Raw genomic sequence first — 56049 nt, forward strand, 5'->3', positions numbered from 1 at the left:
CGCAGGATCGCGCCACCGTGGACCTTGCCGGAGAAATTGGCCATTTCCGGCGACATCAGCACGGTCATGGACAGCTGGTGGGATTTGAGTTCGGTCGACATGGGGCGATTGTATCGGCAACCACCGGCACTACCATCTGCCGGCCAACGGCCGGCACCTTCATGATGTCCGCAAACCGATGCATGGTTGCCGGCCAGCGGCCGGCACTACCGAAAGCAGAAGGGCCGCTTGCGCGGCCCTTCGTGTTTCTTACTTCAGCTTCGCATCGGCGCGCAGGGCGGCGGCGCGATCGGTCTTCTCCCAGGAGAAGGCCGTGGCGTTGACGGTCTCGCCTTCGCCGTTGATGTAGCTGAACTCCTTCGGCTTGCGGCCGAAGTGGCCATAGGCCGCGGTCTGCTGGTACATCGGGTGGATCAGGTCCAGCATCTTGATGATGCCGTACGGGCGCAGGTCGAAGTGCTTGCGGATCAGCTTCTCGATCTTGTCGTCGCTGATCTTGCCGGTGCCGAAGGTGGTCACCGAGATCGAGGTCGGCTCAGCCACGCCGATGGCGTAGGAGACCTGCACTTCGCAACGGTCGGCCAGGCCGGCGGCAACCACGTTCTTGGCGACGTAGCGGGCAGCGTAGGCGGCCGAACGATCGACCTTGGACGGGTCCTTGCCGGAGAACGCGCCACCACCGTGACGGGCCCAGCCGCCGTAGGTGTCGACGATGATCTTGCGGCCGGTCAGGCCGCAGTCGCCCACCGGGCCGCCGATCTCGAACTTGCCGGTCGGGTTGATGTGGAACTTGGTGCCCTTGTGCAGCCACTTGGCCGGCAGCACCGGCTTGATGATCTCTTCGCGGACGGCCTCGATGAGGTCCTTCTGCTTGATGCCCGGGGCGTGCTGGGTCGACAGGACCACCGCGTCGATGGCCGAAACCACGCCGTTTTCATAGCGCAGGGTGACCTGGCTCTTGGCGTCCGGACGCAGCCAGGACAGCGGCGAGTTGCGCTTCTTGCGGATCTTGGCCTGCTGCTCGACCAGGCGGTGCGACAGGTGGATCGCCGCCGGCATGTAGCTGTCGGTTTCGTTGGTGGCATAGCCGAACATCAGGCCCTGGTCGCCAGCGCCCATTTCTTCCGGCTTCTTGCGGTCAACGCCCTGGGCGATGTGCGGGGACTGCTTGCCGATCAGGTTCAGCACGCCGCAGGTGGCGCCGTCGAAGCCGACGTCGGAGCTGTCATAGCCGATGTCCACGATGACCTTGCGGGTCAGCGCTTCCAGGTCGATCCAGGCGCTGGTGGTGATTTCGCCGGCAACGATGGCAACGCCGGTCTTGACCATGGTCTCGCAGGCCACGCGGGCGCGCTGGTCCTGGGTCAGGATCGCGTCCAGCACCGCATCGGAGATCTGGTCGGCAACCTTGTCCGGATGGCCTTCAGAGACCGACTCGGAGGTGAAGAGGTAGCTGGACATCAGGCTTAATATCCTTTGATTCGGATGGAAAGATGGGCGCGAATGATACACGGGGTGCGCCGCCTGTGCATTGTGAACCTGTATGGGTTGCCAGTGGTTAAGGTGTTGTGCCCGGCAGAGCAGGCCTTGGCGGGCACTGTGGGGGCATCGTGCACAGGCAGTGTTCCACTGGCGTGACCATTGCCGCCCACCGCCGGGACCGGATGTGCCAGCACCTGCGCCGTCATCATTCTGCCGCCAAACCGCCATCTGGCTGCCGCCTGCCGGGAGCAGGCTCTCGGCCAACCCGGCCGCCGGGCAGGAGTGGACACGCCATGCAGGAACTCGAACAGCGTCTGCAGCAACGCTATCCCGACTGGTTCCATGGCCGTCGCGGCCAACTGGCCCGGCCCCTGCTGCGCAGCGTGGGACGCTGGTCGCGGCTGGACCGGATCGAGGCGTTCCTGCGCCGCAACGCCAACGTGCGCGGTTTCGACTTCGTCGCCGCCGGGCTGGAGTTCATCGAGGGTCGCTACCACGTGGACCCCGCCGCGCTGGCGCGGATCCCGGCCACCGGCCGCCTGCTGATCGTGGCCAACCACCCTTCCGGCGCGCTGGATGCGCTGGCGCTGCTGGATGCGGTCGGCCGCATCCGCCGAGACGTGCGGATCGTGGCCAACGATCTGCTGGGCGCGATCGGGCCGCTGCAGGACCTGCTGCTGCCGGTACGCATCCTCGGCGGCAAGGTCCAGCGCAGCAGCCTGCAGGCGGTGGAGCAGGCGCTGGCGGCCGAGCAGTGCGTGATCGTGTTCCCGGCCGGCGAGGTCTCGCGGCTGTCGCTGCTCGGCATCCGCGATGGCCGCTGGCAGCGGGGGTTTGTCCGCTTTGCCCGCGCCGCCGCCGCACCGGTACTGCCGGTGCGGGTGGAAGCGCGCAATTCGGCGCTGTTCTACGGCGCTTCGACCCTGTTCAAGCCGGCCGGTACGGCACTGCTGGCACGGGAGATGTTCGCCCGCCGCGGCCGGCCGCTGCGGCTGCGCATCGGCGAACCGATGCAGCTGGGGCAGGGTGATCCCGGCGCGCAGCTGCTGGCGGTGCGCCGCGCGGTATATGCGCTGGGGCGCAGCACAGCCATTGCCGAAGGCTGCCCGGCAGGGCCCGAGCCGCTTGCCGCGCCGGTGCCGCCTGCACAGGTCGCCGCTGCGATTGCCGCCGCCACCGTGCTGGGGCAGACCGCCGATGGCAAACAGATCCTGCTGGCCAGCTGCACGGCCGATTCGCCGCTGCTGCACGAGCTGGGGCGGCTGCGCGAACTGACTTTCCGCCAGGTGGGCGAGGGCACTGGGCGCAGTCGCGACCTGGATGACTTCGACCTGCACTACCAGCACATCGTGATCTGGGACGGCACCGCCCAGCGCATCGCCGGTGCCTACCGGATCATGCGGGGCGCGCAGGCGCTGGCGCGCCGGGGCCTGGCCGGGCTCTACAGCGCTTCGCTGTTCCGCTATTCCGACGACGCCATTCCCCGCATTGCCGAAGGCCTGGAATTGGGCCGCAGCTTCGTGGTGCCCGATTACTGGGGCAGCCGCAGCCTGGATTACCTGTGGCAGGGCATCGGCGCTTACCTGCAATGCCAGCCCGGCATCCGCTACCTGTTCGGTGCGGTGTCCATCAGCGCCGCGCTGCCACGCGATGCGCGGGAGCAGCTGGTGGCCTATTACCAGCGTTACTACGGCGCAGCCGATGGCCGCGTGCAGTCGAACCGGCCGTTCCAGTACTTCGCCGCGCCACCTTGCTTTGGTGAGATGGATGCGGCGGCTGCCTTCGACGTGCTCAAAGCCAATCTCGCCGCGCTCGGTACCGGTGTGCCCACCTTGTACCGGCAGTACACAGACCTGTGCGAACCCGGCGGTGCAAGGTTCCTGGCGTTTGGCGTCGATCCGGATTTCAGCGACTCGATCGACGGCCTGATCGAAGTCGACCTGCACGCGATCCGGCCACACAAGCGCAAACGCTATCTGCGCGATGCGGGGATGCCGGCATGAGCACGCTGGCGAACCTGGCACCGCATCGTCGCGCCGTGTTCGTCTCCGATGTTCATCTCGGGTCGCGGCATTGCCACGCCACCGAGCTGGCGCGTTTCCTCGGCACCCTGCGCTGCGAGCGCCTGTATCTGGTCGGCGACATCATCGACCTGTGGTGGATGGCACACCGACGCGCCAACTGGCGGCAGTCGCACAGCGAGGTCATCCTGGCCCTGCACGCGCTGCGACGCGCCGGTACCGAGATCATCTACATCCCCGGCAACCACGACGCCTCGCTGCGCCAGGTGTGCGGCCTGATGCTGCCGGCGATGCAGGTGCGCCGCCGTGCGATCCACACCACCGCCGATGGCCGCCGGCTGCTGGTGGCGCATGGCGACGACTATGACGGTGTCACCCACTTCGGTGGCCTGCAGGAGCGGTTTGGTGACTGGCTGTACTACCGCATCCTCACCGGCAACCATCTGTTGAATGCGGTGCGGCGCCGACTCGGGATGCGCTACTGGTCACTGTCCGAATTCCTGAAACGGCAGAGTGGTGCCGCTGAACGCTACATCGAGCGCTTCGTGCAGGCCGGCCTGGACGATGTTCGCCGGCGAGGCCTCGACGGCATCATCTGTGGGCACATCCACCGCGCCGCACTGATCGAACGCGACGGTCTGGTCTACGCCAATGACGGCGACTGGGTGGAGAGCCTGACCGCGTTGGCCGAGGACCACGACGGCGCCATGCGGCTGCTGGACCACAACGGGCGGACGTTGGTGGAGCTGCCGGGAGCACGGTTGTCGCAGGCAGCGTGATTCACAGCTGCAGGGACAGGCCCACGCGCGGCTGCGGCCGCACTGGCAGCTGACTGACGCGCCGCCGGGCAGGAAACCGCCGCTGCACGGAGATCGCCAAGCCGCTAGCATCGGCCGATGGACTCATTGACCCAGATCGTTCTTGGCGGCGCCGTCGCTGCCGCCATCGCCCCGCCTGGACACCGCCGTGCCGCCCTGCTGGCCGGTGCCGCGCTCGGTACCCTGCCGGACCTGGATGCCCTCTGGCTGGGCTTTGCCGCCGCCGACCCGGTGGCGAACATGACCGACCATCGCAGCTTCAGCCATTCGCTGCTGGTGCTGCCGTGGGTGGCCGCGCTGATCTGGTGGCTGTTCAAGCGCTTCGGCAACGGCCGGGTGGCGCAATCACCGCTGCGCTGGTTCTGGGCGATCCAGCTGGCGCTGGTCACCCATCCGGTGCTGGATGCGTTCACTGTCTACGGCACGCAGCTGTGGTGGCCGTTGCAGCCACATCCCGCGATGGGTTCGAGTGTCTTCATCATCGATCCCGGCTACACGGTGTGGCTGCTGCTGGGCTGCGTGCTGGCGTGGTTCGGCCGCGCGCGACCGTGGGTGGGCAAAGTGCTCTGCGTTTCGTTGCTGCTCAGCAGTGCGTACCTGGGCTGGGGGCTGATCGCCAAGGCACAGGTCGACCGCGCCGCGCAGCAGAGCCTGGCCGCGATGGGCCTGGGCGACGCGCCGCGGTTCTCGGTGCCGATGCCGTTCAATACCCTGTTGTGGCGGGTCGTGGCGATGACCCCGAATGGCTACGTGGTCGCTGACCGTTCGCTGGTGGCCGACCACGGGCCGATGCGTTTCGAGGGGCATCCGTCCAACGTGCAGGCCTTGCGCGAAGCGGCGGGAATTCCGGCAGTACGGCGCCTGCAGTGGTTCAACCGTGGCTTCATGCGCGCACAGGTGGTGCAGGGCAGGCTGGTGCTGAGCGACCTGCGCATGGGGCTGGAGCCGGACTACACCTTCAATTTCGCGGTGGCCGAGCAGGTTGATGGCCAGTGGCGCGCGATCGTGCCCGAGCAGTTGCGGGTGGACTACAGCAGCCCGGCCGCGCGTGCCGATGCCGGCCGCCGGTTGTCGGCGATGTGGCAGCGCATCTGGCACGAACCGGCGGTGGCGGACGGCGCCGCCGCGCACCCGTAGATCCACGCCACGGCCCATCAGCACAGTAGATCCACGCCATGCGTGGATGGCGTGTACCGCGGCCGCTCAATACACCGTTGCGCGGCCCTGCACGAACGAATAGAAGAACACCGCGTTCGGATCGTTCTGCACCAGCCGGAACTCGCGGCGCATGCCCTCCACCGTCTCTTCGTCCACCGTGCCGGCCTGCAGCAGCTGGTCGGCCGCCGACAGCAGCAGCTGTTCCCAGAAAGCGATCATCGTCTTGCGACGTGCCGGTTCGCGGTTGTCCAGATGGATGGTCTTGATCTCGGTGTGCACATCGCGGAAGCCACCGGCCAGCAGCAGGTTACCCAGCTTGGCGCCGACGAACGGATCACCGCCGTGGTCGTACTGGAAATCGTTGAAGGCCATCCAGTAGCGCCAGATGTGCGGCGAATACGGATCAAGCAGGAACGAAGCATTCATCACCTCGGTGATGTAGACCGGCGAGCCCGGGGCCAGCACGCGGCGTACTTCACTCAGCACGCGCGCCGGCGACGGCACGTGTTCCAGCACCCAGCACAGGAACGCCGCATCGAAGCTGCGCGCCTCGAAAGGCAGTTCGCCGGCATCGGCCTGCTGCAGGGTGTAGCGGTCGTTGCACCACGGCGTGCGCGCCAGGTTTTCGCGCGCGGTTTCCAGCTGGGCCTCGCTCAGGTCCACGCCGGTCACGTGCAGCTCGGGGAAGCGGCGCAGCAGGATCTCGGTCTGCGCGCCCACGCCACTGCCGACTTCCAGCAGGCGCTTTGCGCCGCTGTAATCGATCTGGCCGAAGATGCTCGTTTCCAGCAGGCGCGCCTGGGTCATCAGCCGTTGCTGCTCCGTGCCGGAGAACCCATGCAGGTAGGTCGGGGAAGAAATCGGCGGGGTCATGGGGGCGGGCTCAGGCAGCGGAAGACATCGCCGGTTCCCCGGCAATCAGGCGGTCGAAATAGTCGGTGGTCAGCGCGATCTGGCTGGCCGGATCTTCGGCGCGGTTGACCACCGCGCGGAACGCGGCATTCTCCGGCCGATCCTTGGCGTACCAGCCCAGGTGCTTGCGCGCGATGCGCACGCCCTGCGGTTCGCCGTAGAAATCGTGCAGCGCGTGCAGATGGCCGAGCAGGATGTCGCGCACTTCGGCCAGCGACGGCGGCGGCAGCTTCTCGCCGGTGGCCAGGTAATGCGCCACTTCGCGGAAGATCCACGGCCGGCCCTGTGCGGAGCGGCCGATCATCACCGCATCCACGCCGGTCTGCTGCAGGACGAAGGCGGCCTTCTGCGGCGAATCGATATCGCCGTTGGCGATCACCGGGATGCGCAGCGCGGCCTTGATCTCGCCGATCGTGGCGTACTCGGCCTGGCCGGTGTAATGCTGGTCGCGGGTACGGCCGTGCACCGCCAGCGCAGCGATGCCACTGTCTTCGGCGATACGCGCGATGAGCGGGCCGTTGCGATGGTCGCAGTCCCAGCCGGTGCGGATCTTCAGCGTCACCGGCACGTCCACCGCGTTCACCACTGCTTCCAGGATGCGCGCGACCAGCTGCTCGTCGCGCATCAGCGCTGACCCCGCCCAGGCGTTGCACACCTTCTTGGCCGGGCAGCCCATGTTGATGTCGATGATCTGCGCGCCATGGTCGACGTTGTAACGCGCGGCCTCGGCCAGCTGCTGCGGCTCGGTGCCGGCGATCTGCACGCTGATCGGCGCCGGTTCACCGGCATGGTCCATGCGGTGGATGGACTTGCGCGTGTTCCAGAATCGCGGGTCGCTGATGGTCATTTCCGAGGCGGCCAGGCCCGCGCCCAGCCGTTTGCACAGCAGGCGGAAGGGTTTGTCGGTAACGCCGGCCATGGGCGCAAGCACGACGTTGGGGGCAATGGAGTACGGGCCGATCTGCATGTGCCCATTGTAGGGCGCGGCAGGCGCCCCGGCTGGGTTTGCGGCTCGCCGGTTCAGGCCGATCCTGACCGACCTCATGCCGGACGGGCATCAGCAGATGCTTGATGGTCGCTTCCGTCGCCCCCACGGGCCGGTCATGGTGGGCGGCTGGGCGGGCCGGCAAGGCGCATCCACGCATGGCGTGGATCTACTGTGCCCCGGTAGATCCACGCCATGCGTGGATGGGGCCATCGCACCCAGCACCCGGTAGATCCACGCCATGCGTGGATGGGGCCTTGCCCATGAACGTGAAAAGGCCCGGGCATCTGCATGCCCGGGCCCGATCATCATCCCCACGGGGATGTCGCGTTACTTCACTTCGGCATCGGCCGGGGTGAAGCGCGGCATCGCCGCCGCTGCGCCTTCCTTCTCGGTCGAGCGACCGGCGAACTGGTTGGCGAAGCGCACGTGGCGGGCGAACGGAGCGTCCGGCACCTGTGCCATCGAGGCCACCAGCGCACCGTTGAAGGCATCGCCGGCACCGGTGGTGTCGATCGCCTGCACCTGTTCGGCACCCACGCGGTAGTACGGCTGGGTGTCGCCACGCAGGTGCTCGTCGGCATGCGACACGAACACGCCCACCGAACCCAGGGTCACCACCACCGTGCCGTTGCCGACCAGCTTGCGGCACAGCGCGTGCAGGCTGGCACCGTCCAGCGCGGCGACGTCATTGGCATCCACGCGCTCGCCGACATGACGGCCGAGCAGGGCGGCGAACTCGGTTTCGTTCGGGGTGATCACATCGGCCAGCTTCAGCAGGCCGATGCTCGACGGGGCGTCGGCCGGGGCGGCGTTGAGAACGGTGGTGACACCGGCCTCACGGGCTACGGCCAGGGCCGCTTCGATGGTCTGCACCGGCGATTCCAGCTGCACCAGCACCACTTTGGCGCCGGTCAGCAGGGCCTGCTGTTGCTGTACGAAGTCGGTGCTCAGCGCCGCGTTGGCACCCGGACCGATGACGATGGTGTTGCGGCCACGGGCATCGACGTAGATGCCGGCGGTGCCGGTCGGCTCGCTGCTGGCTTCGGCGATCAGCGCGAAACCATCCTGCGCGGCCAGGTCACGGGCGGTGGCACCACCGGCGTCGTCGCCCAGTGCACACAGGAAGCTGGTGTCAGCGCCGGCACGGCAGGCGGCAACGGCCTGGTTGAAGCCCTTGCCACCGGGACCGGTGCTGTAGCGGCCGGCAATGGTCGCACCCGGTGCCGGCAGCGACTCGCACCGCCACACGTGATCGACATTGAAGGAACCGACGACAACGACACTGCTGCTCATAGGGAATCTGTTCTCGAAACTAGGGTTCAGCTGAAATGCGTCAGCACGCCGGCGATGGTAGCCGTCATGAAGGTGGCGATGGTACCGCCCAGCACCGCGCGCAGGCCGAACTTGGCCAGATCGTGGCGACGTTCCGGTGCCAACCCGCCGATGCCGCCAATCTGGATCGCGATCGAACTGAAATTGGCGAAGCCACACAGCGCGTAGGTGGCGATCAGGCGACCTTCGTCGGACAGGCTCATGCCCGGCACCTGGCCATTCACGATCTTCGACAGTTCGGTGTAGGCGACGAACTCGTTGATCACGACCTTCTGGCCGATCAGCGAACCGACGGTGGTGGCGTCGGCCCACGGGGTGCCGATCACCCAGGCGATCGGGGCCAGCACGTAACCGAAGATGGTCGACAGGTCGGTCGGCTTGCCGATCGCAGCCGCCAGGCCGGTCACTTCACCGATCCAGGTCAGCGGCGCATTGAGCAGGGCGATCAGGGCGATGAAGGCCAGCAGCATCGCACCGATGTTCAGTGCCAGCTTCAGGCCGTCACCGGCGCCGGCGGCGGCCGCGTCGATGATGTTGCTGGAGGTCTTCTCCACCTCCATCTTGACCGTGCCGCGGGTCAGCGGGGTGCCGGTTTCCGGAATCAGCAGCTTGGCCACGACCAGGGTGGCGGGGGCCGCCATGATGCTGGCCGCCAGCAGGTGCTTGGCGTAGAACGCCTGCTGCACCGGATCGCCGCCGCCCAGCATGCCCACGTACGCGGCAAGCACGCCGCCGGCGATGTGGGCCATGCCGCCGATCATCATCGTCAGCAGTTCGGACTGGGTCATCCTGGCGATGTACGGACGCACCGTCAGCGGCGCCTCGGTCTGGCCGATGAACACGCTGGCGCAGACGCTGGTGGTTTCCGCACCGGACACGCGCATCACCTTGGTGATCGACCAGGCCATCACCCGCACGATCGCCTGCATGACGTTGAGGTGGTACATGACCCCCATCAGCGCCGAGAAGAAGATGATCGTCGGCAGCACCTGGAAGGCGAAGATGAAACCGTAGTTCTTGACGTCCATCAACGAGCCGAAGATGAACTTCGAACCTTCGTTGACGAAGCTCAGCACCTTCACGAAGCCCTGGCCCAGCGCATCGAACACGTCGCGCCCGCCCGGTACCAGGATCACCAGTGCCGCAAAAGCGATCTGCAGGGTGATGCCGGTGGCGACCAGCTTCCAGTCCACCGCGCGCTTGTTGTTGGAAAACAGCCAGGTGATGCCGATCAGCACCGCCAAACCGAACAGGCCGAAGCCGATCCTGCCCAAACCTTCGACCATCTGAGTGACTCCCCTGGGGCGTCGCGAAAAACGGGAAGCCTAGTGCAGGGCAGGGGCCGGAGCAAGGAAAAGCCGTCTGCGCGCGGCCATCGGCTCCGATCAGGCCAGCAACAGCAAGGGGTTGCGCCTGCCGGGACAGGTAGAATGGTGGCTTGATCCCGGCCCGTATGCGGGCCCGCAGCAGGAGAATCGCATGCTCTACCGTCGCCTTGGCTCCACCGGCCTGCCGATGTCCGCCCTGTCCTTCGGCGCCTGGGTGACCTTCGGCGACCAGGTGCCGCGCGACGAGGCGCGCAACCTGGTGGCGGCGGCCTGGGACCATGGCATCAACTTCTTCGACAACGCCGAGGGCTATGCCAACGGCCGCGCCGAGCAGGTGATGGGTGATGTGATGGCCGACCTGCGCCTGCCGCGCGATGGCTTCTGTGTGTCCAGCAAGGTGTTCTTCGGCAGTGCCAAGGATCCCCGGCCCACCCAGCGCGGCCTGTCGCGCAAGCATGTGACCGACGCCTGCCACGCCGCGCTCAAGCGCCTGCGGGTGGACTACCTGGACCTTTATTACTGTCATCGTCCGGATCCGGACGCGCCGATCGCTGAGACGGTGCATGCCATGGACACCCTGGTCCGGCAGGGCAAGGTGCTGTACTGGGGCACGTCGGAATGGTCGGCCAACCAGATCCAGGAGGCGGTGGACATCGCCGCGCGCCACAACCTGCAGGCGCCGTCGATGGAGCAGCCGCAGTACAACCTGCTGCACCGTCAGCGCGTGGAAGTGGAGTACGCGCCGCTGTATGCCACCGCCGGACTGGGCACCACGATCTTCTCGCCGCTGGCCTCGGGCCTGCTGAGCGGCAAGTACGACGACGGCGTGCCGGCCGATGCGCGCTTGGGCCGCGAAGGCATGGGCTGGCTGCAGGACCTGGTGCTGGGCGACAACGCCGATGAGCGTTTGGCCCGGGTGCGCCGCTTCAGTGCGGTGGCCCGCGAGCTGGGTCACGCCCCGGCCAGCCTGGCCATCGCCTGGTGCCTGCGCAATCCCAACGTCTCCAGCGTGATCCTCGGCGCCAGCCGGGTCAGCCAGCTGCTGCAGAACCTGCAGGCGCTGGACGTGCTGGCGCAGGTGGACGACGCCGGCTGGGCGCAGGTGGAAGCCGTATTCGCCTGAGGAACGGGGACAGGTGGCAGGGCCGAACCCACGCTCGGTCGGCCCTCCCGCGCGCAGTCGGGCCCATTCCAATAGATGGTAGCTATCGAATTTTAGATTTCGATCATTAATTCCATCAATGAAGTTGAGAATGGTTGTTGATTGTCAACTGAGAATCATTATCATTTAACTCGTCCCTCGCACGAGTCCAGATGCTCATGAATGCTCAACCTGTACTGCTGCGCCCCGAAACGCTGACCCTCCGCGACCGCCCGGTGCGTGTCGTGCCGCCGGAAGAGGTCATCGACAGCGAAGCCCTGCTCAAGGGCCGTCGTGAAATCCTGATCCAGCACGGTGACCGTTTCTACCGTCTGCGTCATACCAGCAACGACAAGCTGATCCTGACCAAGTAACGCGGTCTGGTCGCCCGCCTCCCTCCCTCCTGTCGGCAGCGCCGGCAGGGTGGGCGACCCGTCCGCTCCTGCTCTCTCCCCCTCGGTCTACCGTTCATGCCTGTCTGGCGTGGCGGTGGCCGGGGGTTCCCCTGCCTGACCGAACGATGCCGATGACCCGCCCGACTGCCCTTTCCATTGCCCTGTGGATGGCTCTGCCGCTGTCCGCCCACGCTGCTGCCGATGCCGCGCCCGACGCGCGCGAGTTCGATCGCGTGCAGGTCACCGCCACCCGTACCGAACGTGCGGTCAGCGATGTCGCCGCCACCGTCGATGTGATCGACCGCGAGCAGATGGACCGGCAGCTGGTGCAGGACATCAAGGATCTGGTCCGCTACGAGCCGGGCCTGTCGGTCAGCCGCAGTGCCACCCGTTTCGGCCTCGGCAGCATCCGCATCCGCGGCCTGGATGGCAATCGCGTACGCATCCAGACCGATGGCATCGCCATGCCGACCAGCTTCAACATCGGTTCGTTCTCCAACGCCAACCGCAACTTCACCGACCTGGACACGCTCAAGCGCGTGGAGATCGTGCGCGGGCCGGCGAGTTCGCTGTACGGCTCGGACGCACTTGGCGGCGTGGTTGCCTTCGTCACCAAGGATCCGGCTGATTACCTCAAGGACGGCAAGGACAGCTACGTCGGCCTGAAATTCGGCTACGACGGCGAGTGGAAGGGCCTGCTCGGCGGCGTCACCAGCGCCTTCGGTGGCGAACACTGGAGCGGCATGGTCAACATCAACCACCGCCAGGGCCAGGAAAACGACAACAAGGGCGATGTGCGCAGCAACGACAACACGCGCACCGCGGCCAACCCGCAGGACCGCGATGGTCGCAGCGGCCTGGCCAAGCTGGTCTATGCGCCCAGCGAAGACCAGCGTTTCCGTCTGACCGTGGAAGGCAACGAAGACAACACCGATACCGACGTGCTGTCCTCGATCGACCGCACCACCACCACCGGCATGAAGGCGCGCGACAAGCAGAACCGCACCCGCGTGTCCTTCGCCCACGAGATGGATGCGCTGGACAAGGGCTTCGCCGACAGCCTGCACTGGCAGGTCTACACGCAGGACAGCGAAACCACGCAGCGCACCGATGAGGCGCGTGCCAACGGCAGCCGCCGCCATCGCGAGTTCAGTTTCGACCAGCGCGTGTATGGCCTGCAGGCGGTGTTCAACAAGGCCTTCAGCACCGGCAGCGTCGAACACGCGCTGACCTATGGCTTCGATGGCGCCCGCACCGAGATCCGCCAGAAGCGCGATGGCTACCAGGTCAGCAATCGTGGCGTGGTCAGCACGACGATCCTGCCCGACGCGTTCCCCGTGCGCGATTTCCCGATCAGCAAGACCACCGAGCTGGGCCTGTACGCGCAGGATGAAATGCGCCTGGCCGATGGCAGGCTCTCGCTGGTGCCGGGCGTGCGCGTGGACCGCTACGAACTGAAGCCGGACGTGGACAGCATCTTTGCCGAGGACAACCCCGGCGTGGCCGTGTCGGAGCTGAAGAAGACCAGCGTGTCGCCGAAGTTCGGCCTGGTCTATCGCTTCACCGACGAGTGGTCGCTGTTTGCCGGTTACTCGCGTGGTTTCCGCTCGCCGCCGTACAACGACGTCAACCTCGGCTTCACCAATTTCGCTTTCGGCTATACCGCCATTCCCAATCCGGACCTGAAGCCGGAAACCAGCGATGGCGTTGAGCTGGGCCTGCGCTTCCTGTCGCCGGCGGCGTACGTGAGCGTGAGCGGCTACTACAACGACTACAAGGACTTCATCGAGTCGCAGACGCTGGTGGGTACCAACCCGCAGGGCCTGATGGTGTTCCAGTCGCGCAACATCGCCGACGCACGCATCTACGGCGCCGAACTGAAGGCCGGCGTCGACTTCGGCCAGATCAGTCCCGCACTGCAGGGCTGGGCGCTGCGCAGTGCGGTGGCGTGGTCGCGCGGCGACAACAAGACCGAAGACACGCCGCTGGATTCGGTCGATCCGCTGCGCGGCACCGTCGGCCTGATGTACGACACCGATACCTGGGGAGTTGAACTGGCAGGCACCTTCGTCAAGCGCAAGGACCGGCTGGCCAGCACCACCACCTATCGCCCGGCGGGCTATGGCGTGGCCGACCTGATGGCGCACTGGAACTTCGCCCCGGGCGCCACCTTCAACGTCGGTGTCTTCAACCTGGGTGACAAGCGTTACATCGACTGGTCCAACGTCGGCTCGACCCTGTCGGCCACCAGTACCGTTCTGGACCGCTATACCAGCCCCGGCCGCACCCTGTCGGCCAGCCTTGCCGTGTCCTGGTGATCCCATGAGCCGAGCCCTGTCCGCGCGCCGCGTGAAGTCCTCCCTGTCGCGTTCGTCGCCGCGGGCCTGGCCTGCGCCGGCACAGCTGGCAGCGCTCGGCACGGTGTTGTGCCTGTATCACGCCGATGGCAACGAGCTGGGCGGTTGGCGCCAGGCGGTATCGGTGCATGCCTGCCAGGGCGTGGACAGCGAGGGCCTGCGCGAAAGCCTGTGCTTCCTCGATGCACGTGGCCGTTGCGTGTGGCGCCTGTACCTGTTGCCGGACAGCGATTTCCTGGCCTGGGACCGGCTGGTGGCGACGCTGCCGCCGGGTCCTTCGCACGATAGCGATGGCAGCGTCGGTGAGCGCCTGTGGCGGCGCCTGGCCGGGCACCTGGGCGGACAACGCTGGCGTCTGTGCACGCTGCGCCTGCACGCCGCCGACGAGGGCCGGACCCTGGCCGCCAGCCTGTCCACGCTGTCGTCGCTCGGTGCCGCCACCGCGCGCCGAATCGCACGCATGGAAGGCGCCGAAGGCGAACTGGCGATCGACGACTGCTGCTGCGCCGACGCCGCACGCCGCCCTGCCGCGCGCGCTCCCGGCGACCTGCCGCTGGTACGGCTGTGACCTGATTGCGATGGATTGCCTGCCGGCCAGGATGGCCTTTCCACGAAACCTGCAACCCCGAAGGAAGACCCGATGAAGTTCCAGACAGCCAGCGTGATGGTGCTGCTCGCCGCCAGTGGCGCCGCCAGCGCGCAGCCCTCCGACATCGCCCGCGACCATGACAGCATCCTCGCCATGCAGGGTGAGTACACGGTGGATTTCGCCTTCGATGAGACCGTGCTGCTGAAGCCGGGCTACGAGCGCGCGCCGGCCATGCGCAGCGGTGGCAACGAAGTGGTGATCGTGGTCGAGGACACGCCGAAGCGCATCGTGCTGCAGCACCTGCTGCTGGACGAGAAGAGCGGCCACGTGACCAAGCACTGGCGGCAGGACTGGGTGTACGAAGCGCCGAACCGCTTCGAGTTCAGCGCCGACCAGACCTGGCAGGTGCGCACGATCGCGGCCGCAACCAACCAGGGCGCCTGGACCCAGTGCGTGTACGAAGTCAGCGATGCACCGCGCTACTGCGGCACCGGCACGTGGACCTACCTCAACAACGTGCCGACCTGGACCAGCGACATCAGCTGGCGGCCGCTGCCACGCCGCGAGTACACCAAGCGCAGCGATTACAACGCGCTGGCCGTGGTCAACCGCCACACCCTGACCCCGAACGGCTGGACCCACGAGCAGTTCAACACCAAGGTGCAGCGCAACGCGGATGGCAGCCAGGTGGAAATCGCCCGCGAATTCGGCTTCAACGACTACACCAGGACCACCGAGGTCGACTTCACCCCGGCGCGCGATTACTGGAAGGCCACCGCCGGTTACTGGAGCAAGGTGCGCCAGCGCTGGGACGGTTTCCTGACCCAGGCCCCGGGCGTGCACCTGAAGACCAAGCTCGACGGCATGGCGATGATCATCCCGTTGTTCACCCAGGCCGAGGACGTGCAGGCCGGCAAGAAGGTGAAGGACGCGCAGATCGACGAAGTCTTTGCCAAGTACGTGGAAAAGGCGCCAAAGGAAGGTTGATCGGCGCGCTGCGGTGCCGGATGCGCACTGCACTGGTGGGTGCCGAGCTTGCTCGGCACGCTCTCCGGCGGTGATTGCACCCGGCATCCACGCATGGCGTGGATCTACTGGGATCATCGATAATGCATCCACGCATGGCGTGGATCTACTGGGACCATCGGCACTGCATCCACGCATGGCGTGGATCTACTGGGTCCATCGGCACTGCATCCACGCCATGCGTGGATGCCTTTGCCACAGAACAGCGTCAGGCCTCGCGCAGCGCCAATGCCGGTGGCGTGTGCAGGATCCGCCGGGTGCCCAACCAGCCGGCCAGCAGGCTCAGCGCGATGCCGAGCAGGCCACCCAGCAGCAGGCCCGGCCACGGCGGCAGCAGTGGCAGTTCGAACACCTTCTGCGACACCGCAACGCCGATCACCGCTGCCGCACCCACCGCCAGCAGCGCCGCCAGCGCGCCCAGCGCACCGAATTCCACCAGCACCGCGCCACGCAGCTGGCGCCGCGTCGCACCCAGCGTGCGCAGCACCGCGCTGTCATAGCGTCGCTCGCCCGCCGTTGCCTGCAGCGCCGCCAGCAGCACCAGCACGCCGGCCAGCAGGCTGAACACCATCACCAGCTGCACCGCCTGCGCCACCCGTTCCATCACATCGCGTACCTGCGAGATCACCGCATCCACGTCCAACAGCGAGAGGTTGGGCTGCGCGCGCACCAGGGCCCCGAGACCCGCTGCCTGTCCCGCCGGCAGGTGGAACGCCGACAGCAGGTTGTGCGGTGTATCGCCCACCGCATTCGGATTCAACAACACGAAGAAGTTCGGCCGGAAGGTGTTCCAGTCGGCCTTGCGCACGCTGGTAACGCTGAACTCGCGCTGCTGCTCGCCCACCGCAATGGTGATGCGGTCACCGGGGTACACGCCGTAGCGCTTGGCCCAGCCGATCTCCACGGATGCCTCCGCGGCGGTGCTGTCCGGCTTCCAGAACGTGCCGTTGACCAGCGTATTGGCCGGCGGGAACGTGCTGCGCCAACTGAAGTTCAGCGGCCGGTTCTCGTCATCGTCGTCGCGCTGTCCTTCACCCTGCGGCTGATTGTCGTCGGCCGGCGTGCGATCCACTCGCAGCGGCGGCTTGCCGTTGATCGCGATCAGGCGGCCGGTGGCCATCGGTTCGATGCTGGCATCATCCGCACCCAGGCCCTGCAGTGCAGCCAGCACGCTGTCGCGCTGCTCGGGCTGGATGTTGATCAGGAAATAATTGGGCGTGTCCGCAGGCAGGCGCTCGCGCCACTGCTGCAGCAGGCCGGGGCCGATCACCGCCAGCAACAGCAGGGCGCACAGCGACAGTGACAGCCCCACCAGCTGCATCACCGCCAGCATCCGCCGTCGCGTCAGCGCCGCCAGGCCCAGCCGCCAGTTGCCGTGCAGGCGGTGCTGCAGGCCACGCAGCAGCTGCAGCAGCAGGAACCCGACCACGCCCGCGGCCACCGCCAGCCCGGCCAGGCCACCCAGCACCCACAGCGCCAGTTTCAGATCGCCGGTGACCTGCACCGCCAGTACCAGGCTGGCCGCCAGCGCAGCCACATAGGCCAGCAGCGAGGCCGGCGGCAAGGCAGCGAACGAACGGTTGAGCACGCGCATCGGCGGCACGCCACGCAGGCGCAGCAGCGGTGGCAGTCCGAAGCCGAACAGCAGCAACAGGCCGATTCCCGCGCCGGTCAGCGCAGGCATGGCTTCGGGCAGCGGCAGGCGTTGCGGCACCAGGCTGCCCAGTACCTGCACCAGTCCTTCCTGTGCCGCCATGCCCAGGCCGATGCCGATCGCACACGCCGGCACCGCCAGCATCAGCAGCTGCAGGGCCAGGCCGGCCAGGATGTCGCGCTGGCGTGCACCCAGGCAGCGCAGGATCGCCACCTGGTCGATGCGACGCAGCGCGAACCGGTTGGCCGCCAGTGCGGTGGCAACGCCGGCCAGCAGCACCGCCAGCAGCGCGCTCAGGCCGAGGAAACGACCGGCCAGGTCGAAGGCCTGGCGCACACCGCGCTGGGTATCGTTCACGCTGAGCAGGCGCATGCCTTTTACCTGCGGCAGCAGCCATTGCCGGAATGACGCGATGTCGGCGGCAGGGCCGGCGAACATCACCCGGTAATTGATGCGGCTGCCGGGGCCGAGCAGGCCGGTGCCTTCCACATCGGCGCGGTTGACCAGCAGGGTCGGCGACAGCGTCAGCAGGTCGCCACCGGCATCCGGTTCCGATTCGATGATGCCGGCGATGCGCAGCGTGCCCGCACCGAATTCCAGATCGTCGCCGGCCTTCAGGCCCAGTGCCTGCAGCAGGCGTGGGTCGGCATAGGCCTGGCCCTTGGCCGGCATTCCGGCATCGGCGATCAGCGCGCCGCCGGGCGTGGCACGCACGCGCCGCGCGCCGCGCAGGGGGTAGCCCGCTTCCACGGCCTTGATGCTGGCCATCTGGCTGGCATCGCCCTGGAACAGCACGCTGCCGAAGCTGGCCAGCCGCGTATGCGCCAGGCCGCGTCGCTGCGCCTCCTCAGCGAACGCGGCGGGCGGGTCATCGCGGCCGGCCACGCCGAGGTCGCCGCCGAGCATTTCCGCCGCGCTGCCGGTCAATGCCAGGTTGACCCGGTTCACCAGCGTGCCCACCGCCGTCATCACCGCCACGCCCAGTACCAGGGCGGCGAACACGGTCAGCAGGTCACCTGCCAGGGCCTCGCGGCGCAGCGCGCGCCACGCATGCCGCAGCAGGTTCATGCGTCCACTCCATGTTCCACCGGCTGCAGGCGGCCGTTGTCGATGCGATGGATGTACTGGCAGCGCTGCGCCAGGCGCAGGTCGTGGGTGACCAGCACCAGCGTGGTACCGCTGCCGGCGTTGAGTTCGAACAGCAGATCGCTGATGTGCTGGCCGGTGGCCTGGTCCAGTGAACCGGTGGGTTCGTCGGCGAACAGGATGCGCGGGCGGCTGACGAACGCCCGGGCAAGGGCGACACGCTGCTGCTCACCGCCGGACAACTGCCGCGGATAGTGGCGGGCGCGATGCGAGAGCCCGACCGCAGCCAGCACCTCGTCCACCCGCGTGCGGTCCTCGCGCCCGGCCAGTTCCAGCGGCAGCGCGATGTTCTCGGCCGCCGTCAGCGCCGGCAGCAGATGGAAGCTCTGGAAGACGAAGCCGACGTCGCGCGCGCGCAGCTGTGCACGCGCTTCTTCGTCCAGTGCCGTCAGATCCTGGCCCGCCAGCGCGATGCTGCCACGGCTGGGCAGGTCCAGCCCGGCCAGCAGGCCGAGCAGGGTGGTCTTGCCGGAACCAGAGGCGCCGACGATGGCTACGCTGGTGCCTTCATGGACGGTCAGGGTGATGTTGTCCAGTATGTGGACTTCACCCTCCGGGCCATGCACGGATTTGCCGACCTGGTCGACGGCGATGGCGACGGGCGCGCTGCGGGGGGACAGGCTGTCGATGAGGAGACTCCAATGCACAAGACGGAATGGAGCCGGCAAGCCGGCGCAATGATGATGCTGCTGCTAGGGTTGCTGCTGTTGCCGGCACTGGCGTGTGCCAAAGGTCCGGGCGGCGGTACCGTGCTGGTGCTCGGTGACAGCCTCAGTGCCGCCCACAATATCCCGGCCGATGCCGGCTGGGTCAGCCTGCTGCAGCAGCGGGTCAGGCAGCAGTCGAAAACCCCGCCGCGCATCGTCAACGCCAGCATGAGCGGGGAAACCACCGCTGGCGCGCTGACCCGCCTGCCGGGCCTGCTTGGCCGCGAGAAGCCCACGGTGGTGGTGATCGCCCTCGGTGGCAACGATGCGCTGCGCGGGCTGACCCCGGCGCAGGTGCAGGGCAACCTGGAAAAGATGGTGCAGGCCAGCCAGAAGGCCGGTGCCAAGGTGCTGCTGCTGGGCATCGACGTGCCGCCCAACTATGGGGCGGGCTACCGCCAGCGCCTGGCTGCGGCGTACCGGGCACTGGCCACGCAGTACAAGGTGCCGTTGCTCCCGTTCCTGCTGGAAGGCGTGGCCCTGCAGCCCGGCTTGATGCAGGCCGACGGCCTGCATCCCACCGCCCAAGCGCAGCCGAAGGTGCTGGACAACGTCTGGCCGCTGCTGAAACCGCTGCTGTGAGCACGCCATCTTCTTTTCATTGACGCAACTTCACATCGCGTGCACCGTCGATCGGGCATGTTTCACAAAGCTGAAGAAAGAGGGATTCTCATGCGTCAGACGAAGGAGACTTCCGGCTTGGTGCTGGTGGTCGAAGACAACCGCAATATCTCCGAGATGATCGGTGAATACCTGGAAGGCCGTGGCTTCGAGGTCGACTATGCGCAGGATGGCCTGGACGGCTACCGTCTGGCTGCCGAGAACAGCTACGACGTCGTCGTGCTGGACCTCATGCTGCCGCGGCTGGATGGCATCGAAGTGTGCCGCCGGCTGCGCAACGATGCGCGCAAGTCGACGCCGGTGCTGATGCTGACCGCGCGCGACACGCTGGATGACAAGCTCACCGGGCTTGGCTTTGGTGCCGACGATTACCTGACCAAGCCGTTCGCGATCCAGGAACTGGAAGCCCGCCTGCGCGCGCTGATCCGCCGCGAACGTCGCCAGGTGGGTTCGGAAGTGCTCAAGGTCGCCGACCTGGTGCTCGATCCGGTCAGCATGCGTGCCACCCGTGCCGGCACCGAGCTGCAGCTGTCGCCGATCGGCCTGCGCCTGCTGACCATCCTGATGCGTGAATCGCCGCGTGTGGTCACCCGCCAGGAAATCGAGCGCGAGATCTGGGGCAACGGCCTGCCTGATTCGGACACGTTGCGCAGCCATCTGTACAACCTGCGCAAGATCATCGACAAGCCGTTCGATCGGCCGCTGCTGCACACCGTGCAGAGCGCGGGCTATCGCATCGCCGATATCGCCCAGCCGATGGCCTGATCGACGTCGTGCCGGTGTTGCAGCAGAACCGGCACGGCCGTGGTCGGCAGGGAAGGGGTGAACGTTCCGGATACCGGGTCGTCATCGTCCATGCACGATCACGGCACAGCGCGCTGCCTATAATCGCAGCGCTCTGACCGGGACACCGCAATGCCGCACGGCCTGCCGCGCAAGATCCGTATCGCTTTCATCCTGCAAGCCGTGCTGGCCAGCCTGGGTATCCTGCTGGGTGCCTGGCTGGTTTCGCTGGTGATCAAGCACAGTCTGGTGGGCGCTGCCCTGCGCGAAGAAGCGGCGTACTACTGGACACTGCACGAGGCCTCGCCCGTGCAGCCGCCACCCAATACCCAGAACATCCGTGGCTACCTGCTGGAACGCGGGCAGTCGAGCCTGTCACTGCCGGCCAACCTGCGCACGTTGGAACCGGGTTTCCACGAACTGCCCGACGACGATCAGCTGGTGCTGGTCGACGCCCGCGAAGAGGGGCGCCTGTACCTGGTGTTCCTGCGCTCGCGCGCGGAGATGCTGGCGTTCTGGTTCGGCATCGTGCCGGTGCTGCTGACCCTGCTGGCGGTATATGGCGCCTCCTGGATCACCTACCGTGCCTCCAAACGCCTGGTATCGCCGGTGAACTGGCTGGCGCGTCGTGTCTCGCGCTGGGATCCGGGCCATCCGGAAGCGGCCGACCTGGAGCCGAACAAGCTGCCGGCGGACATGCAGGGCGAGACCCGGCAGCTGGCGGCGGCGCTGCATTCGCTGGCCAACCGGGTCACCGCGCACGTGGCGCGCGAGCGCAACTTCACCCGTGACGCCAGCCATGAACTGCGCACGCCGCTGACCGTCATCCGCGTGGCCAGCGACATGGCGCTGGGCGATGAAAGCCTGGAGCCGCGCCTGCGCCGCAGCCTGCAGCGCATCCAGCGTGCCGGGCGGGACATGGAAGCGGTGATCGATGCCTTCCTGATCCTGGCCCGTGAGGCCGACGTCGAGCCGCAGGTGGAACTGTTCGACGTCAACGACATCGTCCGTTACGAAGTGGACAACGCCAACGAGCTGCTGGTGGGACGGCCGCTGGCGGTGCACCTGCACAGCGACGCGGCCGTGCAGCTGCACGCACCGCCGCGGGTGCTGCAGGTGGTGGTCAGCAATCTGGTGCGCAACGCCTGCAGCTATACCGATGAAGGCCGCATCGACGTGCACGTGCACAACGACCGCGTGGTGGTGAGCGATACCGGCATCGGCATGTCCGCCGACGCGCTGTCGCGTGCGTTCGAGCCGTTCTATCGTGCCGATCCCAGCCGACCGCAGGGCACTGGCCTGGGGTTGTCGATCGTGCGCCGCCTGTGTGACCGCTTCGGCTGGAAGGTCAGCTTGGCCAGCGAGCTGGGCAAGGGCACCGAGGCGACGGTGATTTTCCGCTGAGGGCCGCTTGCCACCTCGGTAGTTGCCGACCTTGGTCGGCGCGTTCACTGGGATGCAGGTGGACGCATTCATGCCAACCAAGGTTGGCAACTACCGGAGCACGCGCGTTGTCGCGGTAGTGCCGGCCGCTGGCCGGCAACCTCGGGATCAATCAGTTGCAGTTGACCTTCGGCGCCAGCGCCTTGGTCCAGATCGCATAGCCGGCCGGGGTCATGTGCAGCATGTCCTCGCGGAACAACGACGCATCGGGTTGGCCGTCGGCCCCGAGCATCGGTGTGTAGATGTCGGTGTAGCCGGTGTTGGGCAGCTTCGCCAACGCAGCCTTGATCTTCGCGTTGGCGTCGTTGATCGCCGGCAGCAGGTGCGCCCGCGAGGGGCTGGGCTTGATGGAGACGTATTCCACCTTCGTCTTCGGCAGGTCGCGATGCACGCGCTGCACGAAGGCCACCACGTCATCGCGTACCTGGGTCGCGCTGCGGCCGCTGTTGAGGTCGTTGTCGCCGGCGTAGAAGAACACCTTGCACGGCGCGTACGGCACGATGGCCTGGTCGGCGTACCAGGTGCTGTCGCGTACTTCCGAACCTCCGAAGCCGCGGTTGAACACCGGTTGCCCCGGGAAATCCCGGGCCAGGCTGTCCCACATGCGGAAGGACGAGCTGCCGATGAACTCGATGCCGCCGCGCGGCGGCGGATTGGTCCGGTCGGCGGCGGCGAAGGCGGCGATGTCGGCCTCCCAGGCCACGTTGGAGACCTGCGCAGGGATCTGCGGCGACGCCGGCGGGCTCAGGGCCTGGGCCAGCGGCGCGGCCAGCAGGCCGAGCAGGATCAGGCAGGTGCGGGGACGGGTCATCAGGCACTCCGGCAGGGCAGGGGTATCCATCATAGAAGCTAGGCTGGCCCCGCGCTTGGCCGCGCTGGGCCGTTTGCGGGGTCGTTCGCAGGGACTCGCGGCGGGGCGTGCGGGGTGCCATTGCCGCCCTTGTGGCAAAATGGGGGCTGTCTGCCTATCCCTGTGCACCCATGATTTCCTGCCGTGCGTCTGAGCGGTCGCTGCGCCGCGCCCCTGTTGCTGGATCCATCACCCGTGGCTGATCAGTTTGGCCACATGCCCCGCGGCCCGCGCCGCATCTTCCAGGCCGCCCGCTGGTCCTGGCAGGGCCTGCGTGCTGCCTGGCTGCACGAGTCCTCGTTCCGGCTGGAGGTCTACCTGCTGGTGCTGCTGACCCCGCTGGCGATCTGGCTGGGCCAGACCCCGGTGGAGCGCGCGCTGATGATCGGCTCGATGCTGCTGGTGCTGGCGATGGAGCTGGCCAATTCGGCCATCGAGGCGGTGATCGAGCGCTATGGCGCGGAAATCCACGAACTGGCCGGCCGCGCCAAGGACATGGGCTCGGCGGCGGTGTTCGTGCTGATGATGAACGTGCTGCTGTGCTGGGCCCTGGTGCTGGTGCCGCGATTGTTCCCGGCCAGCGTCGGCTGATCCTTCTTCCTCCCCCTTGTTGAAGACTTCCCATGTCCCTTGAGCTTCTCGCCGATCCGAACGTCTGGTTGACCCTGTTCACCTTGAGCGCGCTGGAAATCGTGCTCGGCATCGACAATCTGGTGTTCATCTCCATCGCCGTCAGCAAGCTGCCCGAAGAGCGCCGCCCGTTCGCGCGCCGCCTCGGCATCGCTGTGGCCTGCATCACCCGTATCGGCCTGCTGGTCTCGCTGGCGTACCTGGCGCACATGCAGGCAAACCTGTTCACCGTGGCCGGCATGGGCATCTCCATCCGCGACCTGGTGCTGATCGTCGGTGGCCTGTTCCTGATCATCAAGGGCTGGATGGAGATCAAGGAGATGATCACCGGTGGCGAGGACGAGGACCCGACCACCACCAAGACCTCGGCCGTGTTCGGCTACGTGATCGCGCAGATCGCGGTCATCGACATCGTGTTCTCGCTGGACTCGGTGATCACCGCTGTCGGCATCGCCGACCACGTGCCAGTGATGGTGGCGGCGATCCTGTTGTCGGTGGCGGTGATGCTGCTGGCGGCCAATCCGCTGGGCCGCTTCATCGATGCCAACCCGACCGTGAAGATGCTGGCCCTGGCCTTCATCCTGCTGATCGGCGCGGTGCTGATCCTGGACGGCCTGGACGTGCACGTGCCCAAGCCCTACATCTACGCCGCGATGGGCTTCTCGGTGCTGGTGGAGTGGCTGAACCTGCTGATGCGCCGCCGCGCACGCGAACACCACGTGCCGGGCGCCGGCGACTGGTAAGCAAGCGAGACAGAACCCCCGGCCCGGCCGGGGGTTCTGCGTTTCAGTCGCCGCTGCGCTCGCCGGGCATGGCCCGGCGCTACCGAAGCGCGGGCCATGCGCGGCGGGGCTTCTTCCCGCAATGCCGGCTTGCACCTTCCACTTGTGAATCGGGATCAACACTGTTTTCCCGCGTAGTGGCTTACTCCCGGCCGGCAAAGCGCGCAGGCTACGCGCTCATTTTCCACAGGGCCTGCCCCCACGCAGGCAATCCCCATGAATTCCAGAGCCGCATTGCTGGCCCTCGCCGTCGGCGCCTTCGCCATTGGCACCACCGAGTTCACGCCGATGGGCCTGCTGCCGGTCATCGCCAACGGAGTGGGCGTCAGCATCCCCACCGCCGGCATGCTGATCACCGCCTATGCGGTGGGCGTGATGCTGGGCGCTCCGGTGATGACCCTGCTGATGGGACGCTTCGGCAAGCGCACCGCGCTGATGCTGCTGATGTCGATCTTCGTCATCGGCAACCTGCTGTCGGCGCTGGCCCCGAACTACGGCCTGCTGCTGCTGTCACGGCTGGTGACCAGCCTCAATCACGGTGCGTTCTTCGGCATCGGCGCGGTGGTCGCCGCCAGCCTGGTGCCGAAGGAGAAGCAGGCCGCGGCGGTGGCGACGATGTTCATGGGCCTGACCATCGCCAACATCGGCGGCGTGCCGCTGGCGACCTGGGTCGGCCAGCAGCTGGGCTGGCGCCTGGCCTTTGCCGGCACCGCCGTACTCGGTGTGGTTGCGATCACCGCGTTGGCCATGGCACTGCCGCCGTCGGCCGCGGGCGCGCGCCCGGATGTCCGGCGTGAACTGAAATCGATCATGCAGCCGCAGGTGCTGCTGGCGATGGCCACTACGGTGCTGGGTGCAGGTGCGATGTTCACCCTCTACACCTACGTGGCGCCGGTGCTGACTGAACTGACCGGTGCGTCGAATGCCTTCATCGCGCTGTCGCTGGCATTGATCGGCATCGGCTTTACCTTCGGCAACGGTATTGGCGGCCGCATGGCCGACTGGTCGCTGGACGGCGCCACCCGGATCCTGCTGGCGGTACTTGCGGTGCTGATGTTCGTGCTGCCGCTGGCCTTCATGAGCCACGCGACTGCGGCGCTGGGTGTACTGCTGTTCGGTGCGGCGACCTTCGCCATCGTGCCGCCGTTGCAGATCCGGGTGATGCAGGCGGCCAGCGAGGCGCCGGGTCTGGCGTCGTCGATCAACGTCGGTGCTTTCAACCTCGGCAATGCATTGGGCGCGGCGCTGGGTGGTGCGGTGATCAGCCTGGGGCTGGGGTACGCGGCGATTCCGGTGGCCGGTGGCCTGCTGGCAGCGTCGGCGCTGCTGCTGGCGTGGCTGGGGCGGGCACGCGCGCCGGTGGCTGAGGCTTGCTGAGAGATGTGTTCCGGCAGGGCTGCGCCCTGCACCCGCAGAGGCGGTAGTGCCGGCCGCTGGCCGGCAACCTCAACAGCAACGGCGGGCATTCCGTGGGATGGCGGGGTGGGTCCGGTGGCAGGGGACGGCGCAAGTCCCCCTCCGGGGCCCGGCCCAGCCGCTGGCGGCTGTGCGTTCGGGCGCTTGCGAAGCAGTGCTTCGCAAGCAAAGCGCCCTCACCCCTGTAAGCTCGGTCGCGCCTTGCTCGTGTGCGCTGTCCTGCGCACACGGCAAGACCCGGGTTGGGCGTCCTGCCCAACCCGCCCGAGGCATGCCTCGGGCCCATCGCGCTCACGCCCCCGCAAGCTGACCCACCCCGCCTTCGACAGTGTTCCGCGATCTGTCGCGACGGCGTTCTGTGCTGCTGCTGGTAGGTGTCGACCTCGGTCGACACACTGTCTGAAGAATCAGTTTCTGCTTTTGATTTTTCTTTTGATCTTCCCGCGGTGCGCAGGAAACCGTCCGTGGCCGGGAGGGTGGGTTGGCTGGGGGCGTGAGCCGCATGGATGCGGCGACCGAGCTTACATGGACGTACTTGCAGCGTCCCCCAGCCAACTCACCCTCCCGGCCCACCCGAGCTGGCTGGACCACACCGCGGAGGGGGCGGCGCCCGATGGCCGGCACTCTCCACACGTCCGTTAACACCGACCATGGCATGCTCGGCGCTCAGTCCACCCGGAGCCTTGGCCATGCGCCTGTTGACCCGCCTCATCCCATTGTTGCTGCTGGCCTCCCTGCTGTCCGGCTGCGGCTACAACGCCATCCAGCAGAAGGACGAAGCGGTCAAGGCCAGCTGGTCCGAAGTGCTCAACCAGTACAAGCGCCGCGCCGACCTGGTGCCCAACCTGGTGCAGACCGTGAAAGGTTTCGCCAGCCAGGAAGAACGCGTGCTGACCGAAGTCACCAACGCCCGTTCGCGCGTTGGCCAGATCAATGTCAACGCCGACGATGAAGCCTCGCTCAAGCAGTTCCAGCAGGCCCAGGGCGAACTGGGCAGTGCGCTGTCGCGCCTGCTGGTGGTTACCGAGAACTACCCGGTGCTGAAGTCCGACCAGAACTTCCGCGACCTGCAGGCGCAGCTGGAAGGCACCGAGAACCGCATCACCGTTGCCCGTGGCCGCTACATCCAGCAGGTGCAGGACTACAACACCTACATCCGCTCGTTCCCGCAGCTGATCACCGCCAAGATCTTCGGCTACCAGCCCAAGCCGAACTTCACCGTGGAAAACGAAGCGCAGATCTCCAACGCGCCGGCGGTTGATTTCGGCAACGCGCCGCAGCAGCAGCCGGCCCCGGCTCCGGGCCACTGACCGATGCGCCTGGCCGCCACACTGCTGGCCCTGCTGTTGTGGCTGCCGTTGGCCGTGCAGGCGCAGACGCTGGCGCCGATTCCGGCGCTGGATTCGCCGGTGGTCGATACCACCGGCACCCTGGATGCCGCTCAGAAGCAGGCGCTGGTGCAGCAGGCGCTGGACCTGCAGCAGCGCAAGGGCAGCCAGATGCAGGTGCTGGTGGTGCCGACCACGCAGCCGGAAGACATCGCCCAGTACACCACCCGGGTGTTCGACCAGTGGCAGATCGGTCGCAAGGGCGTGGATGACGGCCTGCTGCTGGTGGTGGCCAAGGACGATCGGCGGGTGCGCATCGAACCGGGCTATGGCCTGGAAGGCGCGATTCCCGACGCGATCGCCAACCGGGTGATCCAGGAGTACCTGGTGCCACGCTTCCGCGCCAATGACTATGCCGGCGGCATCACCGAGGCCACGGCGGTGCTGGTGAGGATCATCGACGGCGAAGCCCTGCCGGCGCCAGTCAGCAGCCAGCAGGGACGCGCCCCGGACGGGGGCGGTGATACCTGGATCCTGGCATTGTTCATCGGCGTGTTCGCCGGCAGCATCCTGCGCGGCGTGTTCTCGCGGGTACCGCGTCCGCTGCGCGGCCTGCTGGGTGGTGCTGGAGCGGCGGTAGCGGCCTTCCTGTTCACTTCCACCTTGCTGGCCAGTGGCCTGGCCGGCGTGGTTGGCCTGGTGGTGGCGATGTTGTCCGGCCATCCGGGGCGTTTCGCCGGCGGTGGCGGTTGGGGCGGCGGTAGCTGGGGCGGCGGTGGTGGCCGTTCCGGCGGCGGCGGCGCGTCGGGAGGCTGGTGATGATCCAACGTCTGTGCAGACATCTGTTTTCGCCATCGGTACGGCGGGCGTTCCCGCCGGCCACGCTGCAGGCGATCACCGAGGCGATCGCCGCGGGCGAGCAGCGCCATGGCGGCCAGGTGATGTTTGCGGTGGAAGCCGATCTGCCACTGCATGCGCTGTGGCACAAGGTCACCCCGCGGCAGGCGGCCGAGCATGCCTTCGCGCGCCTGCGCACCTGGGATACCGCGCACAACAACGGCGTGCTGATCTACCTGCTGCTGGCCGACCACGCCATCGAGATCGTGGCCGACCGTGGCCTGCACGGGCGGGTCGCGCCCGAGCAGTGGCAGCGGGTCTGCACGCATCTGCGCGAAGGCCTGCGCGGCTCGCAGCCGGTGGCGGCGCTGCGCGATGCCATCGACGAGGTTTCCTCCCTGGTGGAAGGGCACTTTCCGGCCTCGGCGCGGTCCGATCAGGACGGCCTGCCGGACACGCCGCAGATCCTGGGCTGAAGCCCGGCAATCGGGCGACGGCGGCCACCACGAGGCCGCTCCCGGGCGGCGCTAGAATATCGGCATCCCTGCAAGGCGCCCTTCATGATCTATTTCCACGACATCGACCCCATCGCCCTCTCGTTGGGACCGATCAAGGTGCACTGGTACGGCATCATGTACCTGCTCGGCTTCACCGCCGCCTGGCTACTGGGGCGCAAGCGGATCGCCGACGGGCGCCTGCCGGGCGTCGATGCCAACGGCTTCTCCGACCTGCTGTTCTACGCCATGCTCGGCGTAGTGCTGGGCGGGCGCATCGGCTACATGCTGTTCTACGCGCTGGGCGATTTCCTGCACAACCCGCTGCTGCTGTTCAAGGTGTGGGATGGCGGCATGAGCTTCCACGGTGGCCTGCTCGGCGTGATCGCGGCCTGCTGGTGGTGGTCGCGCAAGCATGCGCTGCACTTCTTCGACACGATGGATTTCATGGCGCCACTGGTGCCGCTGGGCCTGGGCTTTGGCCGCATCGGCAACTTCATCGGCGCCGAGCTGTGGGGCAAGTACACCGACGGCAGCTGGGGCGTGGTGTTCCCGTCCGGCCTGCCGGCACCGTTGAACCAGCTCGACCACGCCACCCTGCAGTCGCAGTTCGCCAGCGGTGCGCTCAACCAGTTCGCGCGCCATCCGTCGCAGCTGTATGAAGCGCTGCTGGAAGGGCTGGTGATGTTCGCGGTGTTGTGGACGGTGTCGGCCAAGCCGCGCCATCGCTATCTCATTGGCGGCCTGTTCGCGCTGCTGTATGGCATCTTCCGCTTCGCCGTCGAGTTCGTGCGCATGCCCGACAACGGCGTCTACGTGGCCTTCGGCTGGCTGACCAAGGGCCAGATCCTGTGCGTGCCGCTGATCGCCTTCGGCCTGGTGCTGCTGGTGATGTCGCGCCGCGCGCCGGTGCTGCAGCCGCAGCCGCTGGTGACGGCGGAGGGCAGGGCATGAAGGCCTACCTGGACCTGCTCTCGCACGTGCTCGAACACGGCGCGGAGAAGAGCGACCGCACCGGTACCGGCACCCGCAGCGTGTTCGGCTGGCAGATGCGCTTCAACCTCAACGACGGCTTCCCGCTGGTCACCACCAAGAAGCTGCACCTGCGCTCGATCATCCACGAGCTGCTGTGGTTCCTCAAGGGCGATACCAACATCGGTTACCTCAAGGACAACCAGGTGCGCATCTGGGACGAGTGGGCCGACGAAAACGGCGACCTCGGCCCGGTGTACGGCAAGCAGTGGCGCAGCTGGGCCACGGCCGACGGCGGCGAGATCGACCAGATGCAGTGGCTGGTGGACGAGATCAAGCGTAATCCGGATTCGCGGCGGCTGGTGGTCAGTGCCTGGAACGTGGGCGAGCTCTCGCAGATGGCGTTGATGCCGTGCCACAACCTGTTCCAGTTCTACGTGGTCGACGGCAAGCTCAGCTGCCAGCTGTACCAGCGCAGTGGCGACATCTTCCTCGGCGTACCGTTCAACATCGCCAGCTACGCACTGCTGACCCACATGGTGGCCCAGGCCACCGGCCTGGGCGTCGGCGATTTCGTGCACACGCTGGGCGACGCGCACCTGTATTCGAACCACTTCGAGCAGGCCCGCGAGCAGCTGTCGCGTGAACCGCGCGCGCTGCCGACGCTGTGGTTGAACCCGGAGGTGACCGATCTGTTCGGCTTCCAGTTCGATGACATCCGCATTGATGGCTACGATCCGCATCCGGCGATCAAGGCGCCGGTGGCGGTATGAGCGCGCGCCCACGCGTTGCGGCGCTGCTGGCGTTGGCTGGCCTGGCGCCGCTGAGCCTGGTGCAGGCGGCGCCTGCAGACACCCTCGCATTGGCCCGGCAGGTCAACGAGCAGATCGTGCACAAGCACATGCGCGGGGAATTGCAGCGCTTCGTCCGGACGCTCGATGGTAGCGCGCCACTGCCCAGCGACATGCCGGCCGGCTGCCAGGCACAGATGCGCGAAGCGGTGACCGGCATGTACGCGGCGATGGCCGAACACCTGAAGGCTGGCATCGAAGAACCCGCCTATCAGCATGAGCTTGAGCAGCGCCTGGCGGTGGTCTATTCCAGCAAGGATCTGCAGGGATTCCTGGCGCGCAGCGGCAGCACCGACGTTGCCACGCTGTCCAGGGACATCCTGTCGGGACCGGGCCTGAAGGAGATCGAGGACGCGCAGATGGACAGGATCCTCGAAGGCCTGGACGAGAATTCCACGTCGAACCCGGCGCTGGCTGCGGCGCTGCGCGCGGCCAGTGCCGCCAACGAGGCCTGTACACGCCTGCAGATCGACGCCGGCTGAGGAGGCCGCACCATGAAACTTTCGATGATCGTTGCACTGGATCGCAATCGTGGCATCGGCCAGGGCAACGCCATGCCCTGGCACCTGCCGGACGACTTCAGGCACTTCAAGGCGTTGACCCTGGGCAAGCCGATCCTGATGGGGCGCAGGACCGCCGAATCGATTGGCCGCGTGCTGCCCGGCCGAACGAACCTGGTGCTGACCCGCAGCGGCCAGGTGCCGTTCGAGGGCATGCGCGCGGTGGCCTCGCTGGACGAGGCGAAAGCGATTGCAGAGGGCGAGGGCGCCAGCGAGCTGTGCATCATTGGTGGCGGCGAGATCTTCCGCCAGCTGCTGGACCAGGCCAGTGATCTGTACCTGACCTGGGTGGATGCCGAAGTACCGGCCGATACCCATTTCCCGGAGGTGGATGAGCGCTTCTGGCAGCAGGTGGCCAGTGAGCCGCACGCGGCCGATGAGCGTCACGCCTACGCGTTCCGCTTCGTGCATTACGTCCGCCGCTGAGCGCGGCGTCCTGTAGAGCCCGGCCGTGCTCGGCTCTATAGGATCGTTCTACGGCATCCGGTAGTGGCCGATGATGGTGTGCTGGAACAGCAGGTTCTCTTCCCGCGTACCGCGCGCGATGTTGTGCAGTACCAGCGGCGTGCCGTCGGCCAAGCGCCGGTCGGAAACGATGCCTACGTGCAGCAGGCCGTTGCCGTTGAGCTTCCAGGCCACGATGTCGCCGGCAGCGAAGTCGCTGGGAAGGGCACTGATCGGTTGCTGCCAGCCGTGGCGGTCGAACCAGCGCATCAGGTTGGGCACGCGCCGGTGGTCGATGTTCCGATCCGGTCGCGACAGGCCCCAGAGGGCCGGATAGGCGCTGAAATCAGCGCGCATGTCTTCGTTCACGCGGACCTGCAGGTCCAGCCCCTGCGTACGCAGGGCGCGGACCACCACGTCGGTGCATACGCCGCGATCAGCGGGCACGTCGCCACCGGGGTAGGCCAGTACCTGATAGGCAGGGTCGTAGCGGGTGGTGACGCCGATCTGTGCGCGTGCGGCAGCGACCAGCGGCGGCGAAGGTGCAGGAGCTGATGCAGGGGCGGCGGTAGCGTCGGCGCCGGCAGTCGCTGGCGACGATGAGGGCTGGCAGCCGCTGGCCAGGGCCAGCGTCAGCAGCAGCACCGTCCATGGTGCGCGGTTGCCGGGCGTCATGCCGAAGGAGGCGTTCCGTTGTTGTTGCCACCACCGCCACCACCACGGCGGCGGCGGCGGCGCGGACCACGGTTGCCCGGGGCGCCAGCCGTTGCAGCGTTGCCGTTGCCCTGGCTGTTGTCCTTGCCTGCCGTGCGCTCGTGTGCCGGCCGCGCGTTGGCGACCGGTGCCGGTACGTCGCGTCCCGGTACCTGCACCACGCGCAGCTCATCGGTGTCGAGCTGGATCGCGGTGAGCTTGCCACCCCACACGGCACCGGTGTCGATCGCGTGGATGCCCTGGGTGATGGTCAGGCCGAGCGCGGACCAGTGGCCGCAGACCACCTTCAGGTCGCGTTCGACCCGGCCCGGCACTTCGAACCAGGGATACAGCCCCTGTTCCTGGGTGCCCGGCGTGCCCTTGTCCTCGATGCCGATGCGGCCGCGCGAGGTGCAGTAGCGCATGCGCGTGAGCACGTTGATGATCGCCCGCGAGCGCTCGTAGCCGGTCAGGTTCGGCGCCCAGCTGGGCTTGTCGCCGTACATGTTGCGGAACAGCTTGCGGTAGCCGGCGCCGTGCAGCTGCACTTCCACTTCGGCCGCATGCTTCTCGGCCATCTGCGTGGTCCACTTCGGCGCAAGGCCGGCATGCACCATCATCCAGCCAAGCTCGCGGTCCACGTGCACCAGTTTCTGCAGGCGCAGCCAGTCCAGCAGCACATCGCGGTCTTCGGCCTGGACGATGCGCAGCAGGTCCGGATTGACCTTGCGCTGCTCTTCCTCGGTGCGCGCACCGACGGCCAGCAGGGAAAGGTCGTGGTTGCCGAGCACCACCACGCTGTGGTCGCGCAGCGAATGCACCAGCCGCAGCGTTTCCAGCGACTGTCCACCGCGGTTGACCAGGTCGCCGCAGAACCACAGGGTGTCCTGCGCCGGATCGAACCGGATCTTCTCCAGCAGGCGCTGGGTTACGTCATAGCAGCCTTGCAGGTCGCCGATCGCCCATACACTCATCGTTCGGCCTCCGTGTCAGTGCAGGGTGCGCGGGATGGCCAGCACGAAGGGTGCGACCGGCGCGGCGAATTCGGTGCCGTCGTCGGCCACCATGTCGTAATGGCCCTGCATCGTGCCGTGCTCGGTGCCGAGCATGACACCCGAGGTGTAATGGAAGTCTTCACCCGGACGCAGTCGCGGCTGTTCGCCGATCACGCCATCGCCATCGACATGCTCGACGCGGCCATTGGCATCGGTGATGCGCCAGTGGCGTGCGACCAGGCGCGCGGCAACGCGGCCCTGGTTGTGGATGCGGATCGTATAGGCGAACGCATAACGACCGTCTTCCGGCGCGGATTGGTCGTCGAGGAAGCGCGGGGCGACTTCGACGGAGATGGCATAAACGTCAGCGTCTTCCATACCGGCAGTGTAATCAGGTGGCATTGGCCAAAGCGATGAATTCAGCCACGTCCAGCTGTTCGGCGCGGGCATCGGGGCGCACGCCGGCGGCCACGAACTGCTCGGCGCTGACCACGTTGTTCAGGGCATTGCGCAGGGTCTTGCGGCGTTGGCCGAAGGCGGCCTTGACCACCTCGGCGAAGCGCTTGTGGTCCTTGATGTCGATGCTGGCCGGGTCGCGCGGTACCAGGCGCACCACGGCCGAATCGACCTTCGGCGGCGGCCTGAACGCACCCGGCGGCACCACGAACAGCGAGGTCACCTCGCAGTAGGCCTGCAGCATCACGCTGAGGCGGCCGAACACCTTGCTGCCGGGACCGGCAGCCATGCGGTCGACCACTTCCTTCTGCAGCATGAAGTGCATGTCCGAGACCACCGCAGCATGTTCCAGTGCATGGAACAGGATGGGCGAGGAGATGTTGTAGGGCAGGTTGCCGACCAGGCGGATCGGCTGTCCGTCGGCCAGCTCGGTGAAATCGACCCGCAGCACGTCGCGGTTGACGATGGTCAGTTCACCCAGGGGCTCGGCGGCGGCGGTCAACGGCGCGATCAGGTCGCGGTCGAACTCGATCACCGTCATCTTCGGGTGCACGCGCAGCAGCGGCAGGGTGATCGCACCCTGGCCCGGGCCGATCTCGACCAGGCGGTCGCCGTCCTTGGGATTGACCGCCATCACGATCTTGTCGATGTAGTAGCGGTCGGCAAGGAAGTGCTGGCCGAGCTGCTTCTTGGCCGGGGCGGAAAACACCGGGCCGGAGGGGGAATGCGGGGAAGTCATGTGCTCAGTGTACGTTGCCGCGCCAGCCGCGCACACAGCGTTGTGGCGGCCTGCAGGCTGGAAGGATCGGCAATGCCGCGGCCGGCAAGATCCAGCGCGGTGCCGTGGTCCACCGCCACGCGCGGATAGGGCAGGCCCAGGGTCAGGTTCACCGCCTGCTCGAAGCCGGAGTACTTCAGCACCGGCAGGCCCTGGTCGTGGTACATGGCCAGCACGGTGTCGAAGCCGGCCAGCTTGGCCGGCAGGAACGCGGTATCGGCCGGCAGCGGACCGATCAGGTCCATGCCCTCGCTGCGCAGGCGCTGCAGCAGCGGGATGACCAGATCCAGTTCCTCGCGACCGAGGTGACCGTCTTCGCCGGCATGCGGGTTCAGGCCAAGCACGGCGATGCGCGGTGCGGCCAGGCCGAACTCGCGGCGCAGCGCGGCATGCACGGTGCGCAGGGTGTGTTCCAGGCCGGGCGCGGTGATCGCATCGGCAACCTCACGCAGCGGCAGGTGGGTCGTAGCCAGGGCAACGCGGACGATGTCGTTGGCCAGCATCATCACCACCTTCACCCCGGCCTGGTCGGCCAGCAGTTCGGTGGTGCCGCTGTAGGCGATGCCGCCCTGGTTGATCACCGCCTTGTGCACCGGGCCGGTCACTACGCCGTGCAGTTCACCGGACAGGCAGGCCTGGCCCGCACCGAGCAGGGCACCGATCACCGCACCTGCGTTGGCAGGGTCGGTATGGCCGAAACGGCTGGGGGCGCTGTTGGCGACGGCGCGCAGGCGCAGATCGCCGGGGACGCGTGCGTGTGCGTCCTCGGGCAGCAGTTGCAGGGGCAGATCCAGCGCGGCTGCGGCCGCGCGCAGGGTGTCCGGATCGGCGAATGCCAGCAGCCGGCAATCATCGCGCGGCTGCTGGACCAGTCGGACACACAGTTCCGGGCCGATCCCGGCGGGCTCGCCCGGTACCAGAGCGAGCTCGGGGAGCATGGCTCAGGACTGCGGAGGCGTGGCGGTATTTTCCGCCCGGTCACCGCTGCGGAAGCTGACGTAGGCTTCGCCACGCAGCTCCTGCAGGAAGCGGTTGTACTCGTCTTCCAGCTTGCGGCGACCGATGGTCTCGCGGACCTGGGCGCGCTGGTTGTCACTGCCGACGTCGGTCTGGCGGGTGCCCACGCGCTGCACGATGTGCCAGCCCGCATCGGTGCGGAACGGCTGGCTTACGCCGCCGTCCTGGATGCCTGCCACCTGCTGGCCGAAGGCCGGGCCGAACGCGTCGGCCGGGAACCAGCCCAGATCGCCGCCCTGGCCCTTGCTGTTGGTGTCCTCGGACGATTCCTTGGCCACCTGCTGGAAGTCGGCACCGCCGGCAATACGCGCACGCAGGGTGTCGATCTTGGCCTTGGCGGCCGCGTCGGACTGGGCATCGTCCACGCGCACCAGGATATGGCGGCCGTGGTACTCGGTGACCGTGTGGGTGCCTGCCGCCGCGCTGGCGTCACGCACTTCCACCAGCTTCAGCAGCTGGAAGCCACTCGGGCCACGGATCGGGCCGACCACTTCGCCGGGCTTCATCTGCTGCATCGTCTGTGCGAACGCGGCCGGGATTTCATCCAGGGTGCGCCAGCCGAGGTCGCCGCCTTCCAGTGCATTGGGGCTGTCGGAATAGCGCACGGCCGCCGCATTGAAGTCCAGTTCGCCCTTGTCCAGCAGGGCCTTCACGCCATCAGCCTTCTTCTGGCCGGTGGCGATCTGCTCGGCGCTGGCACCGTCGGGCAGGGCGACCAGGATGTGTGCGAGGTGGAACTGGTTGCCGGCATCGGCCTGCTGCTTCAGGGCAGCATCGACCTCGCCTTCGCTGACGCTGATGCGGCTCTGCGCGAAGCTCTGGCGCAGGCGCTGCACGGTGATCTCGTCACGCACCGAGGCGCGGAAATCGTTGAAATCGATACCGTCACTGGCCAGGCGCTGGCGCAGGGCATCCAGGGTCGAGCCGTTCTGCTGGGCGATGGCATTCATCGCCTGGGTCAGTTCCTGGTCGCTGACACGGATGCCGCTGCCCTGGGCACGGGCCACCTGCAGCTTGACCAGCACCAGGCGCTCGAGCACCTGGCGGCTGAGCACGTCATCGGGCGGCAGCTGGGCCTCGCGGCCGGCGTACTGCGCCTTGATGTTGGCGATCGCACGCTGGAGCTCGCTCTGCAGGATCACGTCCTCATCGACGACAGCAGCGATGCGATCCAACGGCTGGGCCTCCTGCGCAAGAACCTGCAGGGGGGCGGACACGCTGGACACCGCCAGAAGCGATGCGAGGAGAACGGGGAAGCTCTTGGTCATGGGATCTGATTCGGATCGTAGTCATCGCGGGTCGCTCCGGTGTTGCTGGGCGGCACGAGATAGAGGTCGTCGCGGTTGTAGCCGAGGATAGCACGGCGCAAAGTGCGGTCCGTGTCCTGGCCGAGGGAGCTCAAGCCCTTGAGCACGAACTCGAGCTGGATGGAGTTGTTCATTTCGCCTTCGCGGTTGCGTACGTAGCGGCGGGCCACGGCGCGCACGGCCAGGCAGCAGCTGTCCCACTGTACGCCACCGATGATCTCCAGCGGTTCCTTGTCCTGGATCGAGTAGTAGTAGCGGCCGACCAGGCTCCAGCGCTCGTTCAGCGGGTACAGGAACGACAGGTCGGCCTGTTCCAGCAGGGTGCGGTCATGCTTGTTGGCGGTGGCCGGGGCGCCGGAATTGATGCGGTAGCGGTAGGTCAGGTTGACCACGCCGTCGTTGGACATCAGGTAGCGGGCACGCACGCTGGCCAGATCCTCGCGCTTGTACTTGGGGTCCCACTGATAGGTGGCGCCCAGGGTCCAGCGGTCGTTGATCATGTAGTTGCCGTCGGCGATCCAGGCCGACTTGCCCTTTTCAACCGGCGCGCCACCGGGGACCACGCTCACCCGCGACTCGTCGAAGTACTGGATCTGGCCGATGGAGGCCGAGAAACGCTCCTTGCCGGTGGTCTGGTCGATGAAGCGGGTACCCAGCGCCAGAGTCAGCTGGTTGGCGTCGTTCTGGCGATCGGCGCCGGTATAGCGCGAATCGCGGAACAGCTGGCCCCAGCTGAAGGTGAAGTCGCGGGTATCGAAGATCGGCAGCTCGTCCTGGTTGCGGTAGGGCGTGCGCAGGTAGAACAGGCGCGGTTCCAGGGTCTGCAGGAACGACTTGCCACCGATCTTCGTCTCACGGTCGAAGAACAGGCCGGCATCGAGGCTGGCGATCGGCAGGCTGCGGCTGGGCGAGGTATTTCCGCGAAGCTGTTCCGGAGTGGCCGTGTTCGGGTCGATGCCCTGCGAGACCAGGATGCTCCTGCGGGTGGCATCGGCCAGCCCGCGGTCCAGCTCGTAACCGGTGTAGCGGTAGGCCAGGGTCGGGGTGATGTACCAGGACGCGCCGCTGATCGGGAATGACACATAGGGCTTCACATCCAGGCGTGAGCCACCATACATGCGCTGGGTCTGGCCGTTGCGCGTGTACTGCAGGTCGGGACCGGCCTCGGCGCCGTACTTGAAGTTGATGTCGTCGTGGGTGAAGCGCACGGCCTCGGCGTAGACGCCGGTCTCCAGCCACGGCAGCAGCGGCTTGTCCCAGTTGAGGTACAGGCGCGGCTGGCGGTTGTACGGCAGTGCGCGCTCGTCAAGCGTGTAGTCGGTCAGCTGCCAGCGGTCGGCCATGATGCCGGCCGTCCAGTTCTTGCCGGTGCCGTACAGGCCGACCGTGCTCTGCAGGTTCGACGCGGTGACGCCCACCAGGCGATTGGCGAAGTCTTCCACGTAGCGCTCGTCGCTGACCCAGGCCAGGTTGGCGCGGGCCTGCCAGTGGCTGTCCACGTTGTGGTAGCCACCGAATATCACCTGGCCGCGATCGCGGTCGCGCAGCTTGTCGTTGGGCATGAACGCGGTGATCAGTTCACCGCGGCCGCCGTTGTAGAGGTAGCGGAACTCGTTGTCGAGCATCAGGCCGCGCCGGCTCATGTAGCGCGGGGTCAACGTGTCGTCGTAGTTCGGCGCCAGGTTGAAGTAGATCGGCTGTGCGTAGTCGAAACCGTTGCGGCCGGACATGCCCAGCTGCGGGAACAGCAGGCCGGTCTTGCGCCGGTCATCGATCGGGAACTTGAAGTAGGGCGCCCACAGCACCGGCACCTTGCCGATCCGCAGCACCGCGTTGCGGGCGGTGCCGAAGCCTTCGTCGTTGTCGACTTCGATCTCCGGGGCGGTCAGCTTCCATACCGGCTGCGACGGGTCGCAGGTGGTGTAGGTGGAGCGGTGCATCTGCCCGACCGCGCCCTGCAGGTCGACCGATTCGGCTTCACCGTTGCCGCGGCGGGACACCAGCTGGTACTGGATGTCGGTGATCTTGTGGGTGTCGCTTTCCTGGTTGCCCTCGGCGCGCTTGGCGACCATCCGGATCGAGGCATCCTGGTAACGGACGTTGCCGTCGGCGACGTAGTTCCCGCTTTCGGTATCGAAGCTGAGCTTGTCGGTGCCCACGAACTGGTCGCCCCGGCGCAGCGCCACGTTGCCCTGGTACTGCGGCACGGTGGTGGTGCCCAGCAGCTGGTCGCCCTCGATGTCGGTGGGCTGCTGTTCGCGCGCAGCGCTGGCGGCAGCCTTGTCCTGGCCGGGCACCGGGGTCGGTGCGTCGGTGAACGCAGGGATCACGTCGGTGGCCGGGCAAAGGCCCCAGTTGAGCGGCTTGTCATCAGCCCATGCCGGAAGGCAGACGGCGATGCTCAGGGGCAGGGGAAGCAGGCGGAGGGCTCGGCGCACGCGGTTCGGATTCGGGCGAAAACGGACGGTAGCTTGCCCCATCCCTTGCATAGGGGCAATGAAGGCCTCCCCGGGTTGCCGGTTCGGGTTCATCCAGGCCCGTTGCCGGAGGGCGTGTCGATCAGTGCCTGCAGGTGGGCCACGCTGCACTCGGCCAAGGCCTGCAGGTCGTATCCTCCCTCCAGCATCGACACCACCCGGCCGGCGGCATGGCGGCGTGCCAGCGCGTGCAGTTCGCGGGTGATCCAGGCGAAATCGTCGGTCTCCAGCATCAGGTCGGCCTGCGGGTCGCGCAGGTGGGCGTCGAAGCCTGCCGAGATCAGCAGCAGCTGGGGGCGGAAGTCGTCGATCGCCGGCAGCATCTCGTCGGCCCAGACGTTGCGGAAGCGGAAGCCGCCACTGCCGGGCGGCAGCAGGATGTTCATCAGGTTGCCGGCACCGCGGTCACGGCGCAGGCCGGACTCGGGGAACAGCCCGGCCTGGTGGGTGCTGTAGTAGGACACCCGTGCGTCGTGCTGGAAGATGTCCTGGGTGCCGTTGCCGTGGTGGACGTCGAAGTCGACCACTGCGATCCGCTCCAGACCGTGGCGGTCGCGGGCGTAGGCGGCGGCGATGGCGATGTTGTTGAGCAGGCAGAAGCCCATCGCGGTGCTGCTGGTGGCATGGTGGCCGGGCGGGCGCACCGCGCAGAAGGCCAGCGGATCCTCGCCCAGCATCACCGCATCGACGGCCGCGACACCTGCGCCGGCGGCGTGCACCGCGGCGCTGGCCGAGCCCGGCGAGGTCCAGGTGTCCATGTCCAGCTGGCGCAGCGGTGCGCTCTGCGGTTGCAGTACCAGATCCAGCAGCGCGCTGTCGTGGACCCGGGTCAGTTCACCGAACTTGGCCGGCGGCGCTTCGCGCCAATCCAGTTGGCCGGGGAAGGCCTCGTGCAGCGCGTCGAGCACCACCTGCAGGCGTTGCGGGCATTCAGGATGGCCAGGGCCCGGATCGTGCAGCAGGCAGGCGGGATGGGTGAAGACCAGCACGGCGGCTCAGCGCTGGCGATGCTGTGGTTGCCACAGCGCTTCGCCGTGGCCATCGGCCCGTGCCAGCACCCGGGCCAGCACGAACAGCAGGTCTGACAGCCGGTTGAGGTACTGCAGCGCCTCGCTGCGTACCGGTTCCACGCGGGCCAGGGCGACCGTGTCGCGCTCGGCGCGGCGGACCACGGTGCGCGCCAGGTGGCAGCGCGCGGCGGCCTCGCCACCGGCCGGCAGGATGAACTCCTTCAGCATCGGCAGGTCGGCGTTGTAGTGGTCCAGCTGCTGTTCCAGCGCCGACACATCAGCGGCGTGGATGGCGGCATGGCCGGGAATGCACAGTTCGGCGCCCAGATCGAACAGCTGGTGTTGCAGGTGCACCACCAGTGCGCGGACGTCCTCCGGCAGCGGCACGGCCAACAACAGGCCGAGCGTGGCGTTGGCTTCATCGACGGTGCCGTAGGACGCAACACGCAGGTCATCCTTGCCGACCCGGCTGCCGTCACCCAGGCCGGTGCTGCCGTCGTCGCCGGTGCGGGTGTAGATGCGCGAGAGGCGATGACCCATGGCGTGGCTCAGTGGTGGATGTCGCGGCGGGCCTGCAGGAGCTTGAGCACCTGCTCCACGGCCAGCTGCAGTGCGGCGGCCAGGGCCACGTAGATCGCAGTGGTGCGCAGGTAGGGGCCGAACCACTGGGCGTAGTTCTGTGCCCATCCGGCCACGGTCGGCTCGGCCACGTTCTGGCTGGTCCAGTAGAAACCGCCCTGCGCCAGCAGATGGCACAGCGCCACCGACGCCACCAGCAGCAAGGCACCCTTGCCCAGCACCGACCACTGCGCGCTGCGGTAGTTGCGGCCCAGCAACATGCCACCGGCCCACATCGCGAAGTAGGCCGGCAACAGCAGCCAGTAGCCCGGCGATACGCAGTAGTGCTGCCAGAAGTCGAGGCCGCTGCTGCGGATCACGATCCAGTCGACCAGCACCGCGAACACCATCAGCAGCGGGAACGCCCAGCGGGTCCAGCGGGCGAGATAGAAGCCGCCGATGAAGAACACCGCCCAAGAGGCGTCAGGGATTGCCGCGAAGTGATTGACGCGGGTCGCAGCCAGCAACAGCACGAGCACTGACAGGACGAAGGCGCGGGGGGCGGAGTCGGACATGGCGGTGGGCCGGAGCGGATTCAGGTTTCATTCTAGCCCGGCGCGGCGCTTGGCGCAGGCGGGGCGGCGTGGGGCATGCCGGCGCGGCGAGCGCGTATCATGCGCCCATGAGTGAACGACATGACGTGCTGATCGTCGGTGGCGGTCTGGTGGGTGCCAGCCTGGCCATCGCCCTGGACCGCCTGGGCCGCGACGTGGGCCTGCTCGAAGCCAGCCCGGCCGGGGAACTGCCGGCGGTGTTCGACCAGCGCAACCTCAGTTTTGCCGCCGCCACGATCAACGCGCTGACCGCGCTGGGGGTCATGCAGAAGCTGACGATGGCCCCCGGCCCGATCCGCCGCATCCATGTCAGCCGCGCCGGCGATTTCGGCCGTGTGCAGCTCGATGCCGCAGAGTACGACCGGCCATGGTTCGGCCAGGTGGTGGTGGCGCGTGATTTCGGCCAGGCGCTGGAAAGCCGGCTGCAGGAGTTGTCACGGCTGCGCCGCTACCGGCCGATGCGTTTCCTTGGCCTGGGCGAGGTGATTGACGGCTACCGCCAGGTGCGGGTGGCCGATGACAGTGGCGAGCGGGTGCTGCTGGCGCGGCTGGTGGTCGGTGCCGACGGCACCAGCAGCGGCGTGCGCGATGCGTTGGGCATCGACGTTGATCGCCACGACTTCCAGCAGACGCTGTTCGTGGCCCGCGTGCGCAGCCAGCGCGCGCCCGATGGCACCGCCTGGGAGCGTTTCACCGATACCGGCCCGACGGCGTTGCTGCCGCGTGGCGACCGCCATTTCGGCACCGTGCACGGGGTTGCCCGTGACCAGGCAGAGGCGGTGATGGCGCTGGACGACGCTGCCTGGCTGCAGCGCCTGCAGCAGGCCATCGGCTGGCGGGCGGGCCGCCTGCTCGACTCCGGCCCGCGCAGTGCCTATCCGCTGATCCAGGTACTGGCGCGCGCGCTGGTGGGGGAGCGCGCGGTGCTGCTGGGCAATGCCGCGCAGACGATCCACCCGCTGGGTGCGCAGGGTTTCAACCTCGGCCTGCGCGACGCATTGACGTTGGCCGAGCTGCTGGAAGTGGAGGGTGATGCCGGCAGCGATGCACTGCTGCGATCCTACGTGGACCGCCGCGAAGAAGATCGACGGCAGACGGTGGCGTTCTCCGGCGGCCTTGCCCGGCTGACCAGCAATCCGGCGCCGCTGCTGCGCCCCTTGCGCAGCCTGGGCCTGGTGGCCGCACAGCGCGCCTCGGTGCAGTCGATGCTGGTTGGTGGTGCGATGGGCTTTCGTGGCGATGTGCCGCGCCTGTGCCGTGGAGAAGCCGCATGAACCGGCGCGCACGCCTGGACGTGGCCATTGTGGGCGGCGGTGTGGTCGGCGCCGCCTGTGCGCTGGCGCTGGCCGATGCCGGCCTTGCCGCAACGCTGGTGGAAGGGCGTGAACCGGCACCATGGCAGGCCGCACAGCCCGATCTGCGGGTGTTCGCCTTCGCCGCCGACAACGTGCAGTTGCTTGAGCGTCTCGGCGTGTGGCCGACGATCGCCCAGGCACGCGCCTGGCCATACCGGCGCATGCAGGTGTGGGACGCGGCCGGTGGCGACGACCTGCTGTTCGACGCCGATCGCTTCGGCCGTCGCGAGCTGGGTTTCATCGTCGAGAACGGCTTGCTGCAGGATCGCCTGTGGGCGGCGCTGCCGGCAGCTGGCGTGGAGCTGCATTGCCCGGCGCGCGTGGAAGCGCTTGAACAGGACGAGCACGCTGTGCGCCTGCGCCTGGATGATGGTCGTCGCGTCGAAGCCGCGCTGGCGGTGGCTGCCGACGGTGCTGAATCGACCCTGCGCGGACTGGCCGGGATCGACGTTGAACGCCACGACTACCAGCAGCGCGGTGTAGTCGCCTATGTGGACAGCGAGCTGCCCAACCAGGCCACGGCCTGGCAGCGCTTCCTGCCGACCGGTCCGCTGGCGCTGTTGCCGGTGGCCGAGCGCCGCAGTTCCATCGTCTGGACATTGCCCGACGACGAGGCCGCACGCGTACTGGCCCTGGACGAAGACGCATTCAATCGTGAACTGACCCGCGCTTTCGCCGCGCGCCTGGGTGAACTGCGGCTGGCCTCGCCGCGCGCGGCCTTCCCGCTGCGCCGGCAGCTGGCCCGCCACTACGTGGCCGGTCGCGTGCTGGCGCTGGGCGATGCCGCCCACGTGGTGCATCCGCTGGCCGGGCAGGGCGTCAATCTTGGCCTGCGCGATGTCGCCGCCCTGCAGCACTGGCTGGCGCCGTCGGCCGAACGGCGTGGACAACCCCGGTTGTCGCCGCAGCGCGTGCAGCGCTGGGCGCGTGAGCGTCGCAGCGACAACCAGATCGCCGCCTACAGCTTCGACGCGATCAACCGGCTGTTTTCCAACGACGAGATGCACCTGACCCTGGCGCGTGGCCGCGCGCTGGGCTGCGTAGGCAAGTGGCCGCCGCTGGTGCAGGCCTTCTGGAAGCGCGCCGCAGGGGTGTGACGGCGAGGCCCTGGTACATGCCAACCTTGGTTGGCGCGCCGATCGGGCATCCTCGCCCCAGCTGGAGTGAGGGCCTTCCGGCCTTGTGCCAACCAAGGTTGGCACCTACCAAAAGCGGGCCATGCCGGTCTGCAGCGAATCGCTTCTGTAGACGCCAACCTTGGTTGGCGCGCGAGCCCCGGATCATCCGCCGGTAGCGCCGGGCCCTGCCCGGCGAGCGCGCAGCGCGGTTCACCGATCCCGCCGGGCGTGGCCCGGCGCTACCGGAATCGGGTCAATCGATCAGCCAACCGGCAAGGTCAGCGCGGTCCAGCTTGCCGCGACGCTTGCTGTCCAATGCGTTGAACTCATCGGAAAGCGCCGGATTGGCCAGTGCTTCGTCACGGCTGATGAAACCATCAGCGTTCACGTCCAGCTCGGCGAAATGGATGCGGTACTGGCCGACCACGCTGGCCGGCGCCAGCGAACGCACCGTTACCGGGGTTTCGCCCAGCGGCACCACGATGTCGACGCTGCCGGTCACGCGGCCGGCCGACAGCGACTGCTGGCGGACCACGCCACTGTCATCGCGCAGCGGGGCGCTCTGTGCCGGCTGCGGGCGCGCCGGTTGTGCCAGTGCCGGCAATGCCAGCACCGCGGTACACAGCAGCAGGGAAATGCGCGGGATGTTCATCAGCGCAGCGGCGACGCCAGCACCGTGATTTCCTCACGGTCGTGGTACAGCTGCTTGGCACGTACCACCAGCGGCTTGCCGGCCTGCTCCTGGAACAGGTCCAGGCACAGGCGGGTTTCGTCCCAGCGCTTCTTCATCGGCAGCTTCAGGTTGAAGATCGCGTGCCTGCACCAGCCCTCGCGGAACCAGGTGGCCATGCGTTCGGCGACGCGACGCGGTTGCTCGACCATGTCGCAGACCATCCAGTCCAGCGGCTGCTCCGGGTGCCAATGGAAACCATCGGCGCGCAGGTGTTCGACCAGGCCGGTGTCCAGTACATGCTGGCGCAGCGGGCCGTTGTCGATGCTCAGCACATGCACGTGCTGGCGGGTCAGCACCCAGGTCCAGCCGCCGGGCGCCGCGCCCAGGTCGGCCGCACGCATGCCCGGACGCACCAGCGCTTCGCGTTCTTCCGGGGCGAGCAGGGTCAGCAGCGCCTCATCCAGCTTCAATGCCGAACGCGAAGGCGCGTCGGGCAACAGCTTCAGGCGCGGAATGCCCAACGCCCAAGGTGCGCTGTCGTCCGGGTTGGCCACGCAGATGAAGGCATGCGTGCCATCGACAAACACCACGTGCAGGCGCGGCAGGCGTGCGTTGGGTTTGTCGCTGAGTTTGCCGGCCTTGCGCAGCGCCGGGCGCAGGGCATTGCCGAAGGCACGCGCGAGCCCGGACAGCGGTTTGCCGGCGTCCGAATCGGGATGCTCCACCCACAGATCACCGAAGCGCGGCGCATCGGCCAGCACGTCCAGCATCGGCGTGATGCGGTCGGCCGGGTCCAGCTGCGGCAGCTCGGCCAGCACCACCAGCTTCTGGCGGGCGAAGATCAGCTCGCGCCACGGCAGTCGCGGTGCAAGCGCTGCGGCTTCATCGCACATGAAGAGCACGTAGCCGTCGTTGCGCTGGGTACGGGCGTAACCGGCAAAACCGGCGGCGCCTGCGCGGAACTGCAGTTCGCCGGCCAGTTCGGGCTCGAAGCCCTGCCGGCACAGGCACAGCAGGCCGATGCCGGCCTCAGTAACGGGCGCCATCGCTTTCCCCATAGGTACGCAGCACGCTGCGCGCCGCATCGCGGTTCAGGCCCTGCACCACGTCGATGCCGCGCTTGTTGAGCTCGCCCACCCAGTCGGCCGGCAGCGGGCCTTCATCGAACGGGGTCAGTTCTTCCACGTCGGCCGAACTGGCGCCGATCAGCAGGCGGTCGATGCCGGCCCACACGGTGGCGCCGTAGCACTGGCAGCACGGCTGCGAGCTGGTGGCCAGGGTGATCGGCGACAGTACCGCGTTCAGGCGCGGGGTCTGCAGGCGCTGCTGGGCCAGCATGTAGGCCATGTTCTCGGCGTGCGCCAGCGAGGTCGAATGCGGCATCACCCGGTTCACGCCGGCAGCGATCACCTTGTCATCCGGCCCGAACACCACGGCGCCGAACGGGCCGCCACTGGCGTGGTCGACGTTCAGCCGCGACAGCTCGATCGCCAGCGCGACCTTGGCCTCGTCGCCCGGATATCGACGATCCAGGTCGATCTGGTCGTGGATCCAGGCGGGAAGGGTCAGGTGGACTTGCGCGTACAGCATCGCGGGGGTGCCTCGTTGGGAGTGAAAGGAACAGGTGCAACAGATGTCGGCGCGCAGTGTAGCGGCAGTGGCATGTACCGGGCGTGCGCGCTGGATTCAGGCCGCTGAGGGTGAGCCGGTGCGGATCACCACGTACTGCTTGCGGAATTCCAGCCCCGCCTGCGGCCAGCGCGCAGCATAGGCGCGCAGCAGCGGCAGGGCAGGGGCGAAGTCATGGCCGTTGACCCGGCAGTCGGCTTCGCACTGGCCCTGCTCGTCGCGCGAAGCGAACAGGCGGATGGCCAGGAAGTGATGAGCCTTCAGCAGATCGTCGAAGGCGTCGATGCTCCTGGTGAACAGGCAGCAGGGGCAGGAACCGTGGTCGTCTTCGCTGCACGCAGCAGCGTCGTCCAGTTCGCGGGCGCGGTAATGGGCCAGCGGTCCCAGCACCACGGTGCGCTCGTGTTCCCGGCCGTCTTCGTTGGTCGGGTAGGTCAGTCCCATCATCGGCAGATCCGGTGCGTCTTCAGCGCCGATGGCGGCCTGCAGGGTCGCCAGATCCACCCGCACCCAGGTCTCGAAGCCGGACAGCAGGGATTCCTGTTCGGTCGCGCCATTGGCGTGCTGGTATTCGAACAGGCCATCGGCGAACAAGCCCGCGTGACGGGTCTCGATGACGGTGGAGGTCTGCCAACCGCCGTTGTCCCGCTCGTTGCTGGCGACACCGTGCGGTGTCAGGTGCAGGCCACTGTCGAGCAGCAGTCCGTCGCCCTCGACGGTGCAGGCGATGTCACGGCCCAGCAGGACCTGTTGCAGCAGCGGCAGAAGTGCACTCGGGGCAGCGGACATGGCAGGGCCTGATGGGTAGGAAAGAACGGACGATGATGGCGGTATCCGCTGCACAGCGGCAGTGCGTGCCACGTGCGCAGCACGGCCGGGCCGCGTCCGCTGGTCGGCGCTGCGGCTTCACGGGATGGGGCACTCGCCGGGATGACGCGGGCGCCTGTGCGGCGCCCGCGCAGGTGCTCAGGCCGACCAGGTGTCGCGCAGGGTCACGCTGCGGTTGAACACCGGCTTGGCTGCGGTGTGGTCGCGGCGGTCGGCAACGAAGTAGCCGGTGCGCTCGAACTGGAACGACTGTTCCGGCGCCGCGGTGGCAGCCGCCGGCTCGACATAGCCGATGACGGTGCGACGTGATTCCGGATTGAGGTAATCGCGGTAGGTCTTGCCTTCCGATTCATCGTCCGGGTTCGGCACCGAGAACAGGCGGTCATACAGGCGGATCTCGGCCGGCACGCCGTGCACCGCGCTGACCCAGTGGATGGTGCCCTTGACCTTGCGGTTGGCGCCTTCCATGCCCGGGCGCGACTCCGGATCCAGCCAGCCGCGCAGTTCGGTGATGGTGCCGTCGGCATCCTTGATCACTTCATCGCAGCGGATGATGCCGGCGCCGCGCAGGCGCACTTCGCCACCGGGAACCAGGCGCTTCCAGCCCTTCGGCGGCACTTCGGCAAAGTCCTCGCGGTCGATCCACACTTCACGTGCGAACGGCACTTCGCGGGTACCGAAGCTTTCGTCCTTCGGGTGGTTGCTGAAGGTCAGCTGCTCTTCGTGGCCGTCGGCCAGGTTGGTCAGCACCAGCTTGACCGGGTCGACCACGGCCATGCGGCGCGGCGCGGCGCTGTCCAGGTCTTCGCGCAACGCGCCTTCCAGCACGCTGAAATCGATCAGCGAATTCTGCTTGCTGATGCCCACGCGCTCGGCGAACAGGCGCATCGCCGCCGGCGTGTAGCCACGGCGACGCAGGCCCTGCAGGGTCGGCATGCGCGGGTCTTCCCAGCCGTCCACCAGCTGTTCGGTGACCAGCGCCATCAGCTTGCGCTTGCTCATCACCGTGTAGTTGATGTTCAAGCGCGAGAACTCGATCTGGCGCGGCTTGGCCGCTTCGCGCGGCAGGCCGGCGTCGACCAGCGGCTGGGTCAGCGCGTCATCGTGGGCGAAGTCGACGTTGTCCACGCACCAGTCGTACAGCGGGCGGTGGTCTTCGAACTCCAGCGTGCACAGCGAGTGGGTGATGCCTTCGATCGAATCGCCCAGTGCATGGGCGAAGTCGTACATCGGGTAGATCGGCCAGGCGTTGCCGGTGTTCTGGTGTTCGACGTGCTTGATGCGGTACAGGGCCGGATCACGCAGGTTGATGTTGCCGCTGGCCATGTCGATCTTGGCGCGCACGGTGCGCGCGCCATCGGGGAATTCACCGGCGCGCATGCGGCGGAACAGGTCCAGGTTTTCCTCGACGCTGCGGTCGCGCCACGGCGAGGGCCGGCCCGGTTCGGTCAGGGTGCCGCGGTAGGCGCGCACTTCCTCGGCCGACAGGTCACAGACGTAGGCCTTGCCGTCGGCGATCAGCTTCTCGGCGGCCAGGTAGTAGGCGTCGAAGTAATCCGACGCATGGCGCAGCTCGTTCCACTCAAAGCCCAGCCAGCGCACGTCGTCCTGGATCGCGGCCACGTACTCCGGGTCTTCCTTGGCCGGGTTGGTGTCGTCGAAACGCAGGTTGCAGACGCCGCCGAACTCGCCGGCGACGCCGAAGTTCAGGCAGATCGACTTGGCGTGACCGATGTGCAGGTAGCCGTTCGGCTCGGGCGGGAAGCGGGTCTTGATCGCCTGGTGCTTACCGCTGGCCAGGTCCTCGCGCACGATCTGGCGGATGAAATCGCGCTTCTCGTGGCTGTCGGCGGGGGTCTCGGGGCTGGCGGGGGTGTGCTCTGACATGAGTCGGCGAAAGAAAGGCAGAAAGATTGCCAGTCTAACGCTTACCGGGAAGGGCTGCCCGGCGAGCGCAGCGGCACCATTCAGCCCCCGGGCGTATGCTGGAATCCTGTCCCACGGAGCCGCCGCATGCACATCGTGTACAAGGCCGACAATCTGTTCGACGCCCACCTGGTCAAGCACGCGCTGGAAGACGCCGGCATCCCGGCGTTCGTGTTCGGCGAGTCGCTGCTGGGCGGCATGGGTGAGCTGCCGCTGTTCGGCGTGCTGCGGGTCGGTATCCCCGACGCCGCGCGGCCACAGGCCGAAGAGATCGTGGCGGCGCTGGACTTGGGCCACGCCGCAGACGCCCCCATTTCAGATGCCGACGACATTGCCGGGCTTCCGGCGTAGGAGCGCATCATGTTGGGAATCGGACAGGGCATCCTCGGCATCGGGGCCTTCAAGCAGCGCCTGCCGCGCCCGGAAGAGGCTTTGCCGGGCCGCGACCAGCCGCTGCCGCTGCACAGCAACCAGCACTTCGTGAACAGCCATCCGCTGAAGGACCGTTTCGCCGGCCTGCAGCAGATCCGCTTCGCGCTGGGCTGCTTCTGGGGCGCCGAGCGCAAATTCTGGAACGAGCCGGGCGTGTACAGCACCTCGGTGGGCTATGCCGGTGGAATCACCCCGAACCCCACCTATGAAGAGGTCTGCTCGGGCCTGACCGGCCACACCGAGGTGGTGCAGGTGGTGTTCGACCCGGCGGTTGTCAGCCTGGAGCGGCTGCTGCAGCTGTTCTGGGAAAGCCACGACCCGACCCAGGGCATGCGCCAGGGCAACGACACCGGCACCCAGTACCGTTCGGCGATCCACGCCACCGACGAGGCCCAGTACGCCGCGGCGCTGGCCAGTGGCGAGGCCTACCGGGCGCAGCTGGCTGCAGCGGGCTATGGCCCGATCACCACCGAGATCGTGTATCCGGCACCGACGTACTACTACGCCGAGGACTATCACCAGCAGTACCTGGCCAAGAACCCGAACGGCTACTGCGGCATTGGCGGTACCGGCGTGAGCTGCCCGATCGGGTTGGATGTGGAGGTGCCGCGCTGACGCGCGGTGGTCCGCCTGCGGCGGGCAGAAGCCAAAGCAAAAGCAAAAGCCAAAGCGGCTGGGTTTCTGTGGGTTGGGCGGGGCGGTGTGGGTTGGCAGGACACGCCGTGAACCCCCCTCCGGGGGCCGGCCCAGCCGCTGGCGGCTGTGCGTTCGGGCGCTTGCGAAGCAGTGCTTCGCAAGCAAAGCGCCCTCACCCATGGGGGCTCGATGGCGCCATCCATGGCGCCAACGGTCCTGCCTGGGCCACCCGTCACCCTCCCGAAAGTTTCCTGCGCGCGCGGAACGAGAGCAGAAATTCAAAGCCAAAAGAAGACGTACAGAGCAGAATCAAAAGCAGTGCCAACCAAGGTTGGCATCTACCAACGGCAGACAGTCAGGGTGAAGGCCGCCGCGCTCGCAGGAACGTGTCCTGAGGCGGAGGGCATGGCCGTGCAGGACCGTTGGCGCCATGGATGGCGCCATCGAGCCCCCATGGACGGGTTTACGGCGTGTCCTGCAGGGTCATGCCCTCCGCCTACCCGCACATCAGGCAGGCGCTGTCTTGGCTTTGGCTTGGGCAGTTGTTTGAAAAAGCGGGCCGGCGGGCCGCAGGCCCGCCAGCGACAGAACTCACCCCGCCACGATGTACTGCTGCAGCTGATCCAGCTCGCGCCGCTGCGCATCGATCACCGACTTCACCAGGTCACCGATGGAAATCACCCCCAGTACCTGCCCGCCCTCGACCACCGGCAGATGGCGGATGCGGTAATCGGTCACCAGCTGCAGGCAGTGTTCCACCTGCTCACCGGGACTCACCGTCACTACTTTCGCGGTCATGATTTCCGACACTGCGGTGTCACGCGACGAACGATCGTGGAGCACGATCTTGCGTGCGTAATCACGCTCGGAGAGGATCCCGACCAGTCGCGGGCCATCCATCACCAGCACCGCGCCGATGCCCTTCTGCGCCATCAACCGGATCGCATCGATCACCGCCGCGCCTGGCGCGACCGCGTGCACTTCAGGGGACTTGCCGTCCAACAGTTGCCGTACCGACGTCATCTGCCTGCCCTCCCAGGGTGGGTTGCAGCTCCGAGTCTGCCACGGAAGGGGCCAACCATGCGTCAACCAGGTACAACGGCCGTTGCTTGGACTCCTCGTACAGGCGTCCCAGGTACTCGCCGATAAGCCCCAGCGCGATCAACTGCACGCCCCCGAGGAACAGGATCACCGCCATCATGGTCGGCCACCCGGCCACCCGGTCGCCGTACAACGCCGCCTTCGCAATCACCCAGATGGCAAACACGAAGGCCACGCCTGCGGTGGCCAGCCCCATGTAGGTGGCCGCCCGCAGCGGGACCGTCGAGAAGCCGGTGATCCCTTCCAGTGCGAAGTTCCACAGCCGCCACAGGCTGAACTTGCTGCTGCCGGCCAAACGGGCATGCCGGTGATACGGCACCGCCACGCGGCGGAAACCGACCCAGCTGAAGAGCCCCTTCATGAACCGGTGCCGTTCGCGCATCTCGCGCAATGCGCTCAGCGCGCGCGGCGATAACAAGCGGAAATCGCCGGTATCGGCCGGAATGGGCGTCCGCGAGAGGCGACCAATCACCCGGTAGAACACCGATGCGGCAGCGCGCTTGCTCCAGCTCTCACCGTCACGTACCAGGCGCGTGCCGTAGACGTTGTCGTAGCCCTGCCGCCAACGTTCGACAAAGTGCGGCACCAGTTCCGGCGGGTCCTGGCCATCAGCGTCGAGGATCATCGCCGCGCCTTCGCGCACATGGTCCAGGCCGGCGGTCAGCGCCGCCTCCTTGCCGAAGTTGCGCGACAGCTTCAGCGCCGATACCCGCGGGTCGGCCTGGGCCAGCGAGGCGATCAACGACCAGGTCGTGTCACTGCTGCCGTCATCCACGTACAGGATGTGACCATCGATTCCGGCCAGGCCGTCCAGTACCGCGCACAATCGCGGATGCAGCTGGGGCAGCACCAGCTCTTCGTTGTGTGCGGCGATGACGAAGGTAAGACGCTCACGAGTCATCGCCGGATTGTACGTCGTTGACGGGGATGCAGCCCGTCAGTCCAGCGTTCGAAATACCCGCTTCCCGCATCGGAAGGCACCACGGACACCTGGTGTCGTGGCCGCTCAGTCCTCCGCCAGGTACCCCGCTCCACCCAGCTGCCGTGCCTGCCGCTGGATCCACGCCGCACGACGCTGAACGTAGGGGCCTGGCTTGGCCGCGTTGTAGCGGCGCGGCGCCGGCAGCACTGCCGCCAGACGCGCGCTCTCGGCAGGGCTCAGCCGCGCGGCGTCCTTGCCCCAGAATGTCTGCGCCGCTGCCTGGGCGCCATACACACCGTCGCCGAACTCGGCGATGTTGGCGTACATCTCCAGGATCCGCTGCTTCGGCCAGAAGGCTTCGATCAGCACCGTGTACCAGACCTCCAGGCCCTTGCGGATCCAGCTGCGGCCCTGCCACAGGAACAGGTTCTTGGCCACCTGCTGGCTGATCGTGCTGGCCCCGCGCAGGCGCCCGCCCCGCGCGTTGTGGTCGCGCGCCTTTTCAATGGCCTGCAGGTCGAACCCGCTGTGGTCGGGGAAGCGCTGGTCTTCTGCGGCCACCAGCGAAATCGGCAGGCTCGGCGCCATCTGGTCAAGGTCCCGCCACTGGTAGTGCAGCCGGTAGGACCAGTCGCCTTCCCCCAGTGCCTCACCGAAACGCCAGACCATCACCATGGACAGCGGCGGATCGATGAAACGCAGCACCAGCACCTGCAGGCAGCTGAAGGCCACGAACAGCACCGGCAGCCACAGCAGCCGCTTCCAGCGCCAGCGCCTGCGCGGTGCCGCGTCGGCGGCGGCCACTACCTTGTCCTGCTCTCCCCCTGCCCCCATTACTGGTGCATCCTTCTTATGCCTGGTTGTCGGCGCATTATCCGGCAACCATCCCCGTTTCCGCGCGATGTGAGCCGATGACCGCCCAATCCGATTCCCTTATCCGTTTCCTGCTCCCCGACGCCGGTGTCCGTGGCGTCCACGTGCGCCTGCAGGCCACCTGGCAGGACATCCAGTCCCACGGCGAGTATCCGGACAGCGCCACCGAACTGCTCGGCGAAGCCTGCGTGGCATCGGCCCTGTTCACCGGCCACACCAAGGTGGACGGCCGCCTGTCGATCCAGCTGCGCAGCAATACCGCTCTGCGTACCCTGTTCGCCGAATGCACCGCCGCCGGCACCCTGCGCGGCATCGTCCAGATTGCCGAGGGCGGTGACGCCCCCCGTGACCTGACCGACCTGGGCCGGGACGCCCTGCTGGCCATCACCATCGAGAATCCCGGCCTGGACCCGCGCGAACCGCAGCGCTACCAGAGCCTGGTCGCACTGACCGCGCCGGAACTGGATGAAGCATTCGAAGACTACTTCCGCCAGTCCGAGCAGCTGCCGACGCGACTGCTGCTGGCCGCCGGCCGCGACGGTGCTGCCGGCCTGCTGCTGCAGAAGCTGCCGGGCGACGAAGGCGACGACGATGGCTGGGCCCGCGCCAGCGCGCTGTTCGACACCCTGGGCAAGGCGGAGCTGCTGGCCACCCCGGCCGAGGAACTGCTGCACCGCTTGTTCCACGAGGAGAAGGCGGAGCTGGTGGGTGACAAGGCCCTGTCCTTCGCCTGCTCCTGCTCGCGTGAACGGGTCGCCTCGATGCTGTTCTCGCTGGGCGAGGAAGAGGCCCGTGCGGCTGCCGAAGACACCGGCGCCGTAGACGTACGTTGCGAATTCTGCGGACAGGAGTATCACTTTCCGTTGACGGAGTTCGGCATACTGTTCCACGGTGCCCAGGGGGCTGTACCGGCACCTGAACGACTTCAGTAATACCCAATGAGTCTTGTATCTGGGGAGGAACAAGGCTTGTTAAGAATTCATAAACACCCTAGGATCGAGTTCCCGCCCCAGCGGGAACTTTCACTGCCCGTCCCTGTCTGAACTGGTCCGATGCGTACCTTCCTGCGTCTACCGCTGGCCCTTCTGATCGCCCTTGGCGCGATCACGGGCGTGCACGCGCAGAGCAAGGACACCCGCACCGTCATTCCGGTCTGGAACAAGGGCAGTGGCAAGGTCGAGGCCCTGCTGTACCTGGAACCGACCGGCGAGCAGGCCGTGGGCGCACGCTGGCATTTCGGCCGCAATTCGCTCGATGCTGCGTTCGGCCTGTCTTCGGGCGACTCGCTCGGCCTGCTGTGCAACAGCAGCAGCGGCTCCAGCATCAGCGGACTGGCCAGCCATTGCATGCTGGCCAGCCTGGGCGACGACGACGATGCCATCGGCTCCAACCGGCGTCTGACCGGCACCGCCGCGCTCAACCGTGGCACCGGCCGCCTGGGAATCACTGCCGGCACCGGCCGCGAGACCCTGCCCGCCTGGCTGGCCACGCCCAGCAAGACCCCATCGCTGCGCGCCGAACAGAATGACCTGACCGTGTTCGCGCAGAAAAACATCGGTCGCGAAGGCTTTGTCTCCATCGCCGGCACCTATGCCAAGGCACGCTTGGTACCCTTGGCTGACGCCTCACCGGCCATCGTTGACCGCTGGGACAGCAAGAGCCTGAGCCTGGGCGCCGGCTACGGCAATTTCAGCGGCAGCATCATCGGCCGCGTGGTTGACGTTCCCGGCAAGCCCGGCAAGTGGGAAGGCCTGGGCATCGGCCTGACCTGGCGCACCCCGTGGTCCGGCCAGCTCACCGTCGGCGCGGAAAACGTCATCAGCCGCGGCAAGAACCCGTTCTCCCCGCGCAACGAAAGCAACGATGACGGCACCGTGCCGTACGTGCGCTACGAGCAGGATCTGTAGTCGCTCATCGACTGCGAACAAGCTGTGTTGAACATCGGGCGCCCAGGGGCGCCCGAATTGTTTCTGGACACATCTGTCAAGTGCGAAAAGCACCTATCCGTTACAAACGGATACATCACGACATGCATCAACTGAAACTTTTTTGTGCGTTGAGGGCAGGCAGGCGCGGTTGCGCCCCTTTCTACATTCAGATAACTCATTGAAATAAAAGAAATCAAAGCGCATTCATGTGTAACCACAGCGTGAATTAACGCAGCTTTAATTTTTGGCTGGGGGCCGTTACTATCGATTCAGCCTCGCGATTTTGGAGCCTTCTTTTTTGGCTCCGCCGCGCAGGCACTACCCCAGCCAAGATTTCTTGGAGAGAGAGAGCCAATGAATTTCCAGTCCAACAAGCTGCGTGACGCTGTCGTCGTCGCGCTGATCGCCGGTGCGGCGACGTCCGTAACGGCCCAGGCGCAGGAAGCGACCAACCTGGATCGCATCTCGGTGACCGGTTCGCGCATCAAGAGCACCGACATCGAAACCTCGCAGCCGGTCCTGAGCCTGACCCGCGCCGACATCGAAAAGCAGGGTGTGACCTCGGTCGCCGACATCCTGCAGCGCGTTGCCGCCAACGGTGCCGCCCTGAACCGCACCTTCAACAACGGCGGTGACGGCTCGGCCGGTATCAGCCTGCGCAACCTCGGCTCGGACCGTACCCTGGTGCTGGTCAATGGCCGTCGCTGGACCACCGGCCTGGACGGCAGCGTCGACCTGAACACCATCCCGACCGCGATGATCGAGCGCATCGACATCCTGAAGGACGGCGCTTCGACCATCTATGGTTCGGATGCCATCGCCGGCGTGGTGAACATCATCACCAAGCAGAACTTCGACGGCGCCGAAGCGAACTTCTACAAGGGCCAGTACAGCGACGGTGACGGCGAGCGTGAAGCGGCCGATTTCACCATCGGCACCACCACCGATCGCGCATCGCTGATGCTGGGTGTCTCCTACGTCAAGGAAGGCAAGGTCATGGCCGGCGATCGCAAGATCTCCGCCGGTGGCCCGCCGTTCTTCGACGGCCAGAGCAGCACCGGCATGCCGGGCTCCTACATCCGCAACGACGAGCGCTATGTGCTGATCAACGGCGTGGAGACGCCGTTCAACGCCAACGTCCACGGCTACAACACCGCCCCGGACAACTACCTGTTGACCCCGCAGGAACGTACGTCGCTGTTCGCTTCTGGTTCGTACAACGTTACCGACAACATCACCTTCCGTACCGAGGCGATGTACAACGAGCGCAAGTCCGAACAGCTGCTGGCGGCCATGCCGGTCACCAGCATGCGCCTCAGCGCCAACAGCATGTACAACCCGACGGGTGAAGACCTGACCGGCGTCAACCGTCGTTTCAATGAAAGCGGCGGCCGTTCGTTCAACCAGAACGTCAAGAACTGGCACTTCTACGGTGGCTTCGAAGGCTTCTTCGAGTTCGCGGACCGTAACTTCGACTGGGATGTCGGCTACCGCTACGACAAGACCGACCAGAACGACCTGACCTACGGCCTGTTCAATCTGGCCAACCTGCGCAACGCTTACGGCCCGTCCGAAATGCGTGGCGGCGTGCCGGTCTGCGTCACCGCCCCGGGCGGCGACATCATTCCGGAGTGCGTGCCGGTCAACGCTCTGGGCCC

Annotated in this window: 55 protein-coding genes (2 of these 55 running past the window's edge); 28 read left to right on the forward strand and 27 right to left on the reverse strand. The window is 67.2% G+C overall.

The annotated features are described in order from the left end of the window. Both BW38_RS18370 and metK read right to left on the reverse strand, forming a co-directional pair. Window positions 1-101 carry the 5' end (the start) of an acyl-CoA thioesterase gene (locus tag BW38_RS18370; RefSeq protein WP_025876535.1) on the reverse strand. The gene continues 406 nt to the left of window position 1, outside the view, so the window shows 101 of its 507 coding nt (coding positions 1-101); its start codon is at window positions 99-101; its stop codon lies off the left edge, out of view. Between the two features lie 148 nt (window positions 102-249). Next, the gene (gene metK / locus BW38_RS18365) at window positions 250-1461 is read right to left on the reverse strand and encodes a methionine adenosyltransferase (RefSeq protein ID WP_025876533.1); all 1212 of its coding nucleotides are present in this window, start codon (window positions 1459-1461) and stop codon (window positions 250-252) included. Window positions 1462-1775: 314 nt separating this feature from the next. Here metK and BW38_RS18360 point away from each other — a divergent pair, with 314 nt between their 5' ends. The 3 genes from BW38_RS18360 to BW38_RS18350 all read left to right on the forward strand — a co-directional run bounded on the left by BW38_RS18360 (window position 1776) and on the right by BW38_RS18350 (window position 5458). After that, on the forward strand, window positions 1776-3485 hold the full coding sequence (locus BW38_RS18360; protein ID WP_032974921.1) for a GNAT family N-acyltransferase: 1710 nt from the start codon (window positions 1776-1778) through the stop codon (window positions 3483-3485). Beyond that, the gene (locus tag BW38_RS18355) at window positions 3482-4282 is read left to right on the forward strand and encodes a UDP-2,3-diacylglucosamine diphosphatase (protein ID WP_025877846.1); all 801 of its coding nucleotides are present in this window, start codon (window positions 3482-3484) and stop codon (window positions 4280-4282) included. Before BW38_RS18360 ends, BW38_RS18355 begins: the two co-directional genes overlap by 4 nt. 117 nt (window positions 4283-4399) lie before the next feature. Next, window positions 4400-5458 (forward strand): metal-dependent hydrolase, encoded by a 1059-nt coding sequence (locus BW38_RS18350; protein ID WP_032974923.1) that lies wholly within the window; start codon window positions 4400-4402, stop codon window positions 5456-5458. Window positions 5459-5524: 66 nt separating this feature from the next. On the opposite strand, the gene BW38_RS18345 is transcribed toward BW38_RS18350, so the two are convergent. From BW38_RS18345 to BW38_RS18330, 4 genes are all read right to left on the reverse strand, one after another. Beyond that, entirely contained in the window at window positions 5525-6352 is an 828-nt protein-coding gene (locus tag BW38_RS18345; RefSeq protein WP_032974924.1) for a class I SAM-dependent methyltransferase, read from the reverse strand. A gap of 10 nt (window positions 6353-6362) precedes the next feature. Continuing rightward, on the reverse strand, window positions 6363-7358 hold the full coding sequence (dusB, locus tag BW38_RS18340; protein ID WP_032974925.1) for a tRNA dihydrouridine synthase DusB: 996 nt from the start codon (window positions 7356-7358) through the stop codon (window positions 6363-6365). Between the two features lie 348 nt (window positions 7359-7706). Further along, window positions 7707-8672 (reverse strand): ribokinase, encoded by a 966-nt coding sequence (locus BW38_RS18335; protein ID WP_025877854.1) that lies wholly within the window; start codon window positions 8670-8672, stop codon window positions 7707-7709. A gap of 26 nt (window positions 8673-8698) precedes the next feature. Beyond that, window positions 8699-9997: a nucleoside transporter C-terminal domain-containing protein gene (locus tag BW38_RS18330; RefSeq protein WP_032974926.1), complete on the reverse strand. Its 1299-nt coding sequence runs from the start codon at window positions 9995-9997 to the stop codon at window positions 8699-8701. Window positions 9998-10190: 193 nt separating this feature from the next. On the opposite strand from BW38_RS18330, the gene BW38_RS18325 reads away from it, so the two are divergent. The 5 genes from BW38_RS18325 (at window position 10191) to BW38_RS18305 (ending at window position 15508) form a co-directional block, all read left to right on the forward strand. Beyond that, window positions 10191-11162 carry an aldo/keto reductase gene (locus BW38_RS18325; protein WP_025877856.1) on the forward strand — a complete coding sequence of 324 codons (972 nt, stop codon included), beginning with the start codon at window positions 10191-10193 and terminating at the stop codon, window positions 11160-11162. Between the two features lie 197 nt (window positions 11163-11359). Next, window positions 11360-11554 carry a hemin uptake protein HemP gene (locus BW38_RS18320; protein WP_005412278.1) on the forward strand — a complete coding sequence of 65 codons (195 nt, stop codon included), beginning with the start codon at window positions 11360-11362 and terminating at the stop codon, window positions 11552-11554. Between the two features lie 152 nt (window positions 11555-11706). Continuing rightward, complete coding sequence (locus BW38_RS18315; protein ID WP_032974986.1) at window positions 11707-13893, forward strand: TonB-dependent hemoglobin/transferrin/lactoferrin family receptor; 2187 nt, start codon at window positions 11707-11709, stop codon at window positions 13891-13893. A gap of 4 nt (window positions 13894-13897) precedes the next feature. Further along, on the forward strand, window positions 13898-14500 hold the full coding sequence (locus tag BW38_RS18310) for a hypothetical protein (RefSeq protein WP_032974927.1): 603 nt from the start codon (window positions 13898-13900) through the stop codon (window positions 14498-14500). A gap of 72 nt (window positions 14501-14572) precedes the next feature. Then, the gene (locus tag BW38_RS18305) at window positions 14573-15508 is read left to right on the forward strand and encodes a DUF6607 family protein (RefSeq protein ID WP_032974928.1); all 936 of its coding nucleotides are present in this window, start codon (window positions 14573-14575) and stop codon (window positions 15506-15508) included. 247 nt (window positions 15509-15755) lie between these two features. On the opposite strand, the gene BW38_RS18300 is transcribed toward BW38_RS18305, so the two are convergent. Continuing rightward, window positions 15756-18269, reverse strand: coding sequence for an FtsX-like permease family protein (locus BW38_RS18300; protein WP_032974929.1), 2514 nt, complete (start codon window positions 18267-18269; stop codon window positions 15756-15758). Next, window positions 18266-18913: an ATP-binding cassette domain-containing protein gene (locus BW38_RS18295; protein WP_032974987.1), complete on the reverse strand. Its 648-nt coding sequence runs from the start codon at window positions 18911-18913 to the stop codon at window positions 18266-18268. Before BW38_RS18295 ends, BW38_RS18300 begins: the two co-directional genes overlap by 4 nt. 75 nt (window positions 18914-18988) lie before the next feature. Here BW38_RS18295 and BW38_RS18290 point away from each other — a divergent pair, with 75 nt between their 5' ends. The 3 genes from BW38_RS18290 to BW38_RS18280 all read left to right on the forward strand — a co-directional run bounded on the left by BW38_RS18290 (window position 18989) and on the right by BW38_RS18280 (window position 21862). Continuing rightward, window positions 18989-19636, forward strand: coding sequence for an arylesterase (locus BW38_RS18290; protein ID WP_032974931.1), 648 nt, complete (start codon window positions 18989-18991; stop codon window positions 19634-19636). A gap of 90 nt (window positions 19637-19726) precedes the next feature. After that, a complete protein-coding gene (locus BW38_RS18285; RefSeq protein ID WP_002811889.1) occupies window positions 19727-20440 on the forward strand; it encodes a response regulator transcription factor in 714 nt (237 codons plus the stop codon). A 150-nt stretch (window positions 20441-20590) separates the two neighbouring features. Further along, window positions 20591-21862: a HAMP domain-containing sensor histidine kinase gene (locus BW38_RS18280; RefSeq protein WP_032974932.1), complete on the forward strand. Its 1272-nt coding sequence runs from the start codon at window positions 20591-20593 to the stop codon at window positions 21860-21862. A gap of 151 nt (window positions 21863-22013) precedes the next feature. On the opposite strand, the gene BW38_RS18275 is transcribed toward BW38_RS18280, so the two are convergent. Continuing rightward, window positions 22014-22712 (reverse strand): SGNH/GDSL hydrolase family protein, encoded by a 699-nt coding sequence (locus BW38_RS18275; RefSeq protein ID WP_032974933.1) that lies wholly within the window; start codon window positions 22710-22712, stop codon window positions 22014-22016. 234 nt (window positions 22713-22946) lie between these two features. Between BW38_RS18275 and BW38_RS18270 the strand changes: the two genes are divergently transcribed. The 10 genes from BW38_RS18270 (at window position 22947) to BW38_RS18225 (ending at window position 31047) form a co-directional block, all read left to right on the forward strand. After that, entirely contained in the window at window positions 22947-23342 is a 396-nt protein-coding gene (locus BW38_RS18270; protein WP_025877898.1) for a diacylglycerol kinase, read from the forward strand. Between the two features lie 32 nt (window positions 23343-23374). Then, window positions 23375-24124 (forward strand): TerC family protein, encoded by a 750-nt coding sequence (locus BW38_RS18265; protein ID WP_025877899.1) that lies wholly within the window; start codon window positions 23375-23377, stop codon window positions 24122-24124. 255 nt (window positions 24125-24379) lie between these two features. Continuing rightward, complete coding sequence (locus BW38_RS18260) at window positions 24380-25540, forward strand: MFS transporter (protein WP_032974934.1); 1161 nt, start codon at window positions 24380-24382, stop codon at window positions 25538-25540. Window positions 25541-26268: 728 nt separating this feature from the next. Continuing rightward, complete coding sequence (locus BW38_RS18255; RefSeq protein WP_025877902.1) at window positions 26269-26889, forward strand: LemA family protein; 621 nt, start codon at window positions 26269-26271, stop codon at window positions 26887-26889. 3 nt (window positions 26890-26892) lie between these two features. After that, entirely contained in the window at window positions 26893-27726 is an 834-nt protein-coding gene (locus BW38_RS18250) for a TPM domain-containing protein (RefSeq protein ID WP_032974936.1), read from the forward strand. After that, the gene (locus BW38_RS18245; RefSeq protein WP_032974937.1) at window positions 27726-28220 is read left to right on the forward strand and encodes a TPM domain-containing protein; all 495 of its coding nucleotides are present in this window, start codon (window positions 27726-27728) and stop codon (window positions 28218-28220) included. Before BW38_RS18250 ends, BW38_RS18245 begins: the two co-directional genes overlap by 1 nt. 84 nt (window positions 28221-28304) lie before the next feature. Next, window positions 28305-29192: a prolipoprotein diacylglyceryl transferase gene (gene lgt, locus BW38_RS18240; RefSeq protein WP_025877907.1), complete on the forward strand. Its 888-nt coding sequence runs from the start codon at window positions 28305-28307 to the stop codon at window positions 29190-29192. Next, the gene (locus BW38_RS18235; RefSeq protein WP_032974938.1) at window positions 29189-29983 is read left to right on the forward strand and encodes a thymidylate synthase; all 795 of its coding nucleotides are present in this window, start codon (window positions 29189-29191) and stop codon (window positions 29981-29983) included. Before lgt ends, BW38_RS18235 begins: the two co-directional genes overlap by 4 nt. After that, a complete protein-coding gene (locus BW38_RS18230) occupies window positions 29980-30543 on the forward strand; it encodes a hypothetical protein (RefSeq protein ID WP_032974939.1) in 564 nt (187 codons plus the stop codon). The genes BW38_RS18235 and BW38_RS18230 overlap by 4 nt, the downstream gene beginning before the upstream one ends. Window positions 30544-30555: 12 nt before the next feature. Next, window positions 30556-31047 (forward strand): dihydrofolate reductase, encoded by a 492-nt coding sequence (locus BW38_RS18225; protein ID WP_032974940.1) that lies wholly within the window; start codon window positions 30556-30558, stop codon window positions 31045-31047. Between the two features lie 48 nt (window positions 31048-31095). Here the strand turns inward: BW38_RS18225 and BW38_RS18220 are convergent, their stop codons facing one another. The 10 genes from BW38_RS18220 to BW38_RS18175 form a co-directional block, all read right to left on the reverse strand. Further along, window positions 31096-31740, reverse strand: a complete 645-nt coding sequence (locus BW38_RS18220; RefSeq protein WP_032974941.1) for a DUF1287 domain-containing protein — start codon at window positions 31738-31740, stop codon at window positions 31096-31098. Next, window positions 31737-32732: a symmetrical bis(5'-nucleosyl)-tetraphosphatase gene (locus tag BW38_RS18215; protein WP_032974942.1), complete on the reverse strand. Its 996-nt coding sequence runs from the start codon at window positions 32730-32732 to the stop codon at window positions 31737-31739. The genes BW38_RS18220 and BW38_RS18215 overlap by 4 nt, the downstream gene beginning before the upstream one ends. Before the next feature lie 15 nt (window positions 32733-32747). Beyond that, entirely contained in the window at window positions 32748-33131 is a 384-nt protein-coding gene (apaG, locus tag BW38_RS18210; RefSeq protein ID WP_025877914.1) for a Co2+/Mg2+ efflux protein ApaG, read from the reverse strand. A 13-nt stretch (window positions 33132-33144) separates the two neighbouring features. Further along, window positions 33145-33948, reverse strand: a complete 804-nt coding sequence (gene rsmA, locus BW38_RS18205) for a 16S rRNA (adenine(1518)-N(6)/adenine(1519)-N(6))-dimethyltransferase RsmA (RefSeq protein WP_025877916.1) — start codon at window positions 33946-33948, stop codon at window positions 33145-33147. Then, complete coding sequence (pdxA, locus tag BW38_RS18200) at window positions 33945-34925, reverse strand: 4-hydroxythreonine-4-phosphate dehydrogenase PdxA (RefSeq protein WP_025877918.1); 981 nt, start codon at window positions 34923-34925, stop codon at window positions 33945-33947. Before pdxA ends, rsmA begins: the two co-directional genes overlap by 4 nt. Before the next feature lie 3 nt (window positions 34926-34928). Then, a complete protein-coding gene (locus tag BW38_RS18195; RefSeq protein WP_032974943.1) occupies window positions 34929-36272 on the reverse strand; it encodes a peptidylprolyl isomerase in 1344 nt (447 codons plus the stop codon). Further along, entirely contained in the window at window positions 36269-38749 is a 2481-nt protein-coding gene (lptD, locus tag BW38_RS18190; RefSeq protein ID WP_235189888.1) for an LPS-assembly protein LptD, read from the reverse strand. Before lptD ends, BW38_RS18195 begins: the two co-directional genes overlap by 4 nt. Window positions 38750-38838: 89 nt before the next feature. Next, window positions 38839-39777, reverse strand: coding sequence for a histone deacetylase family protein (locus BW38_RS18185; protein ID WP_025877923.1), 939 nt, complete (start codon window positions 39775-39777; stop codon window positions 38839-38841). Window positions 39778-39783: 6 nt separating this feature from the next. Further along, entirely contained in the window at window positions 39784-40338 is a 555-nt protein-coding gene (locus BW38_RS18180; RefSeq protein WP_025877925.1) for a cob(I)yrinic acid a,c-diamide adenosyltransferase, read from the reverse strand. 8 nt (window positions 40339-40346) lie between these two features. Then, window positions 40347-40931 (reverse strand): hypothetical protein, encoded by a 585-nt coding sequence (locus BW38_RS18175; protein ID WP_025877927.1) that lies wholly within the window; start codon window positions 40929-40931, stop codon window positions 40347-40349. Window positions 40932-41038: 107 nt separating this feature from the next. Between BW38_RS18175 and ubiH the strand changes: the two genes are divergently transcribed. Together ubiH and BW38_RS18165 are read left to right on the forward strand one after the other, a co-directional pair. Then, entirely contained in the window at window positions 41039-42244 is a 1206-nt protein-coding gene (gene ubiH, locus BW38_RS18170; RefSeq protein ID WP_032974945.1) for a 2-octaprenyl-6-methoxyphenyl hydroxylase, read from the forward strand. Next, window positions 42241-43422 (forward strand): UbiH/UbiF family hydroxylase, encoded by a 1182-nt coding sequence (locus BW38_RS18165; RefSeq protein ID WP_032974946.1) that lies wholly within the window; start codon window positions 42241-42243, stop codon window positions 43420-43422. Before ubiH ends, BW38_RS18165 begins: the two co-directional genes overlap by 4 nt. Window positions 43423-43696: 274 nt before the next feature. On the opposite strand, the gene BW38_RS18160 is transcribed toward BW38_RS18165, so the two are convergent. The 5 genes from BW38_RS18160 to BW38_RS18140 form a co-directional block, all read right to left on the reverse strand. After that, a complete protein-coding gene (locus BW38_RS18160) occupies window positions 43697-44095 on the reverse strand; it encodes a hypothetical protein (protein WP_032974947.1) in 399 nt (132 codons plus the stop codon). After that, complete coding sequence (gene rlmM, locus BW38_RS18155) at window positions 44095-45162, reverse strand: 23S rRNA (cytidine(2498)-2'-O)-methyltransferase RlmM (protein WP_025877934.1); 1068 nt, start codon at window positions 45160-45162, stop codon at window positions 44095-44097. Before rlmM ends, BW38_RS18160 begins: the two co-directional genes overlap by 1 nt. Beyond that, window positions 45146-45706, reverse strand: coding sequence for a nucleoside deaminase (locus BW38_RS18150; RefSeq protein WP_032974948.1), 561 nt, complete (start codon window positions 45704-45706; stop codon window positions 45146-45148). The genes rlmM and BW38_RS18150 overlap by 17 nt, the downstream gene beginning before the upstream one ends. 96 nt (window positions 45707-45802) lie before the next feature. Next, entirely contained in the window at window positions 45803-46534 is a 732-nt protein-coding gene (locus tag BW38_RS18145) for a DUF6348 family protein (protein ID WP_025877939.1), read from the reverse strand. A 177-nt stretch (window positions 46535-46711) separates the two neighbouring features. Next, window positions 46712-48460 (reverse strand): glutamine--tRNA ligase/YqeY domain fusion protein, encoded by a 1749-nt coding sequence (locus BW38_RS18140; protein ID WP_025877940.1) that lies wholly within the window; start codon window positions 48458-48460, stop codon window positions 46712-46714. 126 nt (window positions 48461-48586) lie between these two features. On the opposite strand from BW38_RS18140, the gene BW38_RS18135 reads away from it, so the two are divergent. Continuing rightward, window positions 48587-48850, forward strand: a complete 264-nt coding sequence (locus BW38_RS18135; protein ID WP_025877942.1) for a DUF2007 domain-containing protein — start codon at window positions 48587-48589, stop codon at window positions 48848-48850. 30 nt (window positions 48851-48880) lie between these two features. Beyond that, entirely contained in the window at window positions 48881-49546 is a 666-nt protein-coding gene (gene msrA / locus BW38_RS18130; protein WP_032974988.1) for a peptide-methionine (S)-S-oxide reductase MsrA, read from the forward strand. 612 nt (window positions 49547-50158) lie between these two features. On the opposite strand, the gene BW38_RS18125 is transcribed toward msrA, so the two are convergent. The 3 genes from BW38_RS18125 to mtgA all read right to left on the reverse strand — a co-directional run bounded on the left by BW38_RS18125 (window position 50159) and on the right by mtgA (window position 52424). Further along, the gene (locus BW38_RS18125; RefSeq protein ID WP_025877817.1) at window positions 50159-50590 is read right to left on the reverse strand and encodes a CBS domain-containing protein; all 432 of its coding nucleotides are present in this window, start codon (window positions 50588-50590) and stop codon (window positions 50159-50161) included. Further along, on the reverse strand, window positions 50550-51569 hold the full coding sequence (locus tag BW38_RS18120; protein ID WP_025877815.1) for a glycosyltransferase family 2 protein: 1020 nt from the start codon (window positions 51567-51569) through the stop codon (window positions 50550-50552). Before BW38_RS18120 ends, BW38_RS18125 begins: the two co-directional genes overlap by 41 nt. A 105-nt stretch (window positions 51570-51674) precedes the next feature. Continuing rightward, on the reverse strand, window positions 51675-52424 hold the full coding sequence (gene mtgA / locus BW38_RS18115; protein ID WP_032974949.1) for a monofunctional biosynthetic peptidoglycan transglycosylase: 750 nt from the start codon (window positions 52422-52424) through the stop codon (window positions 51675-51677). A 77-nt stretch (window positions 52425-52501) separates the two neighbouring features. Here mtgA and BW38_RS18110 point away from each other — a divergent pair, with 77 nt between their 5' ends. The 3 genes from BW38_RS18110 to BW38_RS18100 form a co-directional block, all read left to right on the forward strand. Further along, a complete protein-coding gene (locus BW38_RS18110; RefSeq protein ID WP_032974950.1) occupies window positions 52502-53395 on the forward strand; it encodes an Hsp33 family molecular chaperone HslO in 894 nt (297 codons plus the stop codon). A gap of 120 nt (window positions 53396-53515) precedes the next feature. Further along, the gene (locus BW38_RS18105; RefSeq protein WP_032952038.1) at window positions 53516-54370 is read left to right on the forward strand and encodes a hypothetical protein; all 855 of its coding nucleotides are present in this window, start codon (window positions 53516-53518) and stop codon (window positions 54368-54370) included. Window positions 54371-54745: 375 nt separating this feature from the next. Beyond that, window positions 54746-56049, forward strand: partial view of a TonB-dependent receptor gene (locus BW38_RS18100; RefSeq protein WP_025877809.1) — the beginning only. 1459 nt of this gene lie beyond the right edge of the window; 1304 of the gene's 2763 nt are visible here — the first part of the coding sequence; it begins with the start codon at window positions 54746-54748; its stop codon lies off the right edge, out of view.

The organism is Stenotrophomonas sp. RIT309 (genome assembly GCF_000632045.1).
In the GTDB taxonomy this organism is placed as follows: domain Bacteria; phylum Pseudomonadota; class Gammaproteobacteria; order Xanthomonadales; family Xanthomonadaceae; genus Stenotrophomonas; species Stenotrophomonas indicatrix.

Coding starts and splice junctions, on each gene's coding strand:
- BW38_RS18310 (WP_032974927.1), top strand. CDS start 13,898: ATGAGCCGAGCCCTGTCCGCGCGCCGCGTGAAGTCCTCCCTGTCGCGT.
- BW38_RS18345 (WP_032974924.1), bottom strand. CDS start 6,352: ATGACCCCGCCGATTTCTTCCCCGACCTACCTGCATGGGTTCTCCGGC.
- lgt (WP_025877907.1), top strand. CDS start 28,305: ATGATCTATTTCCACGACATCGACCCCATCGCCCTCTCGTTGGGACCG.
- rsmA (WP_025877916.1), bottom strand. CDS start 33,948: ATGACTTCCCCGCATTCCCCCTCCGGCCCGGTGTTTTCCGCCCCGGCC.
- BW38_RS18285 (WP_002811889.1), top strand. CDS start 19,727: ATGCGTCAGACGAAGGAGACTTCCGGCTTGGTGCTGGTGGTCGAAGAC.
- BW38_RS18320 (WP_005412278.1), top strand. CDS start 11,360: ATGAATGCTCAACCTGTACTGCTGCGCCCCGAAACGCTGACCCTCCGC.
- BW38_RS18150 (WP_032974948.1), bottom strand. CDS start 45,706: ATGCTGTACGCGCAAGTCCACCTGACCCTTCCCGCCTGGATCCACGAC.
- BW38_RS18165 (WP_032974946.1), top strand. CDS start 42,241: ATGAACCGGCGCGCACGCCTGGACGTGGCCATTGTGGGCGGCGGTGTG.
- BW38_RS18290 (WP_032974931.1), top strand. CDS start 18,989: ATGCACAAGACGGAATGGAGCCGGCAAGCCGGCGCAATGATGATGCTG.
- ubiH (WP_032974945.1), top strand. CDS start 41,039: ATGAGTGAACGACATGACGTGCTGATCGTCGGTGGCGGTCTGGTGGGT.
- BW38_RS18275 (WP_032974933.1), bottom strand. CDS start 22,712: ATGACCCGTCCCCGCACCTGCCTGATCCTGCTCGGCCTGCTGGCCGCG.
- BW38_RS18180 (WP_025877925.1), bottom strand. CDS start 40,338: ATGGGTCATCGCCTCTCGCGCATCTACACCCGCACCGGCGACGACGGC.
- pdxA (WP_025877918.1), bottom strand. CDS start 34,925: ATGCTCCCCGAGCTCGCTCTGGTACCGGGCGAGCCCGCCGGGATCGGC.
- BW38_RS18160 (WP_032974947.1), bottom strand. CDS start 44,095: ATGAACATCCCGCGCATTTCCCTGCTGCTGTGTACCGCGGTGCTGGCA.
- BW38_RS18235 (WP_032974938.1), top strand. CDS start 29,189: ATGAAGGCCTACCTGGACCTGCTCTCGCACGTGCTCGAACACGGCGCG.
- BW38_RS18145 (WP_025877939.1), bottom strand. CDS start 46,534: ATGTCCGCTGCCCCGAGTGCACTTCTGCCGCTGCTGCAACAGGTCCTG.
- BW38_RS18315 (WP_032974986.1), top strand. CDS start 11,707: ATGACCCGCCCGACTGCCCTTTCCATTGCCCTGTGGATGGCTCTGCCG.
- BW38_RS18305 (WP_032974928.1), top strand. CDS start 14,573: ATGAAGTTCCAGACAGCCAGCGTGATGGTGCTGCTCGCCGCCAGTGGC.
- BW38_RS18110 (WP_032974950.1), top strand. CDS start 52,502: ATGACCGCCCAATCCGATTCCCTTATCCGTTTCCTGCTCCCCGACGCC.
- BW38_RS18335 (WP_025877854.1), bottom strand. CDS start 8,672: ATGAGCAGCAGTGTCGTTGTCGTCGGTTCCTTCAATGTCGATCACGTG.
- BW38_RS18175 (WP_025877927.1), bottom strand. CDS start 40,931: ATGTCCGACTCCGCCCCCCGCGCCTTCGTCCTGTCAGTGCTCGTGCTG.
- BW38_RS18220 (WP_032974941.1), bottom strand. CDS start 31,740: ATGACGCCCGGCAACCGCGCACCATGGACGGTGCTGCTGCTGACGCTG.
- BW38_RS18350 (WP_032974923.1), top strand. CDS start 4,400: ATGGACTCATTGACCCAGATCGTTCTTGGCGGCGCCGTCGCTGCCGCC.
- BW38_RS18140 (WP_025877940.1), bottom strand. CDS start 48,460: ATGTCAGAGCACACCCCCGCCAGCCCCGAGACCCCCGCCGACAGCCAC.
- BW38_RS18300 (WP_032974929.1), bottom strand. CDS start 18,269: ATGAACCTGCTGCGGCATGCGTGGCGCGCGCTGCGCCGCGAGGCCCTG.
- BW38_RS18215 (WP_032974942.1), bottom strand. CDS start 32,732: ATGAGTGTATGGGCGATCGGCGACCTGCAAGGCTGCTATGACGTAACC.
- BW38_RS18255 (WP_025877902.1), top strand. CDS start 26,269: ATGCGCCTGTTGACCCGCCTCATCCCATTGTTGCTGCTGGCCTCCCTG.
- BW38_RS18195 (WP_032974943.1), bottom strand. CDS start 36,272: ATGACCAAGAGCTTCCCCGTTCTCCTCGCATCGCTTCTGGCGGTGTCC.
- BW38_RS18245 (WP_032974937.1), top strand. CDS start 27,726: ATGATCCAACGTCTGTGCAGACATCTGTTTTCGCCATCGGTACGGCGG.
- BW38_RS18360 (WP_032974921.1), top strand. CDS start 1,776: ATGCAGGAACTCGAACAGCGTCTGCAGCAACGCTATCCCGACTGGTTC.
- BW38_RS18105 (WP_032952038.1), top strand. CDS start 53,516: ATGCGTACCTTCCTGCGTCTACCGCTGGCCCTTCTGATCGCCCTTGGC.
- BW38_RS18265 (WP_025877899.1), top strand. CDS start 23,375: ATGTCCCTTGAGCTTCTCGCCGATCCGAACGTCTGGTTGACCCTGTTC.
- BW38_RS18355 (WP_025877846.1), top strand. CDS start 3,482: ATGAGCACGCTGGCGAACCTGGCACCGCATCGTCGCGCCGTGTTCGTC.
- metK (WP_025876533.1), bottom strand. CDS start 1,461: ATGTCCAGCTACCTCTTCACCTCCGAGTCGGTCTCTGAAGGCCATCCG.
- BW38_RS18230 (WP_032974939.1), top strand. CDS start 29,980: ATGAGCGCGCGCCCACGCGTTGCGGCGCTGCTGGCGTTGGCTGGCCTG.
- BW38_RS18260 (WP_032974934.1), top strand. CDS start 24,380: ATGAATTCCAGAGCCGCATTGCTGGCCCTCGCCGTCGGCGCCTTCGCC.
- BW38_RS18330 (WP_032974926.1), bottom strand. CDS start 9,997: ATGGTCGAAGGTTTGGGCAGGATCGGCTTCGGCCTGTTCGGTTTGGCG.
- BW38_RS18280 (WP_032974932.1), top strand. CDS start 20,591: ATGCCGCACGGCCTGCCGCGCAAGATCCGTATCGCTTTCATCCTGCAA.
- BW38_RS18250 (WP_032974936.1), top strand. CDS start 26,893: ATGCGCCTGGCCGCCACACTGCTGGCCCTGCTGTTGTGGCTGCCGTTG.
- rlmM (WP_025877934.1), bottom strand. CDS start 45,162: ATGGCGCCCGTTACTGAGGCCGGCATCGGCCTGCTGTGCCTGTGCCGG.
- dusB (WP_032974925.1), bottom strand. CDS start 7,358: ATGCAGATCGGCCCGTACTCCATTGCCCCCAACGTCGTGCTTGCGCCC.
- BW38_RS18135 (WP_025877942.1), top strand. CDS start 48,587: ATGCACATCGTGTACAAGGCCGACAATCTGTTCGACGCCCACCTGGTC.
- apaG (WP_025877914.1), bottom strand. CDS start 33,131: ATGGAAGACGCTGACGTTTATGCCATCTCCGTCGAAGTCGCCCCGCGC.
- mtgA (WP_032974949.1), bottom strand. CDS start 52,424: ATGGGGGCAGGGGGAGAGCAGGACAAGGTAGTGGCCGCCGCCGACGCG.
- BW38_RS18120 (WP_025877815.1), bottom strand. CDS start 51,569: ATGACTCGTGAGCGTCTTACCTTCGTCATCGCCGCACACAACGAAGAG.
- BW38_RS18125 (WP_025877817.1), bottom strand. CDS start 50,590: ATGACGTCGGTACGGCAACTGTTGGACGGCAAGTCCCCTGAAGTGCAC.
- BW38_RS18325 (WP_025877856.1), top strand. CDS start 10,191: ATGCTCTACCGTCGCCTTGGCTCCACCGGCCTGCCGATGTCCGCCCTG.
- BW38_RS18225 (WP_032974940.1), top strand. CDS start 30,556: ATGAAACTTTCGATGATCGTTGCACTGGATCGCAATCGTGGCATCGGC.